Below are 57,671 nucleotides of genomic sequence, written 5' to 3'. Positions count from 1 at the left end.
GTGGTGTTGCTTTAATGTCCGGCCAGCCTTCTACGGTAGCCGGATTATTGGTCGGCACAATATTGGGAGTCGCTCTATTTAAGGGGGTTCCCGTTGGCCCACTGATTGCTGCTGGTATTTTATCGATCATGATTGGTAAATCATGACTGTGCTGATGACTACTCTGGATAGGGAATGGGTGACGTTGCAGGCACAGATGCAACAACAAGGACAGCGCCGTTTAGTCGTATTGAGTGGTGATCCTCAATGGAGTGAATTGATTGTTGGTCAATTTAAAAAACAGTTTCATGGAGATTGGCTAACGGTTTCATCTCATGCAGATGAGGCCATTGAGCCGGCAAAAGCGGTCAGTTTACTTGGACGTGAATTTTTGCACGGTGTTTTTGATGCGACTCATGGTTTTAATGCTGAAGCATTGGCGATACTGGCTGGCACATTAAAAGCGGGAAGCTGGTTGGTGATGCGTGTACCTACTTGGTCACAATGGTTAGAACAATCTGATGAAGATAGCTTGCGTTGGAACGAATCGGTGGGAGTCATCCCGACACCTAATTTTATTCGGCATATTCAGCAGCAGATCCTTGCGTTACCTAACGTATTGCTATGGCGACAGGGAACGCCTTTCCAGGCGCAGCCATTACCTCAGACTGATTCATGGCAGATGCCGGATGGAAATCCAACGGTTAGTCAGCTAGCTATTCTTGAAGAATTATTCCAGGTTTCACGGGGCGTTTGGGTAATCACTGCCCCGCGAGGACGAGGGAAATCTGCTCTGGCAGGAATGCTGGTACGGCATTGGCAAGGCAAATGTTGGTTATGTGCGCCTGCAAAAATCACAACGGAAGTCATTCGCCGTTACTCCGGTATTTCAGATCTTGCTGAACCGAAAACTTCGGAGCGAGAAACGCCATTCTGGGCGGTAGATAATTTACTGAAATATTGCCGATTGAAAAATGGCGGACAGGAAAATAAAAACGGCGCTGACTGGCTATTGATTGACGAAGCCGCGGTGATCCCAACGCCACAATTGGCTGAATTGATCTGCCATTTCCCACGAGTATTACTAACTTCAACGGTTCAAGGCTATGAGGGAACGGGGCGTGGATTTTTATTGAAGCTTTGTGCTGCATTACCTGAATGCCAGATTCGAGAATTGAAAACACCCATGCGTTGGGCTGAAAATGATCCATTGGAAGCGTGGTTGGATAGCGCACTGTTCTTTGATGATAAACCGCTATTTGATGATACATTGCAGCTTGATGAACAGTCAGCCTATTTCAATGTTGAAAAAGAGCTGAATTTTTACTCTATTAAGCAATCCATGTGGTTGCTACAGCCCACATTATTGCGCCAGTTTTATGGATTATTAACCAGCGCCCATTACCGCACATCTCCCCTTGATTTACGTCGATTACTGGATGGTAACGGGATGACATTTCTGGCTGCCATGTCTCGTTTCCCTGCGGATAAGCAACAACTGGCTGGTGCACTGTGGATGGTAAATGAAGGTGGTTTATCACCGGCATTGGCACATGAGATATGGGCAGGACGGCGTCGCCCGAGAGGAAATTTGGTGGCTCAATCCTTAGCGGCACATGGCGGCTTTCCGCAGGCTGCGACTTTGCGATCACAGCGAGTCAGCCGTATCGCTGTGCAAGCACAATATCGCCGTCGTGGCATTGCTCAACATTTTATAACCCAACAGAGCCAGGAAGCCAATAAACACAGGCTGGACTTTCTTTCTGTTAGTTTTGGTTATACCGCTGAACTTTGGGCGCTTTGGCAGAAATGTGGTTTTCGATTGGTGAGAATGGGGACTCACCGAGAAGCGAGCAGTGGTTGCTATACAGCGATGGCGATCTTGCCGTTGAGCGAGCAGGGTATACGGTTTACTCAATCCGCACAGCAGCAATTATCCCGTGATGCTATCGGGCTAGAGTCGTTACTCGGCTTTGAGTTACCGATTGAACATGATGCTGATGAGCGATTCAATAGCAATGATTGGCAGGAATTGGCTGGATTTGCATTTGCCCATCGCCCTTTGTCTGCGTCTTATTTTGCATTACAGCGATTATTGCTAATGAGTGATTTGGCTTTGCCTGCATTGAGAAAACACCTTCAGCAGCGGATAGATATTGAACAGTGCACACGTGATTTATCGTTGAATGGGCGTAAAGCGTTATTGAAACGTTGGCGGGAAGAGACTGCTCATGCATTGGCAAACATAGATGAGGTGCTTGCCAATCACTGGAAAAATTGGGTTATTTCTTACGATCCTGTTTAGGCCAATCGTCTTCATCATCCCATTGATCGTTAAGATCTCGATGGGGGGGTAATTTCGGTTTGTTATCTAAGAAATATTTTTGATCGACACGATTTAACGCTTTTACCGCATTAATGATAATGCCGACGAGCACTAACAGAACAACCCACCAATAATCTATTAACCAATGCATTGTATTTTCCTCAGAATATTAAGGGCCTCCTCCATGAGGCTCTTGGAGCCTAATCAGTTATCCTGATGTATTTCTCAAATACATAGGATAGATTGGATTTCAACCAATCTATACCGGCTATATCACGATTTTGCCAAGCATTTAGTAGCATTTGCTCATCGAATAAATTTTCGGCTTCATGGGATGTAGGCCAATAGCTGATATGCCACGGCTCATAAGCTACACCAGCGTCGTGACGAGTAAATGGGCGGTAGAAATCATAATGAGACATGTTTTCTGTCAGCCAATCAGTCAATGGCTCAAAGTAGCCACCGTCTTCATACTCCCACGGCTCTAGCAGCAGCTTTTTACCTTGTGGTAGCAGGAATGGATCATAAACATCCAACTCGGTACCCCAATGATGACGGCTCGCCCCCGGCAGGGCTGACCAACGGAGAATGGCTTCACAAAGCTCACCTTCACTCATTCCTGAGATATTAAGGGGTTGGCTATGATCATCCAATACTGGGCGCTGACCGCGAAATTTCTCATTCCAGATAGTTTGCTGGCGTGTGAAATCGCGGAATGAGCTGGCAGGTTGTAGCTTAAAGCCCGATTTGACAGCATCTTTCTGCATGGTGAGAAACGCTTTGGTGGCATTGAACTGTAAACGGTGATTGCCGGCAAGAGTTACCAAATGATCCGTGGACAGGCCAACCAACACTTCAGGTGTCATCATTTGATTAATTGCTCCATGATACGTTGATAAATCAGACTCAATTCCTGTAAATCAGCTACCTTAACGCATTCATCGGTTTTATGGATCGTGGCATTAATTGGCCCCAATTCCACGACTTGCGCCCCCATCTTGGCAATAAAACGCCCATCTGATGTACCGCCACTGGTTGATAGCTCTGGTTTATATCCGCAATAGTGTTCAATTGATTCAACCACGGCATCAACAAGTGTGCCTTTACTGGTCAAGAAAGGCTGGCCTGATAGCCACCAATCAAGTTCGTATCTCAGGTTATGCTTTTTCAGCATATCTTCAACCTGCCGGCGGATTTCGGTATCTGTCAGTTCGGTACTGAAACGGAAATTAAATTGAACCCATAATTTACCAGGGATAATGTTATTGCTGCCGGCTCCCGCCTGAATATTGGCGATTTGCATACTTGTGGCAGGGAAAAACTCATTGCCACTGTCCCATCGAGTATTGACCAGTTCTTGCAGAAAGGGCAGTGAACGGTGAATGGGGTTATCTGCCAATTGAGGGTAGGCGACATGTCCTTGGATACCAAAGATAGTCAGATCGGCGGTTAGGGAACCTCGTCGCCCATTCTTAATCACATCCCCAAGTTGTTGCTGGCTCGATGGTTCTCCCACCAAGCAGTAATCCAGACGTTCATGGCGAGACATCAACGCTTCAACTACCTTGACTGTACCATTTATCGCTTTGGCTTCTTCATCGGAGGTGATCAGAAAGGCAAGACGACCTTTATGCTCAGGATTCTCTGTGACAAAACGTTCAGCAGCTACAACCATTGCAGCCAGAGAACCTTTCATATCTGCGGCACCACGACCATACAGCATCCCATCGCGGATAGCCGGCTCAAAAGGGGAAGTTTGCCATTGTGAGGTATCACCAGCAGGAACAACATCGGTGTGTCCAGCAAGAGCAAAAGTTTCTCCTGTTCCCCGATAAGCCCAAAAATTCAGAGTATCACCGAAAGGCATTCGCTCTATCGTGAAGCCAATGTCTTGCAGACGCTGAATGAGAATTTCCTGACAGCCTTGATCATCTGGGCTGACAGAAGGACGTTCGATTAACTGTTGAGCAAGGTCAATTACTGGACAAGTCATGATGGGTCCTTATCTAGTCATGCGAGAAAAATTGTTGATATTGTTCGACTTTAAAGCCGAGTAAATACTTTTCTGTTGCTGATCCCGTTGTTTTTGAGGTCACTGTTTTTGAAGTCACTGTTTTTGAAGCCACGGTACGTGAGGTCAAGAGAGGGCGTTTTATGATTGAGGGCTGTTCTAGCATCAGTGCTTTGGCAGCCTCTGCATTATTAATGGCTGCTTTTTGTTCTTCAGACAATTTGCGCCAAGTTGTACCGCGGGTATTCAGCAGGGATTCCCAGCCTATTTGTTCAATAAATGATTGGAGTAGCTCAGAGGATAGACCATCAACGCGATAGTCATGAAATTGATAGGGGATCTCTTGGTCTTCTAACCAGCGACGTGCTTTTTTTATAGTATCGCAGTTTTTGATACCGTAGAGAGTGAATGTTTTATGAGAAGTGGTATCCGACATGATGAGATCCTTGGTCTTATTTAACATATCCGACATAATGCGGGAAATTTGGTATTTTATCCAGATAGCACTCATCGTGCATGCCTTCTGCCTGCTTATCTCCTAACATTTATGCTGTGGGTATTCAAATTGTCTGCAACAAGAGACGACGGAAGAGATAGATTAGTAACGGAAAGTATAATAAATAAAAAAATAGTATCTATCTATATTTATTAGATACGAAATTAATTTATTTTGAATTAATTGGCCATTTTTGATAACTCACAATTTCCCCGCTAACAAAACTTAGGGAAATTGTGTTTCATATTGGGGATGTTGAGAAAGCCCCCAATGTTAGATGAACTCTGTTTTCCTATGTTTCAGATAGATGATAGTGGCTTCGAGACGGGAGCGGGATGTAAGTTTTTTCAATAAGTTACGGGTATGGACTTTCACAGTCTCTTCCGAAATAAAAAGGAAGTCAGCAATTTCTTTATTTGTCATTCCTTCTGAAATTTCTTTTAAGACATCTAATTCGCGTTTGGTTAATTTTGATAATGGATCGACATAAAGATGGCGGGTGGATAAATATTGATGGACTTTTTCACTGAACACAGCATGACCGTCGGCGGCTTTTTTTATGTTGCTCAACAGAGGAACGAGTTCAATATCTTTTAATAAATAGCCATTTGCACCTGCATCAACCGCCTCATAAATATCACTTCGATGATCTGAATTGGAGAGTACCAGAATATAGGAATCAAAACCTTTGCGCCGAAGGGATTTAATCGTATCAATCCCTGAAAGTCCGTGGATTTTCAGATCTATCAAAATAATGTCAGGTCTTATCTGGCAAGCGATATTAATTGCATCTTCACCATTGTCAGTTTCGGCAGTCACAATGAGTTCTCTTTCCAATTCAATCAACCCTTTTAAGCCGTGACGAGTGATAGGATGATTATCGACTATCATGACTGAATGATTATGCATGTTCTTTCTCCCATATAGAAATGCAGATTTTATGTTTTATAAAACATAAAAGACAGGACTCTGCTTTATGTTAAATTGCTGTGTGATTTTTATGGAGTATATTGAATCATCGTTAATGAGATTCTGAAAATATATCCTGATATAAAAATAGAAATATCGCAAACAGGTTTAACCATTCAGGTGAAATAAAATTCACTTTCATAAGAAAATGTGTTTCCTTAATTGCTTATAATTTTCCAAATAAATTTATAGGAATATTTTATAGATTAATTTTTGTTTTTGTAAACTTATTTTAAATGCTGACTTTAAAATACTTCTTTAATTAATTTATCAGGTTATTAATTGGATATGAAATACCTCTCTATAGGTATCATTAGGATAATATCTATATAATATTGGTTAGCATGAAATCATTTATTGTTTGTTTTTTACCCTTTGATTTTGAGGGATTATGAACAAAATGTTGCTAACATCATGATTTAACCTTCTGTAACTATTATACTGGGCAGATTTTCACTTTGACATGACGCGTAAAGGATCAAATGATGGACGAAAAATTAAAACAAAGTGCTCTTGATTTTCACGAATTTCCACAACCAGGAAAAATTACGGTTACTCCAACTAAACCCCTGACAACGCAACGTGATTTGGCATTAGCATATTCACCGGGTGTTGCTGCCCCTTGTCTTGAAATAGCAAAAAATCCTTTGGCGGCCTACAAATATACTGCTCGTGGCAATCTTGTTGCAGTGATTTCCAACGGCAGTGCTGTTTTAGGGTTAGGTAATATTGGTGCGTTAGCCGGTAAACCTGTTATGGAAGGCAAGGGCGTTTTGTTCAAGAAATTCTCTGGCATTGATGTTTTTGATATCGAAGTAGATGAATCCAACCCTGATAAGTTGATTGATATCATTGCCGCCCTGGAACCAACCTTCGGTGGTATTAACCTTGAAGATATCAAAGCACCAGAGTGTTTCTATATTGAGCAGAAACTTCGTGAGCGCATGAAAATTCCTGTATTCCACGATGATCAACACGGTACGGCAATTATTTGTACCGCAGCAGTACTGAATGGATTACGGGTTGTTAACAAAGATATTAGCAAAGTGCGCTTGGTTGTCTCGGGGGCTGGCGCTGCCTCGATTGCCTGTATGAACCTGCTGGTGGCACTGGGTCTGAAACGTGAAAATATTGTTGTCTGTGACTCGAAAGGGGTTATCTATCGTGGCCGCGAAGAGAATATGGAAAAGACCAAAGCGGATTATGCTATTGAAGATAATGGCAGCCGTACACTGGCAGATGTGATCCCCGATGCCGATATTTTCCTCGGTTGTTCTGGGCCGGGAGTATTGACTCCGGACATGGTGAAAACCATGGCGAAAGATCCGCTCATTATGGCATTAGCCAATCCGGAGCCGGAAATCCTGCCACCACTGGCAAAAGAAGTTCGCCCTGATGCGATTATCTGTACTGGTCGTTCTGATTTTCCTAATCAGGTGAATAACGTCCTGTGCTTCCCATTCATTTTCCGTGGGGCATTGGATGTTGGGGCGACTACCATCAATGAAGAAATGAAACTTGCCTGTGTGCGCGCTATCGCTGATCTGGCGCTCGCCGAACAAAGTCAGGAAGTGGCTTCAGCTTATGGTGATCAAGACCTGTTCTTTGGCCCTGACTACATTATCCCTAAACCGTTTGATCCTCGCCTGATTGTGAAGATTGCCCCGGCTGTGGCGAAAGCAGCGATGGAATCCGGCGTTGCAACACGGCCTATTGCCGATTTCGGGGCATATATTGAGAAGCTCAATGAGTTTGTCTATAAAACCAACCTGTTTATGAAGCCAATCTTCTCTCAAGCGAAAAAAGAGAAGAAACGCCTTGTATTGGCAGAAGGAGAAGACATTCGCGTGTTGCATGCCACACAAGAACTCGTCTCCCTTGGGTTGGCATTCCCTATTCTGATCGGCCGTCCTAGCGTCATTGAAATGCGGATCAAAAAGCAAGGTCTGCACATTGAAGCCGGTAAAGATTTTGAAGTGGTGAACAACGAAAATGACCCACGCTTCAAAGAATATTGGCAAGAATATTATCAAATGATGAAACGTCGTGGCGTTTCTCAAGAGCAGGCGCGTCGTGCAGTGATTGGCAACCCAACACTGATTGGTGCAATTATGGTACACCGTGGTGAAGCGGATGGCTTGATCTGTGGCACGGTCGGCAGCTACAGTGAACATTACCAAGTCGTGAAAGATGTCTTTGGCTTCCGTCAGGGAGTACATACCGCAGGTGCCATGAATGCCTTGATGTTGCCGATGGGGAATACTTTTATTGCCGATACCTATGTCAATGAAGATCCAAGCCCAGAGGAATTGGCAGAAATTACGCTGATGGCGGCTGACACTGTTCGTCGTTTTGGTATTGAACCTAAAGTGGCTCTGTTGTCACGTTCAAGTTTCGGTTCTTCAGATTGTGATTCTGCGCAAAAAATGTGTAAGACACTGGAGCTGGTTCAGCAAATGGCTCCGTCACTGGAAATTGACGGTGAAATGCACGGTGATGCCGCTCTGGTGGAAAGTATTCGCCGCGATATCATGCCGGACAGCCCGTTGAAAGGCTCTGCGAATTTGTTGATCATGCCAAATATGGAAGCAGCCCGTATCAGCTATAACTTGTTGCGTGTCACTAGCTCGGATGGGGTAACGGTTGGGCCAGTTCTGATGGGCGTTGCGAAGCCTGTTCATATCCTGACACCGATTGCCTCTGTGCGTCGTATCGTGAATATGGTGGCATTGGCAGCTGTTGAAGCACAAACCAATCCTCTGTAAGTCATGTTTGTTACTGTCCCGATTTTAGCAATGAGATCGGGATGAGTGAGCTACCCTGTTAAGTCTATGCTTCGCAGGGTATTTTTATTTGTAAATAGTTCTCATTATCTATAATATGCGGCCAATTTTTCTTTTGATAATGAATGCTCATGAAAACATCTACCCGCATAAAATCGACATTTTTAGTTTGTTCTCTTCTGCTTGGTGGTTGTGTGCTCGGAGGTTGTTCCGTAGCGCAAAACGATGCCAAAAACACCTCTCAAAAGGCATTTCAAGTTCTTTCTGGCGAACTGATGCAATCCGGTGCATTGCTTGATATGAAAACAGGGAAAGCAATCACTCCCGATGAACTGCTTGAGCAACTGGCGAGCTATCCTCGCGTTGTTGTTGGTGAAAAACACGATAATCCTTACCATCACCAGATAGAGTTATGGTTGGTACAACAACTTGGGCAAAAACGTCCCCACGGCTCTGTATTACTAGAAATGATTAACCCAGACCAGCAAGAAAAAGTGAATAAAGTTAAAAGCTGGCTACAAGGTAATCCGATTGTCAGGGATGAACGGATCCAACAATTATTGGCATGGCAACAGGGCTGGCCGTGGAAATGGTATGGTGATTTGGTTATGGAGCTGATGAAAGCCCCTTATCCATTGTTGGCAGCCAATCTGGATCGCAGTGAAATCGATCAGGCATACAAAAACCACAAGGCTGGAGATAACACTTCTCTGGTTTCTGATGATGTCAAAAAACTGATCGAAAAAACGATTAAAAACTCCCACGGTGGGGATATAGACGAGCAACACCTCTCAGCTATGAGCAAAATTCAACAAATGCGTGACCAACGAATGGCAGAACAATTGGTTAAAGCACCATCACCTGCTCTGTTATATGCGGGGGGATATCATGCGGTAAAAGCCATGGGGGTGCCTCAACATGTGAAGAAAATAGCGCCAAATGAAAAAATGGTTGTATTCGTTATTGCAGAACAGGGCGTTTCGTTGAACAGCGAATATGCTGATTTTGTCTGGTTTACGCCAAAAGTGAGTGAAAATATAACCAAATAATAGTAGATATCACAAGGAAGTGCATAACTAATAAATAAAAATAGTTTTCATTTATATATACAATTGATTATCATTCCCACTAATTTACTATTGACATAATGTGCTATAAGAGATGTTGACGTACAACACGTATCAAAATGCTCACACTGGTCACGTGACAAAATCCTTTCTTGCTGCGATCACTCTTCATGCCTTGTTGGTAGGCTGGCTAGTCTACAAACCTAAGGATGTTGATATTGAGGAATTTCTGCCTCCGCCTGCGGTTATGGTAGAACTGTCAACGCAGACAGAAGCAATACATAAGGTACAAAATCAGCCGATTGGCATTGAACAGCAGTTATCTACAACCAGTAAACAGCAGGAAAGCAAGGTTGATGAAGTTAACATGCCGAAATTGGATGTAAATGAAAATGCCCTGCTGCTGGTGCATAAACAGAAGAAAAAACAGAAAGAGCAAGATCCCCCGAAAAACACACAGCCAGTCAAACGTGTAAAAGCAAAAGAGCAGGAAAGTGAGAAATCTCGCAGTAGTGCGGCACCCACAACCAGTAGTGCAACAGCAAATAATGTGACCGTTCGCACCGCTGCATCTTATGAAAGTAATTCGAATGCCATTGCTGATGCCAAAGCAGTGTGGCAGGCAGAAGTTACCGGGCACTTGAACCGCTATAAAAAATATCCAGATGATGCTCAGAGAAGGAAACGAACAGGGCGTCCGATAGTGAGATTTACGGTTAATCAACTGGGAGTCGTGATTGACAGTGAATTAACTCGTCGTTCAGGGACTAATTCACTCGACAGGGAAGCAAGGATGGTGTTGGAAAGGGCACAGCCTTTACCTACACCGCCCGACGTCATTTTAACTAATGGCAGGATTACGGTTGAATTGCCGGTTGATTTTTCTTTGTCTCAATAAAAATATAGGATTGATGGCATGCCACAGTATAAAAAAACAACAGCGGGCAGTAAAAGAATAGTGCTTGGCTTTTTGCTGGGTGGTAGTTTGTTGAGTAATAGTTTTACCACTATCGCAATGGAGGAAAATATGGTGCCACCTATGGCTACAAAACAGCCGTATAAGATGGAGATTCACGGAGATGCCCGCGTCGATAATTACTATTGGCTGCGTGATGACAACCGTCAGGACAAAAACGTCATTGATTACTTAACGGCTGAAAATCGGTATACCGAACAAGCGCTGAAGTCGGGTCAGGAATTGCGTGAAACCCTGTATAAAGAAATGACTGACAGGATGAGTAAAGAAGATCAGTCAGTTCCTTATACCTATAATGGGTATGTCTATCGTACCGTTTATGAGGCAGGAAAAGATTTCCCGATCTATCAGCGCAAGCCTGCCGATAATTCAATTGACTGGCAGGTGATGGTTGATGGCAACGAGCGAGCAAAAGGCCATAAATTTTATCAAATTGGCGGATTTGCGGTTACGTTGGATAACAAACGTATCGCTGTGGCAGAAGATACTCAAGGGCGCCGTAACTATAATATCTCATTTAAAAACTTTGATGATGCTGACTGGCAGAACGATGTTATAGAAAACACCTCTGGCAATATTTTGTGGGCAAATGACGGCAACACACTGTTTTATGTTCGCAGAGATCCACAAACTTTGCTGCCTTATCAGTTATTCAGCCATCAATATGGCACTGATACCAAACAAGATAAAAAAGTCTATCAGGAAGAAGATGATCGCTTCTATCTGTCGATTTCAGAAAGTACCTCGCTTGATTATATTTTGATCTCGAGTGCCAGTTATTCGACTTCAGAATATCGACTGATTGATGCCAATAATCCACAATCGGAACCGCAGGTTTTCTCTGCCCGTCAGGCGGAGCGTGAATATGATCTCGAGCATTTCCGTGGACAATTCTATATTCGTTCGAACCATGAAGCCCCATTGTTTGGTTTATATCGCACAGATGCCATTAATAAGCCGTGGGAAACTGTGATTGCGCCACAGGAAAATACGGATCTGGAAAATTTTGAGCTGTTCAACAATTGGTTGGTTGTACAGGAACGTACCAAAGGATTATCGTCAATCCGTCAGATTGATTGGAAAACTAAGCAGGAAAAACGCGTTCAATTTGATGATCCAGCCTACATGGCATCGTTGAGCTATAACCCAGAGCCAGATACTAATTTACTGCGCTATAGCTATTCATCCATGACAACGCCAAGTTCAGTATTCCAGTGGGATATGCAAACAGGTGAGCGTGAACTGTTGAAGCAGCAAGAAGTCAAAGGGTTCAACAAAGAAAACTATGAAAGCCAGCGTATTTGGATAAAAGCCCGTGATGGAGTAGAAGTTCCCGTTTCTCTGGTGTACCGCAAATCCCTGTTCAAGAAAGGTGAGAACCCGATCCTGATTTATGGTTATGGTTCTTATGGTATCAGCATGGACCCTTATTTTAGTTCTCCACTGTTGAGTTTACTGGATCGCGGCTTTGTGTATGCGTTAGTGCATGTGCGTGGTGGTGGCGATTTGGGTAAAAATTGGTATTTGCAAGGTAAAATCGCTAATAAGATGAACAGCTTCCACGATTTCATCGATGCGACCAAGACATTGATTGCGGATGGTTATGGTGATAGCAAACGCGTTTATGCTGAAGGTGGCAGCGCAGGAGGCTTATTAATGGGAACAGTCATTAATCAGGCTCCAGAGTTATACCGTGGAGTAATTGCGAAAGTGCCTTTTGTGGATGCTTTGACAACCATGCTCGACTCAACCATTCCATTGACAACGGGTGAATATGAAGAGTGGGGTAATCCAAATAATAAAGAAGATTACTTCCGTATTAAATCCTATAGCCCTTATGACAATATTAAACCTCAGCGCTATCCTCATTTGTTGGTTACAACAGGTTTGCATGATTCTCAGGTACAATATTGGGAACCTGCAAAATGGGTGGCGAAATTAAGGGAAATGAAACAAGGTGATAGTCTCTTATTATTGGAGACAAATATGGATACTGGACACGGTGGAAAATCTGGGCGCTTTAATCGTATAAATGATATTGCCTTCGATTACAGTTTTCTATTGATGTTAGATAACGAAAAAATTTATTTTCCGGAATTAAAAGACTAATAAAAAATATATTTATCACCCATGATACTGATAATTTTTATCAGTATCATGGGTATCTTATACATAAATTTGTGAAGCAATGTGAGCAGCAATAAATATTCTTCTATTTAGGGTAATGGTAATGAAAATTGTGGCAAAAATAGCTGGAGCCAGCGCAGTGCTGATTGGGCTTCAGGGGATCGCTTATGCTGAAAATACGAATGACAATAAAAAAGAAAAAGTCATGCGGTTCAGCAGCCTGAAAGTTTCAGGTGCTCAGGATAATAATAATTCCCCGGAAGTTTAGGCAATGGAAAAACCCGGTTCTTATAGTTCCGTGGGTGAAGATAATAAATTGGAGTCCGTAGATAGCGTATTACGTAGCTTGCCGGGAAGTTATACTCAAATGGATGCAAGCCAAGGGCAAGGGATCGTGAGTGTTAATATTCGTGGTTTAAGTGGCTTCGGTCGCGTTAATATGATGGTGGATGGTGTTAGCCAGAGTTTTTATGGTTCTTCACCCAGTGAATTCGCGCATGGTGCACAGTCTTATAGCCAATTTGGGGCATTAATTGATCCCAATTTTATTGTTCGTGTTGATGTTGCTCGAGGGCAAGCTGATGACGCTGATTCCATAAATGCCTTAGTTGGAAGTGCTAATTTCCACACAATTGGTGTTGATGATGTGGTATTCGAGGGCAATAATCTGGGAGTACGTACTAAATGGGCATATGGTAACAATGGCATCGGCCGAAGTGGTATGATGGCTGTTGCAGGAAAAACACAAGCATTCAGCTCAGAAGGTTCTGTGGGAGCCATATTTGCTTTCAGTGGACACAATATTGAAGCTCATTATAGAAATGCTGATGGTATCAGTAGTGAGGAATTTGGTACAAGAAATACATTCAAACAAAAGCCAAATTCTCAATTGATGAAAATAAATATTAAACCAAATGATTTTCATGATTTGGAATTAAGTAGTCGCCTTTACCACAATAAATTTAACCGTCGTCATATTGATAATTATGATTATTATTTGAAATATCACTACACTCCATTTACTGAGTTGGTCGATACCAAAGTAATGCTCAGTACCAGCAATGGTCAACAAAGTTTTCACAATAAGTCGGTGGGGGTGTTGGGGGAGGGTGAATCAAAAAATAAATCCGATTCTGTCAATATTAGCAATACCAGCCGATTCAATTATGGTGATACTGATGTTTCGTTCACTCTTGGCAGTAAATGGATACTCACTGAATTTCGCAAAGAAATAGGTAAAAGTTCGGAAGATGAAAAGCAAGATAGGGATATGAGGGAAAATAATGCCTTTGCTTCAAGAGGCAAGCAAAACATTTCTAGCATTTATAGTAGACTGAAAATTGAACGTGGCATTTATTCCGCTGATCTGGGGCTGAATTATTTGGATTACAGAGTCAAAGGATTAAAACCAGCTTGTGATGAGCGTGTAAATTGTTTTCCACAGGGAAAGACACAGTTAAATCTAAAAGAGCGTGGATTTAATCCAAGTATCTTATTATCAGCAGAAATTATTCCTGAATTTCAACCTTTTGTAAGTTATACCCATTCAATGCGAGCACCAAATGCTCAAGAAATTTTCTATTCCAATGAAGGAGGGGCGTCTATGAACCCATTCTTGAAAGGGGAAAAAGCGGATACATATCAGATTGGATTCAATAGCTATCGTCCAGATTTAATTGTAAAAGGAGATATATTCCGTCTAAAAGCTGCTTTTTTCCATACTAAAATTAAGAATTATATCAGTAGTGAATCTTATTTAGTTTGTGCTTCAGGAAACATCTGTAAAAATGATGGAACTTTAACTGATGAAGATTGGAGTGGTGTCAATCCTAATTACAATATGTTTATTTACACTAATAGCTTAACGCCAATAAATATGCGTGGTTATGAACTTTCAGCAAAGTATGATGCTGGAATGTTTTATAGTTCATTGGCATATAGCCAGCAGAAAACACAACAACCTACTTCATTAGCGACATTCTATTTTGGAGGAAGCCCCGAGTCCCAATTACCAGAACGTTATTTGACATTGGATACGGGAGCTCGTTTTTTGGATGAAAAACTTCGGATAGGAACCATTATAAAATATACAGGGCAATCTTATCATCAGAGTCCTGAAGATGAGCGAGATGATAATAATAGAATCGTAATGCAAAAATCAAACAAAATTCCAACAATTATTGATCTATATAGTGATTATCAGATTAACAAAAACCTATTAATTAAATTTTCTGTGCAAAACTTAACTAATCGAAACTATTCTGACGCATTGAACCGTATGAATTCGTCACCTATGATGAGTGAACAAAATGCTAAAACTCAAACTGCCCGTGGCAGAACCTACGTTATGGGTGCTGAAGTTCGCTTCTGATAAAGTTTAAATAGCCATATAGCGATAGCGGTGAATTTTCACCGCTATTTCTCTAAATCTATTTTGATTTATTTCTCTTTCTTACTTTTGTAACTTGCGTTACCTGACTCTCAACCCAGCCATCCTGCAACCGTGTTTTCAGCGTATCACCCGCTTTCACCTGCTTAACCTGCTTCAATAACTTTCCATCAGGTGCTTCGCTGATACTATAACCGCGACTCAATGTTGCCAGCGGGCTCACGGCTTCTATTCGCGAACAGGAAACAGCAAACTTTTCCCGATAACGCCCTAATTGCCGCTCAATAGCCTGTTTTAAACGGAAATCAAATTGCTGGATAGATTGGCTGTAGTGCCGAATTTCCCGCTCAGGATGCGTCTGTAAAAATCGTTGATTCAATTTCTCATATGAAGTTGAATTCTGTTTCAGACAACGTAACAAACTATCAATCAACTTTTGGCGTAATTCTGCCAGATGATTCTGCTGACGAGCCAATCGTAAATCAGGACGTTGCTGCTGGAGACGGTGCTGCAATACATTAAACACCCGCTGCTTCTGGGCAAAGAAGTAATCCATTGCCATTTCAAGGCGTTGTTGTAAGGATTGAATTTGCCGTAATAACTCGATTTGATTACGGCTAACTAACTCTGCCGCCGCAGAAGGCGTAGGAGCACGTAGATCAGCGACAAAATCTGCAATTGTCACATCGGTTTCATGTCCGACAGCACTGACGATGGGAATACGGCTTTGGAATATCGCCCGTGCAACTTGCTCATCATTGAAGCACCATAAATCTTCCAATGATCCTCCGCCACGCCCGACAATCAGAACATCACACTCTTGTCGTGCATTTGCCAGTTCAATCGCCCGAATAATTTGCAATGGTGCATCGGCGCCCTGAACCGCAGTGGGATAGATGATAATTGGCAGCGAGGGATCACGGCGTTTCAAGATATTCAGAATATCGTGCAGTGCTGCGCCACTGGCGGAAGTGATGATACCGAGTCGTTTTGCGGGAGAGGGCAGTGGTTTTTTATGAATCTGATCAAATAACCCTTCTGCGGCGAGTTTTTGCTTCAATGCTTCAAATTGCTGTTGTAGCAGCCCGTCACCGGCAGGTTGGATACTCTCCACAATCAGTTGATAGTCACCCCGAGGCTCATACAGCGTAATTTGAGCCCGAACCAACACTTGTTGACCATTTTGTGGGCGAAATGTTGCCTTCAGATTGTGACTTCGAAACATAGCGGCACGGATTTGTGCCCGCTCATCTTTTAAGGTGAAGTACCAATGTCCTGATGATGGCTGAGAAAAATTGGACATTTCGGCTGATAACCAAACTCGGCCCATTTCCAGCTCCAATAGCTGACGGACAGTCTGATTTAGACGGCTAACAGAAAAAATTCCGATGTTGGCAGGTAGTGACATGTGAGCTAGATCAAATTTTAAAACAAGGAGTTAATTAACTGATATTAATCTCCTCGCATCACTAATCAAGAATTTTTTTCAAAAAATGCTGGAGGCAACCGATTCCGGCCTGTATAATGCCGCGGCAATATTTTATCCCTCTTATTGCCCCATTGCTTGGTGAGATATTGCCCATGTTACGAATTAAAAAAGAAGCATTAACTTTTGACGATGTTTTGTTGGTTCCTGCCCATTCTACAGTCCTGCCTAACACAGCAGATCTGTCCACTCAATTAACTTCTACCATTCGCCTGAACGTTCCTATGCTTTCTGCAGCCATGGATACCGTAACGGAATCTTCACTGGCAATCGCACTGGCACAGGAAGGGGGCATTGGCTTCATTCATAAAAATATGTCAATCGAGCGTCAGGCTGAAGAAGTCAGCCGTGTGAAGAAGCACGAAAGCGGTGTTGTTACTGATCCTGTTACTGTAACGCCACAAACTACTCTGCGTGAAGTCCACGAACTGACTGAACGTAATGGTTTTGCAGGTTATCCAGTTGTGACAGAAGCGAATGAATTAGTCGGTATTATTACTGGTCGTGATGTACGTTTTGTTACTGATCTGGATCAGCCAGTGACTGCGGTGATGACGTCGAAAGAACGTCTGGTGACAGTAAAAGAAGGCGAAGCCCGTGAAGTTGTCTTGCATAAAATGCACGAACAACGTGTTGAGAAAGCGCTGGTTGTTGATGATAGCTTCCACTTGCTCGGCATGATTACGGTAAAAGATTTCCAGAAAGCAGAACGTAAACCAAACGCGTGTAAAGATGAGCAGGGTCGTCTGCGTGTTGGTGCTGCGGTTGGTGCAGGTGCTGGCAACGAAGAGCGTGTCGATGCATTGGTCGCTGCGGGTGTGGATATACTGCTTATCGACTCTTCCCACGGCCATTCTGAAGGTGTTTTGCAGCGTATTCGTGAAACTCGTGCTAAATACCCTGATCTGCAAATCATCGGTGGTAACGTAGCGACTGGCGAAGGTGCTAAGGCACTGATGGATGCGGGTGTGAATGCGGTAAAAGTGGGTATCGGACCAGGTTCTATCTGTACGACCCGTATCGTGACGGGTGTTGGTGTTCCTCAAATTACTGCGATCGCAGATGCGGTTGAAGCGTTGGAAGGTACTGGTATTCCTGTGATTGCGGATGGTGGTATCCGTTTCTCTGGTGATATTGCCAAAGCGATTGCGGCGGGTGCGGCATGTGTGATGGTAGGTTCAATGCTGGCAGGCACAGAAGAATCCCCAGGCGAAATCGAACTTTATCAAGGCCGTTCGTTCAAATCTTACCGCGGTATGGGTTCTCTGGGCGCGATGTCCAAAGGCTCTTCTGACCGTTATTTCCAGACTGATAACGCAGCTGACAAATTGGTGCCAGAAGGCATCGAAGGTCGTGTGGCTTACAAAGGTCTGTTGAAAAGCATTGTTCACCAGCAGATGGGCGGCTTGCGTTCCTGTATGGGTCTGACCGGTTGTGCAACCATTGATGAACTGAGAACTAAAGCAGAATTTGTTCGTATCAGTGGTGCAGGTATTCAGGAAAGTCACGTTCATGACGTGACGATCACTAAAGAATCACCAAACTATCGTTTAGGTCTGTAATCTATTTAGGGTGGCCCGTCATCGGGTCACTGACTTTTTTATTTTTTAATTGCCACTTGTTTTTGGAATTCACCTCAAATGACAACTAATATCTATCAGCATCGCATTCTGATCCTTGATTTTGGTTCGCAATATACCCAGCTCATTGCCCGCCGTATTCGTGAAATTGGTGTTTATTGTGAACTTTGGACATGGAATGTCACTGAAGAGCAAATCCGCGAATTTAACCCGAGCGGCATTATCCTTTCTGGTGGACCGGAGAGCACAACCGAGCACGACAGCCCACGTGCGCCGGAATATGTTTTCAATGCAGGAGTACCGGTACTGGGGATCTGTTATGGCATGCAAACCATGTCCATGCAATTGGGGGGTCAAGTTTCCAATTCTGATGAGCGTGAATTTGGCTATGCTCAGGTTGAGATCAAAAATGACTGCGAATTATTCCGCGGTATTCAGGATGCTCTGAGCGAAGCCGACAAACCTTTGCTGGATGTATGGATGAGTCATGGTGACAAAGTGACAGGAATCCCAGCTGATTTCACCACCGTTGCCAGCACCGATACCTGCCCGTTTGCCATTATGGCCAATGATGAAAAGCGTTTTTATGGCGTGCAATTCCACCCAGAAGTGACTCATACTCATCAAGGCTTGAATATCCTGAAACGTTTCGTGCTGGATATCTGTCAATGTGAAGCACTGTGGACACCGGCTTCCATCATTGACGATATCGTAGAACGTCTGCGTGCACAGATTGGTGATGACCAAGTGATTTTGGCTCTGTCTGGCGGTGTAGATTCATCCGTCACTGCACTGTTGCTGAATCGCGCGATTGGTCAGCGCCTGACTTGCGTCTTCGTAGACAATGGTTTGTTGCGTCTGAATGAAGCGGATCAGGTGATGGAGATGTTTGAGGGAAAATTTGACCTGAACATCATTCATGTTAAAGCGGAAGAGCGTTTCCTGTCTGCGCTGGCGGGGATTGATGAGCCAGAAGCTAAACGCAAAACCATCGGTCATGTCTTTATTGATGTGTTTGATGAAGAAGCATCGAAACAAACTCAGGTTAACTGGCTGGCACAGGGCACAATTTACCCAGACGTTATCGAGTCTGCGGCATCTGCGACGGGTAATGCCCACGTCATTAAATCTCACCATAATGTGGGTGGCCTGCCAGAAGACATGAAACTGGGGCTGGTTGAACCGCTGAAAGAGTTGTTCAAAGACGAAGTTCGCCGTATCGGTCTGGAACTGGGTCTGCCATATGACATGCTGTATCGCCATCCATTCCCAGGCCCAGGTCTTGGTGTTCGCGTATTGGGTGAAGTGAAGAAAGAATATTGTGATTTGCTGCGTCGTGCTGATGCTATCTTCATCGAAGAACTGCATAAAGCGGATCTGTACAATAAAGTTAGCCAGGCATTTACTGTATTCCTGCCAGTCCGTTCTGTGGGTGTTATGGGTGATGGTCGTAAATACGACTGGGTTGTTTCCCTGCGTGCGGTAGAAACTATCGACTTTATGACTGCTCACTGGGCACATCTGCCATATGATTTCTTGGGTCGTGTATCGAACAGAATCATTAATGAAGTCGATGGCATCTCGCGGGTAGTCTATGATATCAGTGGTAAGCCACCCGCGACAATTGAGTGGGAATGATTTAAAGCCTTACCAAGCCTAACCGAATCATGATGATTTTCTAATTAAGACCCTGAAATCAGGGTCTTTTACTTTAGTTGCATTTTGTTAGTCAGTAGTTGAGTTTATATAAATTCGATAACTGTGTTGGAATAGGTTAATTCCAGACTTTATCATTAAGTGAGACTCATACCATTGGGGTGGATATTTTGGTGTGGCAATCATTCTTTGCTTAACAAAGAGTGTGATTCCTTTCACGCTTTACGTTCGAATAGAGCAAAACTAAGAAAAATTCCTAGTTCAACTAAGACCGTAGCTCAAGCCAAACTTTTTCCAGTTTCTTAAACTGCTGGGTAATAACAATACCTACGAAAACTTTCGCTTTCTTGCGGTTTGCCTTTTTTATTTCCACCTGCATCAAAAAGGCTCTTCTTCTCGTGATTATCTAGGGATTTCACATGATTAAAATTCTAGAACAAATTCGTAAGCCGACGCTGGATCTTCCAGTGGCAGTACGCCGTAAAATGTGGTTTAAGCCATTTATGCAGTCGTACTTGGTGGTTTTCATCGGCTATATGGCCATGTATCTGGTACGTAAAAACTTTAACATAGCCCAAAACGATATGATCTCGACTTACGGTTTGTCGATGACGCAGTTGGGCTTGATAGGGTTGGGATTTTCTATCACTTATGGTATCGGTAAGACCGTTGTTGCTTACTATGCAGACGGTAAAAATACCAAACAATTCCTGCCATTCATGCTGATTCTATCTGGCCTTGCCATGTTAGGTTTCAGTATGAGTATGGGTAATTCCAGCGTCAGCATTTTCCTGATGGTGGCATGTTATGCATTGAGTGGTTTTTTCCAAAGTATAGGTGGGCCCGCAAGCTATTCCACCATTACGAAATGGACTCCCCGTAATAAGCGTGGAACTTATCTTGGCCTGTGGAATCTATCACATAACGTAGGTGGCGCTGCTGCTGCTGGGGTCGCACTATTCGGTGCCAACTATTTCTTTAATGGTCATGTGATAGGGATGTTCATTTTCCCTTCTATCATTGCGTTGATCATTGGTTTTATCGGATTACGTTATGGTAGTGATTCACCAGAAAGTTACGGTTTGGGTAAGGTTGAAGAGTTATTTGATGAAGCTGTTAGCGAAGAAGATATCGCGGCAGAAGAAAGTCAAATGACCAAACGAGAGATCTTTGTTGAATATATATTAAAAAACAAAGTGATTTGGTTACTCTGTTTTGCCAATATTTTCCTTTATATCGTGCGCATTGGTATTGACCAATGGTCAACAGTGTATGGGTATCAAGTACTGGGACAATCAAAAGAAACTGCTATCACTGGTTTTACCATGTTCGAAGTTGGGGCGTTGATCGGTACATTGATGTGGGGGTATTTGTCAGATTTGGCGAATGGACGTCGTGCTCTGGTTGCCTGTTTCTCGTTAGGTTTGATTATTGTCTGTCTTGAATTCTATCAGAATGCTACCAGTGAATTCATGTACTTGGGTTCTCTGTTTGTACTCGGTTTCTTGGTGTTTGGCCCACAATTGTTGATTGGTGTGGCTGCTGTTGGTTTCGTACCGAAAAAAGCGATCAGCGTTGCCGATGGTGTTAAAGGGACTTTTGCTTACTTAATCGGTGACAGTTTTGCCAAGCTCGGTTTGGGTATGATTGCCGATGGTGTACCTATCTTTGGTTTGACTGGTTGGAAAGGAACGTTTGTTGCTCTTGATGTCTCAGCATTTGTCTGCCTTAGCTTGCTTGTTTTTGTGGCGATTGCGGAAGAGAGAAAGATCCGGAAAAGTAAGAAAGTACAGTAAATCACGTTGAAAGAATATTCCGATGCTGCTGTGTATTCACAGTAGCATTTTCTTATCACCTTTACTCTAACGCCCTAGATCTATTGCGAAGCTATATCAATAAGGGTAGTTTAGTCCGATTCTCTAATTCGATAATAAATAGTGATGATTAAAGTAGCATTGGTCGATGATCATGTTGTTGTACGTTCGGGGTTCGCTCAATTACTGAATCTAGAAGCCGATATTGAAGTGGTGGGTGAATTCAGCTCATGTGCTGAAGCTAGGCAAGGACTGCCAGGATCAGGAGCAACAGTTTGTATTCTTGATATTTCGATGAAAGATGAAAGTGGGCTTTCACTACTGCAAGATCTCCCTTCGGGCATTACCTGCATTATGTTGAGCGTTCATGATTCTGCCACGATGGTGGAAAATGCCTTGAAGGCCGGTGCACGTGGTTATCTCAGCAAACGTTGTAGCCCAGATGAATTGATTCAGGCGGTGCGTACCACGGCAAATAATGGTTGTTATCTCACTCCGGACATTGTACTTAAATTGACGTCATCAAAAAGCAATCTGGCTTCATTGGATCATCTGACTAAACGGGAGAGACAAGTAGGGGAGATGCTGGCCAGTGGTATGGATGTCAAGGCGGTAGCGGCTGAATTGGGATTGAGCCATAAAACAGTACATGTCCATCGCGCTAATGCGATAAGTAAATTAGGGGTAACGAATAACGTTGGTCTGGCAAACTATTTCGCGACTAGTGATCTTTAATGCACCGATATATGATCAATTCATTTTGCGGCTGGTTGCTGTTTTCTTGTTGGTGGTTTTGCTTATGGGTAATCGCCTACTATTTTGTCAATGACTCAGAGCTGGCTATCTTATTTTTTCCTTTTGCCTTGCGTCTCGGTATTGTATTGCATACCCCCAAGCGTTATTGGCCGACTGCTTATGGTGCAGAATGGGGATTAACCATTTGTTTGGCGCTGTTAATGGGGCAGCCGCAATGGTTTACAGTATTAACCGCTAGTATGGTCAGCCTTCCTATTGTTTGGTTTGCCAGTCGTTATTATTGCGGTAGTCAATGGCAGAGATTCACTGTAATGGCAAGTGTGATTCTGGCAACTTCTATCATTAATGTAGTGGCGATAAGTAACCATAATCCTGCCTTGATCATCGCGTTTTTGGTTAGTTTAACTGGCGGTGTCATGCTGGTTCCTCTGTGTTATTTAGTGTGGCACTACTTGTTCCAAAATATCTGGTTTCCTTTGACTGCCAATCTTGTATTACATCGGGTTCAGTTTCGTCTGCGCCACATTATTTTATATACTCTATTGTTTATACTGAATATTTTACTTCAAGTTTGTCTTCCGAATGAATTACGCTACTTTGCCCCATTTTGTCTGGCCATTCCCATTATCTTGTTGGCTTTTCGTTACGGCTGGCAAGGTGCTGTGCTCGGTACCTTATTGAACAGTATTGCATTGATTGCTGCACGCAGTGGTGTCTCGAATATGGAGATCACGGATCTACTGTTGTCACTTTTGGTTCAAACAATGACGGGGATCATGCTTGGTATGGCGGTTCAACGTCAGCGTGATCTCAATGCACAGTTACAGCGTCAACTACATTGTAATCACAGCCTATCCCGTCAGTTGGTGAAAGCAGAAGAATCGGTAAGACGGGAGATTGCACGAGAACTGCATGATGAAATTGGCCAGAATATTACCGCCATTCGTACACAGGCCAATATCATCCAACGGGTCGAAGTGGCACCAATTAGTTCTAATTGTGCCAAAACTATCGAATCGTTATCCCTTAATGTTTATGATACTACTAAAGGGCTGCTTAGTCGGTTGCGCCCTAAAATTCTTGATGATCTCGGCCTGAAAGAGGCAATTGAACAATTATTGCGGGATATGGAATTTGAAACTCACGGTATATTAGTGGAAATTCACTGGATAGCGGATTCTGCTGTGGCGATTGAACAATTGAGTGACACAACTAAAGTCACGTTATATCGTCTCTGTCAGGAAGCACTGAATAATGCATTGAAGTATTCTCAAGCGGATCGTATTGAACTGCATTTTTCTGTCAGGGGAATGATCCATTTATTGATCAAAGATAATGGCATTGGTTGTAAGGCCGAAGATCATATGAAAGGATTTGGTTTACGTGGTATGCGGGAACGTGTGCAGGCCCTTGGTGGCAAATTCTCAATTGATAGCGAAAAACGACAGGATGATTCGACATATTCGGGTACAGATTTGTCGATCACTTTACCTAAACTTTAAGACACGGTCATGACAGTTTTTTCTCAATCTAAGCAAGCGCATCAAAATCATTTGTCTGATGGTGAAATCCGAGAACAATACCGTTACTGGCGTTTGCATATTATGCTTAGCCTCTATGTAGGATATGCGCTGTTTTACTTTACTCGTAAAAGTTTTAGCTACGCGATGCCTGCCATGATAACCGATCTTGGTCTCGATAAAGGTGAGATTGGCCTTATCGGGACTTTGTTTTATATCACATATGGTTGTTCCAAATTTCTTTCTGGCATCATCTCAGATCGTTCCAACCCGCGCTATTTTATGGGAATAGGGCTAATTGCCACAGGTATTATCAATATCTTTTTTGGCCTGTCCAGCTCGATTGTAATGTTTACCTTTCTTTGGGTATTAAATGCGTGGTTTCAGGGATGGGGGTCGCCGTCATGCGCTAAATTGCTTACCAGTTGGTATTCTCGTTCAGAACGTGGGTTTTGGTGGTCATTATGGAACACTTCACATCATGTGGGTAGTGCATTGGTGGCATTGTTTGTTAGTTTTTTGACATGGCACTTTAGCTGGCGAGAAGGGTTTATTGTGCCAGGTTGTTTGGGTATTTTGGCTGGTATATTTTTATGCTGGCGATTACGTGACAAGCCGACCACCATGGGGCTACCGACCATCGGTCAATTTCGTAATGATCACTTGGAAAAGATGCAGGAAAGCCAAGGGCAGGGGTTAACCACCAGAGAAATACTGAAAACCTATGTTTTTCGTAATAAATACATTTGGTTGCTTTCGTTTAGTTATGTTCTGGTATACGTAGTTCGTACTGTTATTAACGATTGGGGAAATCTCTATCTGACGGAATACCATCATTATGATTTAGTGAGTGCAAACGCGGTATTATCACTTTTTGAAGTCGGTGGATTTATGGGATCACTGGTGGCTGGCTGGGGTTCAGATAGGTTGTTTGGTGGTAATCGTGGGCCGATGAATTTGTTATTCTCGATGGGAATTTTTTTGTCAGTGGCTGCTTTATGGTTAATGCCTGTGACGGGTTTGATTTTTCAATCAATTGGTTTTTTTACAATTGGTTTTTTTGTTTTTGGCCCGCAATTATTGATTGGGATGGCAGCCGCTGAATGTTCACATAAAGATTCGGCCGGTGCTGCAACAGGATTTGTCGGTCTTTTTGCTTATACAGGCGCTGCCCTTGCTGGTTATCCTTTTGCCATCATTTTAGAGCATTACCATTGGACGGGGCTGTTTATCACCATTTCTGCTTGCTCAGTAATGATAGGCTTATTATTGCTCCCGTTCCTGCAAGCTCAGTTTCCTAAGCAAAGAGTGCAGGATTAATGGTGATGTATTAAATGAATCAGCTCATTGTTATATTTAGTCACCTATATCAAGAATAGCGTTTCGGTTATCCCATTCATCTCTGGTTATTTCCCAAAATTCACAGTCATATTTTCCTGATACATATTCTTTTTCTTCCACTCTTAACAGTCTGGCCCCTTGTGCCAATGAGATTCTTTTTGAACGCTGATTAATACTGGCTTTTTGTGTTCTAAGGATGGGTTGTTCCAAGGTGTGAAACCAATAATTAGTGACTTTTTCACAGGCTTCGCGCATTAACCCTTGGCCTTGATGTTCCAGAGATAGCCAAAAACCTCTATTGTTATCCTGCTTATCATATAATCCGATCACACCAATCAACTCATCAGGATGGATCTTGGCCCTAATAGACCATAGCCATGCTTTTCCAGCTTGTATTGTAGGCAGAGCAACTTTGTTGATGAAGTATTCTGCGCCATCGTCGGGATAGGGCCAAGGAACTGCGCGGTTATCTAAGTATTTGACAATATCCCAATGAGGGAATTTTTGCTGAATTTGAGTGGCGTCATCATAAGCTAATTTTTTTAATAGAAGCCGCTTAGTCTCTAAATCGTCAAATGGCATATCGCTCTCGTCTTGTGAACAAAATGTGATTGTATTGTAATCAAAGACACTAAATTTAGTGTTGGGAATAGTCAACCTAGTTTCCCCAATTTAGTAAAATATGGCGTGTAAAACATGGTATAGTACGCCCCTGATTTTTTCCTATCTCATCGGAATGTTATGTCTTATCAATGTCCTTTATGCCACTCACCATTACTGTTTGCTCACCATCAATGGCGTTGCGAAAACAACCACCAGTTTGATTGCGCAAAAGAAGGGTACGTCAATTTGCTGCCCGTTCAGCATAAACGCTCTAAAGAGCCGGGTGATAGTGTGGAGATGATGCAGGCGAGAAGGGCATTTTTGCATTCTGGTCATTATCGGGCGCTGCAACAAAAGGTCATTGATCTGCTTAACGAATATTTGCCAGAAAGTGCTGAAACTCTACTGGATATTGGTTGCGGTGAAGGCTATTACACGGCTGCGGTGCAGGAACAATTAAATTTTCATCGAAATTTAGCGGTGTATGGATTGGATGTGGCGAAGGTTGCGGTTCGTTATGGTGCTAAACGTTACCCTAATGTTAATTTTTGCGTGGCATCCAGCCACCGGCTACCATTTTTGGATAGCTCACTGAACGGTATTTTTCGGATTTACGCCCCCTGCAAAGCAACAGAATTAGCTCGTGTGGTAAAACCACATGGTATTGTTTTGACGGTGACGCCAGGCCCACGTCATCTGTATCAATTGAAGGAGTTGATTTACCAGGAGGTGCATTTACATCCTGAAAATCATGAACAATGGGAAGGATTTGAATTAATTACGACGGAAACGCTGGTATATGCAATGTCATTGGATGGTGAACAAGCCCATAATTTATTGCAGATGACACCTTTTGCTTGGCCGGCTTCAGAAGAAGTTAAAGTTGATTTGATATCTAAAGAGCGATTTAATTGTGAAGCGGATTTCACGTTGAAAGTATATCGACGTATTTGATAGCAATAGTCTTACAATTATTTTATTAAGCATTAAATCTGGAGTAAATATATTCTTACTATTTACTCCAGATTATCTATTTCAGAGAATTGGATTGAGATAAGAAATTATTCCGCATACATAAATAGTTTAAGATGCTCGAATAATATATTTAAACCAATGATAATTAATATCAATCCACCAATCAATTCGGCCCTTTTACCCAACAGAGGTCCAATATAACGACCGATTAACATTCCCAGTGTGGCCATAATCATGGTCATGAGCCCGATCGCCATGGCTGTATGCAGAATATCAACTTGTAGGAAGGCAAGGCCGACACCAATTGCCATGGCATCCAGACTAGTTGCAATCGCAGTGAGAAATAATGTCACTGAACTATGACGTTGAGGAATGGTTTTACAGGCGGTTTCAGGCTCATTCTTGAAACTTTCAATAATCATGCGACAGCCAAGAATGAACAGTAATGAAAAAGCAATCCAATGATCCCACTCTATAATATATTGGCTGGCATACAGTCCCAATGACCAACCGATTAAAGGGGTACAAGCTTCAACCAGACCAAAGATGATACCTGTGCGGATGGCTTCACGGAAATGGGGGCGATGAAGGGAGGCTCCTTTTCCGACTGCAGCGGCAAAAGCATCCATAGAAAGTGCTAGTGCGAGAATAAGTGTTGCATAGAGATTCATCAAAACAGTCTCGGTTGGGTGATTCCATATACACATAACCGACCCCCAACCAAATGGTGCTGTTATGTGTCTATGGTCTTGCCAACCGATTTAGAGCCTCTATCTTATCAGGCTCTTTAGGCATTCGTACCACGTTTTATTTTAAACGAGTATGTTGATACGAATTTTCCAGAGACTCTCTGGAACAGGCTACTCCCCAATGACTGAAACGGACGATATCATATTCAGAGTAAAAGGCAAAAAATATTTTGTTATATTTTAAATATGAAATTGATAATAGTTATCATTATCTATTGTTCACAAGAAACTGATAAATTTTCTCTAAGTCATCCAGTTTTGTGACGGAGAGATATATTTTATTATGTTCTAACTCCATCATGAGAATACCATCTTCAGATAAATTCATTGCCTTAATACTTTCATAAGAAAAAAAACGGTTGGCATAATAAAGACCATGTTTTTTTAAGATCAATTTTGGTGAGCGAATATAACCCAGATGTAATGTCACCAAGATAATGAATGATAATAAATAGGTGGTGAACTGACTACCGTGCAATGTGACATTATTATAAATAATGATGGCAATCAAGACGATAAAGATCAGGGCATCAATCCGCTGTTTTCTTTTGAGTTTTATTTTTAACAACGTTTTGCCTTTGAGCTGATTGATAATAAATTCATCATAAATCGCAAAAGCGAGCATTAATACAATCAAAACTATTAGGATAATATCATTCAAGCTCATTTTTAATCTCTATTTTTCATATAGCTATATAGCACATGGGAGCTTTATAGTATATTTGCTTTTTCAATAAAGAAATGGGGAGGTTTTACCTCCCCATTGTATTGATATCATGCAGGAATATCAGATTTAGCCGAGGAAACCAAAATGGAAGCCGACGATCCCCAGAACGAAAAAGCCTACAATGATCCACAGCGGATTTACTTTCTTCCGCAGTAACCACATACAACCGAATGTTAATAACAATGGCATTAGGCCGGGCATTAATTGGTCAAGAATGGTTTGAACTGTAGTGACCTTTACCTCACCCGTGATAGGATCAGGCACTTCAGAAACTACTAGCGGAATATTCACTTTGGTCCATTTATTGACCAGTGCACCCATGACAAACAAGCCGAGAATTGACGCTCCTTCCGTCATTTTCTGCAAGAAGCCACCGCCCATGTCCTTAACGATATCCAGTCCCTTTTTATAACCATAAGCTACGCCGAAGTAGCGGGTGAGTAATCGTACTAAGTTAAACAGGATGAAAAATAGAATGGGTCCCATCAGGCTACCACTCATGGCAATACCTGCACCAAGGGCCGCAAATACCGGACGCACGGTTCCCCAGAAGATAGGGTCTCCTACGCCAGCTAAGGGACCCATTAAACCAACCTTGATACCGTTGATAGCACCGTCATCAATGTCGGCTCCATTGGCTCGTTGTTCTTCCATTGCCATGGTGACACCCAAAATAGGTGCTGCAACATAAGGATGAGTGTTAAAGAACTCCATATGTCGTTTGAGGGCTTGCTTCCTTTCTTCGGTATTCTCAGGGTACAGGCGACGAATGGCAGGTATCATTGAGAAACAGAAACCGAGCGCCTGCATACGTTCAAAGTTCCATGATCCTTGAAATAGGTTAGAGCGGAGGAAAACACCACGGATATCGCTCTGTGTCAGCTTTTTCTGACCCATTTTTGTTGTCTCTGACATGTTGTTCATCCTCTTAATCTAATTCGTTATCAAGGTCGTTTGAGGTATTTCCAGCAGAAACTGCTGCCTGTGATTGGTTGTATTTAGGGCTAAGCTGGATATACAGGATTGCCATAACGATACCAATCACACCTAATGCAACAAGGTTGAAGTTAGTGAAGGCGGCAGTGACGAAACCAAGGTAGAAAAATGGCATCAGATAACCTGCGCGCATCATGTTAATCACCATTGCATAACCGACAACGACGATCATGCCACCCGCGATATTCAGGCCGCTGGTGACCACTTGTGGAATGGAATTCAACATGTGTTGAACTTCAGAGGTTCCTACTGATACAGCAACAATCAGGGCAGGGATGGCGATTCGCATAGCCTGAAGCATCAGGGCTGAAATGTGAAGAACGCTGATCGCACGAAGATTACCGTTTTCGGCTGCTTTATCTGCTGCGTGCTGGAAGCCGACAGTCAGGGTACGGACGATGATGGTCAGAACTTGACCTGCCGCAGCCAGAGGAATAGCCAGAGCGATACCAGCACCGACATCCTGCCCACCCGCGATAACTAGAATGGTTGAAATGATGGACGCTAAAGCTGCATCGGGGGCGATGGCTGCACCGATATTCATCCATCCAAGAGCAATCATTTCGAGTGTACCACCGATGATGATGCCAGTTTTCATATCGCCAAGCACTAAGCCGACTAATGTACAGGCAATTAACGGACGGTGAAATTGAAATTCATCAAGAATGGAATCCATACCTGCGATACAGGCAACGATGAATATCAACACAAGTTGAACAACGGTAATTTCCATTATTTTTCTCCTATAACCAATTGTAATTTGGTAATAATTTTGTTATTGAGTAATGGTTAGTAAAATGACATCTGTTTTTGTTTTTAAACTTTTTTGAGCAGATCCATCATATTTAAACGGGTATCGCTGGAAACTTTGCGGGCTTCAAGTTCTATGCCACGAGAATCCAACTTCTCGAAAGATTCAATGTCAGCGCCATCAACGGAAATTGCGTTGTTGATTTGGGTTTTTCCTTGACGGAAAGCCATACCACCGATGTTAACGGACTCAAGAGTCACGCCACCTTCTACGATACGCAGGACATCTGTTGGGTTGGTGAATAACAACATGACGCGTTCACCGGCATATTTGGGGTTGTTGTAAACACGAACACACTTGGTAACGTCCACGACGTGCGCGCTGACACCGGGCGGTGCGACTTGTTTCAACAAGGTAGAACGAACAGTATCTTGAGCAACTTCATCACTGACTACAATGATACGTTTAACGTTAGTTTCTTTAGTCCAGCGGGTAGCAACTTGACCGTGGATAAGGCGATCGTCAATACGCGCAAGGGCTATCTTCATATGACCGCCTACTGTGGTTGCTGAAACAGTAGGCGCTGAAACAGGTGCGACGGCCGATGCTGCTGGCTTGGCCGGTTCAGGTTTTGCCGGTTCTTCAGCTTGTTCCGTTTTAAGAGCACGGATCCCTTCTTTCCCAGCTTCCAATGCAACAGAAACCAGTTCTTCCATGGATGGATTATCGTCACGGCACATGAAGGCTTCAACCAGCATCGGGACGTTTACACCGGTAATGATTTCGTAGTTGTCTTTGTCAACCACGATACGGTTTGCAGCATTGAATGGACTACCGCCCCAAGTATCGACGAAAAACAAAACCCCTTGCTCTGTGTCAAGAGGTTCTAGTTTTTTGTTGTATTTATCAAATAACGTATCAGCATTTTCACCAGGCACGAAGTCGATATAGGAAACGTTCTCCTGTTCCCCAATCAACATCTCTGCGGTATGAAGCAGTTGTTCTGCCGCCGCCCCATGTGTGCCAATCATAATGGCTATACTCACTTGTTTTCCCCTTTCTGTCACAATTGAACTCAGATCTACTGTAAGTTCACATTCAATATTTCTAATGTATTGAACTCTCTATCAATAAATATGATAGTTACAAACATAAAATCTTATCGAAAATCTATCTGAATATTTCATTTCGCGTGGTTTTATATTTCGTTACATGAGAAAATATGTCGTTAGCTTATCATTTGAAGCCTTTAAGAAAATTGCTATCAGTCAGAAAAATTAAGATAGGCTATTTTGATAGGAAAAAACGTGATTTTTAGCTATAAAATATTATTTAACATTTTTTTATTTTTTGTTTTTGTCAATTTTTGGTTTTTATTACTGTTGCCGGTAACATTTCATTAATTTTTTTATAAAAAATTTGTAATGTTTTTATCGTGAAATGGAAAATAATGTACTTTAGTGATCCGTTTCAGCCAAAATAATATCCCTACTAAATGACAGGGATATTATTTCAAGTAAAATCTAAGCGAGGGTAAAAAATAGGCAGCAATGTCACTCATCATAGAAAGAATGACTGATACTTTATATTAGTCACACTGAACTTTTATCGCCAAACCACCGCGTGAAGTTTCACGGTACTTCGCGTTCATATCTTTACCTGTTTCATACATGGTTTCAATAACCTTATCGAGCGAAACGCGTGGTTCGCTGGTACGGCGAAGCGCCATGCGAGTTGCATTGATCGCTTTGACTGAAGCAATCGCATTACGCTCAATACATGGAACCTGTACTTGGCCCGCAACAGGGTCACAAGTCAGACCGAGGTTATGCTCCATACCAATTTCTGCCGCGATACAAACCTGCTCTGGGCTTGCGCCAAGCAATTCAGCGAGGCCGGCTGCTGCCATTGAACAGGCAACACCAACTTCTCCCTGACAGCCGACTTCGGCACCAGAAATAGAGGCATTCATTTTATACAAAATACCGATTGCACCAGAAGCGAGGAAGTAACGGATGTATATTTCCGGTGTCACTGGCTCAATGCAGTGATTGTAATAGGCCAAGACGGCTGGCACGATACCACATGCACCATTGGTCGGTGCTGTAACAACACGGCCGCCAGCGGCATTTTCTTCATTGACGGCCAATGCAAACATATTGATTAAATCAACAACATTCATTGGGTCATTGGATAAATTGTTCGATGATGTCAGCATACGGTGCAATGCTGCTGCACGGCGAGGGACACGCAGTGGGCCTGGCAATACACCTTCAGTGTTCAGACCACGATCGATACAGGCTTGCATGGTCGCCCATACATCTGCGAAATACTCAGCAATTTCTTCTTTGCTGTGTAAATCCAATTCGTTTTTCATCATCAAGCCAGAAACGGACAAACCTGTTTTTCTGCAATTCATCAGCAGTTCAGCTGCAGAGCTGTATGGATAAGAAACAGGCTTGGTATCTTGAGATGGTTTGCCGAAATGTTCTTCATCAATAATAAAACCACCACCGATAGAGTAGTAGGTTTTGCTGTAAACTTTTTCGTCACCTGCGAACGCATGGATTTGCATGCCGTTTTCGTGCAGTGACAGATTATCGCTACGGAAGTTCATACCACCATCGCGAGGAAAATCGACTTCATGTAAACCATTTGCCAGAGGCAAACGTTGAGTGTGCTCAACATCACGAATAAAACCAGGAATTGACTCAATATCAACAGTAGCTGGCATATTACCTGCCAGACCCATGATGATAGCGATATCCGTATGATGACCTTTCCCGGTTAATGAAAGTGAGCCGTATACATCAACAGCTACACGCGTGATAGAGGACATTACCCCTTGGTTTACAAGATCATCGACAAATTGTTTGCCTGCTTTCATAGGACCAACAGTATGAGAGCTGGATGGGCCAATACCCACCTTAAACATGTCGAAAACGCTAATCACGCCAGACTCCTTTAAGAAGAAAGAGATATAGTTATTTATATTAAAAAGCGCGCTACTCTACTGTTATTTAGTAGTGTTGATAAAGGAGTTTACAGTTTTTTTTTAATTATAATAGCAATTGATATGATTATGGATAAGAAACGCACAGTTTTATGGTGTTTCTCGTTCAAACTAGATCGTATTTTGAACTTGTTGTGCTAGCCGGTAAATAATGGCAGCGGTTAATCCCCAGATCATTTGTTCCTGGTGCCAATAAAAATAGATTCGATGCTGCCGGTTACAGCGTTTTATGTCCAAATATCGATAGTGGGGAAGGGAAAGCGCATCAAACAGTGGGACTTCAAAAATCCTTGCCACTTCTGCTGGATTTGTCCGAAAAGAAACCGGAGTGGAAATTAACCCTATGACTGGAGTGACGCGATAGCCTCCGATGCTATCTAAAGGGGCTAATTGCCCCAGAATCTGAACCTTATCTTGTGAAAGATTGACTTCTTCTTCTGCCTCACGCAAAGCGGTGGCAATAAGAGAATGATCTTCAGGGTCAGCAGCTCCGCCAGGAAAAGCGATTTGACCCGCATGGGAACGGAGGCTTTGGGATCGTTGAGTCAATAAAAGCGTTGGTTCTGGCTTACATATAATCGGCAGTAATACCGCAGCATTCCGTTGATTGCTCGCCAAATGCGTTGGCTGCGTAGGAAGTTGCAGTTGAAACCGATGAATGAAGTCAGAAAGCGATATCATGGTTTATGAAGTTCCCCTAATTGAGGTAAGATTCGTCCGAGTTTATCAAATGTTTCCTGATATTCTTTTCCAGCAATGCTGTCTGCAACGATACCCCCCCCGGCCCAACAGTAAATTTTTCCTTTTTCTGTCAGTAAGGTACGAATAGTGATATTGCTGTCCATTGTACCGCAGAAACTAATATAGCCAATAGCACCGCAATATCCATGCCTACGATGTGGTTCCAGTTCTTCAATGATTTCCATGGCACGAATTTTGGGGGCTCCGGTAATTGAACCACCAGGAAAACAGGCGCGAAGTAAATCAGTGGCATGATATTCATCAGGTAAGATTGCGGTAATGGTACTGACCAGATGGTGCACGGCAGGAAAGGGCTCCACGATAAATAATTCAGGAACTTTGACAGACCCCGGAGTGGCAACCCGTCCGATGTCATTTCTCAATAGATCAACAATCATCAAGTTTTCAGCACGGTCTTTTCGTGAACTTGCTAATTTCTCAGCTTGTAATTGATCTTCAGCGGGATCTTGTAGCCGTGGGAGTGTTCCCTTAATTGGGCGAGTCTGGATTTGTTTATCTTCCAGCAGAATAAAACGTTCAGGTGAAACGCTGATAATGCAGTGTTCAGGTAAGCGAATAAAGGCAGAAAAGGGCGCTCGATTACTTTCATTGAGTTGAGTGAAAGCCTGCCATTCATCGCCTTGATAATCGGCATGAAAACGCTGTGATAAATTGACTTGATAGCAATCACCATCCCGTAGATAGCGATGGATCTGGGCAATTTTTTCGTGGTATTGCGATTCCGTCATGTTGGATTGCCACTGATTTATCAGGGAAAAATCTGTTTTCCTGTTTTCTCGCAGTGATTCTAACCACGTGAGTCGCTTATCAATGTCGTGATAGCTCAGTAACGTGGCTTTCTGTTGCTGATGATCAATAATCAGCCCCCAGTCGTAGATCCCAATAGCCATATCAGGAAAGTTCAGCTCATCGGCGGCAATTTTTGGTAATTTTTCAATCTGTCGCCCAAGATCATATCCCCATATACCTAATGCTCCACCCTGAAAAGGCAGGTCAGGATCAAATTGAGGGGTGATATCACAGGCATGAAGATACTTTTTTAACAACAAAAAGGGATCTTCTTGAGAAAGAGAAACCTCACCACCATGATTAATTTCGGTAGATTCTCCGTGGGTAACAAATGTTGTCACGGGTTCGGCGACTAAAATATCAAATCGATTATGTGGGTGTTCGGCAGCTCCAGAATGTAACAAAATTGCCCAGGGAGACACAGAAATAGGAGCGAAATAATGGGTGGCAAGATCAGGAGAATAAGGTAGTTGTCGTTTTTGTAATGCAATCTTCATGATGGAATCAGCGTTGGTGTTTGGCAATTCACAATAATACCCTGCATCGTTCAAGTCGCTGCCCTGTTGGTTGCGCTGCAACTTGAAATCTATTGGGTATGAATAACATATTAATCCGCGGAGATTATCACAGAATCTCACTCCTGACTTGAGATAAAAAAGGCTATAATCGTCGTTTGCTATTAATTGTTATGTTCTGTTTGAGGTTATAGCCATGTTTTCAGGTATGCCATCACTATCCTATGAAGAGCAGCAAGCTGCTGTGGAACGGATCCATCAGCTCATTTCAGAAGGAATGGGAAGTGGGGAAGCCATTGCCATCGTTGCTCAGGAATTACGCGAAAAACATCGGGGTAGTGAGCAGATCCGTGTTTTATTTGAGGATGACGAAAAATAGTTGCAACGCATTTTTAACAAAACTTACATAATTACTTTCTACTACATGTTAATTTATCGTAACTTTTAATCCATATTATTTGGATGGTAATAGGAGGTAATATGAAGACAAGTCAGTTTATTCATCGTATTGGGTTATTGAGTACAGGGATTCTGCTTTCTGTTTCATTTACTGCGACAGCCGTCGAGAATGAGCGCATGGCGAAGTTTATTTCCTGTGAAAATTTAACTAAAGAGCAAGTTGCTGCGCAGGTTAAGCAAGATTTTCTACAAAATCGTATTAATCGCTGGGATAAAGATAAAAAGCAACTAGGAACTTCAAAACTGATCGCATGGGTAAATGTCAACGATATTACTGGTGATGAAAACGCATTGCAGGTTCCACTTATTGTCCGGGGTTCGAAACGGGATAAAAGTTACAACGTCACAATTGATTGTCAAAAAAAGACTATTAGTTATAGTGAAGTAAAGTAAATAGTTTGTCATGCTATCTTTAAATATGGGCGGGATACTGGGAAAGTATCCCGTTTTGTTTAAACAGTGAGAGGGCTTTATGGTAGAACAACGGAAACTCTATCCCGCTTATGATGCGTATGAAACAGGGTATTTAGATACAGGAGATGGACACCAGATTTATTGGGAATTGTGTGGTAATCCGAAAGGTAAGCCCGCAGTATTCATTCATGGTGGTCCTGGTGGTGGTATCGCAAACTATCATCGCCAGTTATTCGATCCTGAACGCTATCATATTATGTTGTTTGATCAGCGTGGCTGTGGGCGTTCTAAACCCCATGCCAGTTTGGAGAATAATACAACGTGGCATTTGATAGATGACCTTGAACGGCTGCGTAATTTGATGGGTGTTGAGAAATGGCTGGTTTTTGGTGGCTCATGGGGATCAACGCTGTCTTTGGCCTATGCTGAAAAACATCCGGATCGTGTGTCAGAATTGGTGCTAAGGGGAATTTTCCTACTTCGCCCACAAGAGTTGCATTGGTATTATCAGGAAGGTACTTCTCGTTTTTTCCCAGAGAAATGGGAGCGTACACTATCTATTTTATCTGAAGAAGAGCGCGGAGATGTGATCGTAGCCTATAACAAACGGCTGACGAGTGCTGATCGGCAAGTGCAGTTGGAAGCCGCACGTTTATGGAGCCTCTGGGAAGGTGAGACTGTAACGTTGCTGCCTTCTGAGAATGCGGATTCATTTTCAGAAGATAAATTTGCTTTAGCATTTGCACGTATTGAAAACCATTACTTTATCAATAATGGTTTTATGGATGAAACTCAGCAGTTATTGGACCATGTTGACGTGATAAAACATATCCCTGCCGTCATTATACATGGACGCTATGATATGGCGTGCCAAGTGCAAAATGCGTGGGATCTGGCAAAAGCATGGCCGGAAGCGGAATTGCATATTGTGGAAGGTGCTGGTCACTCTTTTGATGAAGCGGGCATTTTACACCAGTTAATCAAGGCAACTGATAAGTTTGTTGGAAAATAACTGAGATAACCACCCATCAAACGGTGGTTATCTTTATTCCCCCACTCCCTCAACGACTTTTGGGTTCGTAAGGCAAGCGTGACAGAAACCTCGATTGCTGGCGATAGTGATGCAAGCGCTGTTGGAAATATTCTCGTAGATGCGGTGGTTGTGATTGCTCAACAGTGTCAGGAATGACAGGCATGTTATAGCGTTCTTTGAAAGCAACACCGGATGCTGCTAAATCCACATTGATCTTATCCATCTCATCTTTAGATAACTTGGCTAAGTTATGCCCCATTATGACCTCTCTGAAAACTTATTTCTTAGAGGAGAAAATTAATCGACTCTATTTTGTTTAGCAAGTGATTTAACAAGTTTAAAAAAACATCGAATAAATATAAATAATATTAATTCTCATTTTTATTAAATGTTTAGTTTTTGAGTGAAGATTGGATTAAATAAAACTGATTCTTATTTCCTTATATTTAATGAGATGTATTCCTGTTGCCTTAATATAATAAATTCATTAATTATCATGTGGTTGTATATTTTTATTTTATTTTTGTCTTATATGTTTTTAATAGGCATAATACGTGGAGTTTAATAAATTATTAGGAGAGTTTGCCGATGTTAAAACAAGAAATGGTCAAAAAATTAAATGAGCAGTTAAATCTGGAGTTTTACTCTGCGAATTTATACCTACAAATGAGTGCATGGTGCAGTGACAAAGGATATGAAGGTGCAGCAGCGTTTCTGAAAGCGCATTCACAAGAAGAAATGCAGCATATGCAGCGTTTGTTTGATTATTTGGGTGACACTGGTTCAATGCCTGTACTGGGTGCTATTCAGGCCCCTCCTATTGAATTTGGCTCTATCTCTGATGTATTCAATCAGACTTATGAGCATGAGAAATTGATTACAGAAGAGATCAATAAACTCGCTCATGTAGCGATGTTGACACAGGATTATTCTACTTTTAATTTCTTGCAGTGGTATGTTGCCGAACAGCATGAAGAAGAAAAACTGTTCAAATCCATTCTGGATAAACTGGGTATGGTGGGTGAGAGTGGCAAGTCACTATTCTTGCTGGATAAGGATCTGAAAGGTTTATCTATGGCACCAGCACATGCTTGATACACCGTTCATATAGATAGTCAAATAAATCAATCTGAACTGTTACTTACCGTAATTCCCGTTTTTTCGTTTATTGTAGGGCAGGAATTACGGTTATTTTCATTTTTTTCCGCATTTTTGAGTAGTGCTTCACAGCTCAAGACATTACTCGTCGATTATCGCAGATTAAACCGATCTTTTGATATAGAATCCCGCTTAAGTATAAAAATTTATCTGTATATTAAAGGGTTATCTATATGTCTATTCTTAACATCCGTTCATTCTGGGCCAAACTATCTACTCTTGTGGTTCTGTTTGTCGGTATGTCCTGTCAGCAGGCTTTGGCTCATGCACATTTGAAAGATCAGACTCCTGCAGAAAACACAACGATTGAAGCTGCTCCACAAGCCATAACTCTAAGTTTTTCAGAACGTATTGAGCTTGGGTTCAGTAAGGTAAAATTGATTGGCCCAGAGAAGACAGCGGTTAAAACAGGTAAGTTAGAACTTGATTCTGACACCAAAACTAAGCTAATCCTGCCAGTTGAAGGCAAACTTGTTGCGGGAGAATATAGTGTCGACTGGAGTGTGCTCTCTGTCGATGGTCATAAAACAAAAGGTGTTTACAGCTTTACTGTAAAATAATGATCTCTCTAGAGGCGCTATACGTATTCTGCCGTTTCTCTCATTTTACGGCTGTCATGCTGATGTTTGGCCTTAGCTTATTTACTGTGATGCTTGTTTCTGGTCATTTTTCGACTCTGATAAGAGAACGGTTGAGAGTTGGAGTTTTAGTTAGCACCGTGCTGGCTTTAATAACCTCAATCGCTTGGTTTATCGTACAGACGGGGTTAATGGGAGATGGCTGGCCTGATATCTATGTTCCGAGCATTTGGTTGGCTGTATTGGAAACTTCCTTTGGGCAAGTGTGGAAATGGCAGTTATTGGTTGCAACTCTTGCTGTTGGTGGGTTGTTCCTTTCCAATACTAAGGTCAAAAATCTCCTGTTATTGAGTTGTTCTGCTATCTTACTATCCAGCCATGCTTTCATTGGTCATGCAGCCATGCATGAAGGAAACATAGGGCTATTACTTCAAGTCAATCAGGTTGTTCATTTACTGAGTGCTGGTTATTGGTTTGGTGGGTTGTGGCCATTTTTACTATGCCTGCAATTCTTGCGTTTGAAAAAGGCATCAGAAGCGAATTTATACCGTAATAGTACACATGTATATAATGGTACATATGTAGGAAATATAGGCAGTAGTGAAAATATTGCCGCCAACCTATATTCAGAAAGCGTAGTAGCAATGAGAAGGTTCTCCTTTTATGGGCATTTTGCCGTTTTTCTGGTGATTGTGACGGGAATTGTGAGTTGTGTGATTTTAATCCCTGGCTGGCCTACTTTAAGTCGTACTCTTTCTGAATATCAATCCATGTTATGGCTGAAGATAGTTTTTGTTATTGGCATGGTACTTTTGGCACTGCTTAATCGTTATATTTTAGTCCCAAGGTTAAGGCAGCAAGGCTGCTATCAGCTGTTGATAATCAATAGTTGGTTGGAGATTATTCTAGGGGCAACTGCATTATTATGTGTGGCGATTTTTGCAACGCAACCTCCTGTATGATAATTGAATGATTGATGCAAATCTGGGTACATAAACAGGGAAATTAGCGATAAAATTAGGCCATATGTCTATCAGGGGAATAATAATGAAACGAATATCTTGGGTTTTGCCTTTCTTGCTTCTCTCCTTTCAGGGAGTAAGCGCACCGATACAAACTATCAGCAAGTTACAGTTTGGAAAACAATGGGCATTCACTCGCGAAGAAGTGATGCTTGATTGCCGTTCGAATGAGGCGTTATTTGTGATCAATCCCAGCACATTGATGCAATATCCGTTGAATGATCGAGCAACACAACTTATGAAATCTAATAAAGTTATCGCAACTTTATTAGATACGATCCTCTTAGATAACCCCGAACACCCCAATCAAAAGATGAGCATTGAGCCATTCCAGAAAATAGCTTTGGCTTTATGTGGTCATTCAGATAATAAAAAGTAATGGTGAGTTAATACTCTTAATAACCCTATCCGCCCGGTAAGGGTTAAATTTGGTAAATCATAGCATGTCAACTACGCTTTAAATGGTAAGTTGTTCTACGTCTCAATGGTAATTTTTAGTGAGTGAACGGCTCTTTGACAGAGCCATTTTCCCTAGGCCGAGTAGAGGAGTAAACTCGGCCTTTTTTTGTTTATCATGAGAGAAGAGTATTTTTACTCTTTTTTCAATAAATTATCTTATTTTCTCATATATATAATGAGCAAATGAGAATAAAACAACCATTCGGAATGTTGAGTAAGGTGTTTTATAATAAGAATATGAACAAGGGCACAGGCACGGATTTGACTGCAAGTCAGACTGATTTTGAATATAATTTGTGATATTCCCCTGAATTTTATAAGTAAATACTGGTAAAATTAATTACTGAAAATTTAAATTCAGGAAGACAGGCTGTTTTCTGAAAAAATTTACGTCATGGCGACAGATTTTTCTCAGAAGTGGTCTGTTATAAATATGGTAGGAAAACCAAGATGTAAAAATCTTGTTTTTTTGTTAAGAAATTATCTATTGCATAGGGGCTTATGGATAAGAATGAATTTTATCAAGAGCTAGCGGATAGCCTGATAGCTCTTCTATCAGGTGAATATGATTTTATCGCTTCTCTTGCCAATACGAGTGCGTTGTTATACGAACGTTTAGATAATGTTAATTGGGTTGGGTTTTATTTAGTGGATGATGATACCCTAGTATTAGGGCCATTTCAGGGTAAGAACGCTTGTGTTCGCATTCCTATAGGAAAAGGTGTATGTGGAACAGCTGCTGCAAATAAGAGTATACAACGTATTTCTGATGTGCATGCTTTCCCCGGTCATATAGCCTGTGATGCCACCAGTAATGCTGAAATTGTCCTTCCTCTGGAAATCAATGGACAAATTATTGGGGTCTTGGATATCGATAGCACGGTTTTTGATCGGTTTGACGAAAATGATGAAAATGGCTTAAAAGCGCTAGTTATCAGGTTTTGTAAGCATTTGGAACAATGTGTTGTGTCAAAATATCAACAACAGAACGTAACTTAACATACGTATGACGTGGCATTTATCAGCAACACTATTATAATGTCGCCTGTTCATGCCTGCGCTGATTGGCAAAACCGTTGTAATCAGGAAATTTCATGGAAAATCAACCTAAGTTGAACAGTAGTAAAGAAGTCATTGCTTTCTTGGCTGAGCGTTTCCCGCTTTGTTTCGTAGCAGAAGGTGAAGCACGTCCTTTGAAGATTGGGATCTTCCAGGATATCGTTGAACGTATTCAGGGCGAAGAGTGTTTAAGTAAAACACAGCTTCGTTCTGCTCTGCGCTTGTATACTTCCAGTTGGCGTTATCTCTATGGTGTTAAAGAGGGAGCCCAACGTGTTGACCTTGATGGGAATGTATGTGGTGAGCTAGAAGTTGAACATATTGAACATGCGCGCCAGCAACTGGCAGAAGCAAAAGCGCGAGTACAGGCTCAACGAGCAGAACAGCGTGCCAAGAAACGTGAAACTGAAAACGTATCTGACAAGAAAAGTGAACGCCCTGTGAATAAAAAGTCGGCTCCTCGCCGTCAAAAGACATCAGGTGATGGTGAAAAACATCCATCTCGTTCACGAAACCGTCCGCAGCAATCGCGTAAACCAGCAGATAAAACTACAGAGAAAATTGCACAGCCTGAGTTAAACTCAGTCACAGACGTATCCTCTTTGAAAGTCGGTCAGACAATCAAAGTAAATGTAGGAAAAAGTTTAATGGATGCTTCTGTGCTCGAAATTGCAAAAGATGGTGTAAGAGTGCAGTTACCCACTGGTTTGGCAATGATTGTACGCGCAGAACACTTAAAGTTCTGATACGGAGGCCAACTTGGGCATGAACAAACTCATTACTTTGGTTTTCGTTTTAGGTCTATCATTTACTAGTACAGGATATGCAGATACTAACAATGGCGACGTCGCCAGCAGTGGCAATGCCACCAGTGGTAGTGTCATTAATAGCAATAATACAGCTGTTATTAGTCTGAATCAGTCGCCAGATCTAAAGCCGGAACCACAACATTTCACTGTAAGTAAGCGGATTGTTTCCCGCTTTCTTCGTTCTCATTATCGCCAGTTTTATCTGGATGCTGTTTTTTCAGGAAAAATCTTTGATCGCTACCTGAATCAACTAGATTATGGGCACAATGTTTTTCTAGCGTCGGATATCGCACAGTTTGCGGTTCAAAAGGGCACGTTAGGAAAAGATCTTGAAAATAGCGATCTAAAACTTCCTTATGCCTTATTTAATTTGATGCAAAAGCGCCGTTTTGAGCGCTATCAATATGTACTCTCTCGTTTAGAGCAACCTGTCGATTTAGAAGGTCATGACACTATTGAAACAGAACGTTCTAAAGCGCCATGGCCAAAGAGTGTTGAGGAATTGGATAAGCTTTGGGATGCCAAGATTAAATTTGATTGGATAAACCTCAAGTTATCTGGCAAAAGTGATAAAGAAATCAAAGAAACATTGACCAAACGCTATCGAACGTTGTTGAAACGCCTGACGCAAACCAAGAGTGAGGATGTTTTTCAAAACATCATGATGGTTTTCGCCCGTGAAATAGACCCTCATACCAGCTATCTTTCACCTCGTGATACAGAGCAGTTTAACTCAGAGATGAGTCTTTCTCTTGAAGGCATTGGCGCTGTTTTACAATATGAAGATGAATATGTCACCATCCGTTCATTGCTTGCAGGAGGCCCCGCCGCCAAAAGTCACTTACTGAAAGTTGGTGATAAAATCAGCGGTGTTGGGGCAGTAGGCAAACCCATTGTGGATATTGTCGGATGGCGCTTGGAGGATGTTGTTGCTCTGATCAAAGGGCCGAAGGGGAGTAAAGTCCGCCTTGAAATCATTCCAAGCACGAAAGGAGCAAAAAATCATATTGTTACCTTAACCCGTGAGAATATCCGCCTTGAAGACAATGCGGTCAAGATGTCGGTGAAAACTGTCGGCAAGGAAAAGATTGGCGTCCTTGATATACCGAGCTTCTATGTTGGTCTAACTAATGATGTAAAAGTACAGTTGCAGAAGCTCACCAAGCAAGGTGCTTCCGCGATTGTGATTGATTTGCGTAGTAATGGTGGTGGGGCGTTAACAGAAGCAGTATCGCTATCTGGCTTGTTTATTTCTACTGGCCCCATAGTTCAAATTCGGGATAATACTGGTAGAATTAAAGAAGAAGCAGATACAGATGAGGCAATATATTATAAAGGCCCTCTAGTCGTTTTAGTTGACAATAGAAGTGCCTCGGCGTCTGAAATTTTTGCTGCGGCGATGCAAGATTATGGCCGTGGGTTAATTGTAGGAGAGCCTACTTTCGGTAAAGGCACCGTTCAGCAATACCGCCCCCTGAATCGCATTTATGATCAGATGTTAAGACCTGATTGGCCAGAGGTTGGTTCTGTGCAATATACTATTCAGAAGTTCTATCGTGTAAATGGTGGCAGTACTCAGCTTAAAGGCGTAACGCCTGATATGATTATGCCAACAGGGGAAGAGCCTGCTGAAATAGGTGAAATCCGAGAGGATAATGCGTTACCTTGGGATAGCATTCAACCTGCGTATTATACTTCCTCAAAAGTGATTTCAGAGTTAACGCTACTACTGACTAAATTACATAACCAACGTATTATCAGTGATCCTGAATTTAAATATATCAAACAGGATATTGCTTACTACAAAGTCATAAAAGAGCGTAATGGCGTTTACTCTTTGAACTATGCTCAAAGGGAGAAAGAAAATAAGGAATACGAAACAATCAAGTTGAATCGTATTAATGAGAGTTTTAAACGCGAAGGGAAAAAGCTGCTCAAGTCACTTGATGATTTACCAAAAGATTATAAAGGGCCAGATCCTTATTTAGATGAATCGGTAAAAATTGCGCTGGATTTGGCACATCAGCCTGCTGGAACGGCTGTAACGAAGTAGTTTTAAAATTCGTTATATAGATAAAAGGCCGGCCTGATAGCTGGCCTTTTTTATTATATTGTAAAGTTATGTTGATTCTATCGCTTAACATTTTAAAAAACTTGAATATTATGGGCTCAGTCCCCATTTTATGGCTCAACTCTTAGTTGAACTGTTTGATTATTAAAGGAAGCAAATTTATATGATGAGAATAGCCTTATTCCTTCTCACTAACCTTGCCGTCATGGTGGTGTTTGGGATAATACTTTCACTTACAGGAGTCCAGCGAAGTAGTGTTGCTGGCCTCATGATTATGGCTGGTTTATTTGGTTTTGGTGGCGCATTCATTTCTTTATTAATGTCGAAATGGATGGCTCTACGTTCTGTTGGTGGGCAACTTATTGAAAAACCATCCAATGAAATTGAAGCTTGGTTGATGGAAACTGTACGCCGTCAGTCGGACCAAGTTGGAATTACTATGCCACAAGTGGCTATCTATGATGCTCTCGATATTAACGCATTTGCGACCGGGGCACGCCGTAATGCTTCTCTCGTTGCTGTTAGCACGGGGCTGCTAAACAATATGAGCCGTGATGAAGCAGAGGCCGTCATTGCGCATGAGATTAGTCACATCGCTAATGGTGACATGGTAACGATGACCCTGCTACAGGGTATTGTGAATACATTCGTTATCTTCATCTCACGTATCATTGCACAGGCTGCTGCAAGCTTCCTTTCCAGTAATGATAATGAAAGCGAAAACAGCAATAATGGTAATCCAATCGTTTATATGGTGCTTTCTATGGTGCTGGAAATCGTATTTGGTATATTGGCAAGTATTATCACCATGTGGTTCTCCCGTTATCGTGAATTTCATGCGGATGCAGGATCAGCGAAGTTGGTTGGGCGTGGAAAGATGATCGCTGCGTTACAACGTCTTAAGACCAGCTATGAGCCTCAGGAAGAAGGTCGTATGATGGCATTCTGTATTAATGGTAAATCTAAGAGTTTCAGCGAATTGTTCTTATCTCATCCACCGTTGGATAAACGCATTGAAGCTCTGCGTAGTGGTGAATATATAAAATAATACCATAGGCTTCTTATTAGGAGCTTAATCTACTATAAACTACGAAAAAAGCCGGGAATCATTATGATTCCCGGCTTTTTTTATCATATTTTTAAACGAATTTGATGTAATTCGGGGGCTGCTATCAAAATTTTAGGAATGTGTTTATTTTTTCCAAACTCAATGTATATATCCCAATAGATTTCGCGTGTAGCAGGGATGATAAGGGAGTTAGTCTCCAGAAACTCAGATATCCATTCCGCCAGTTGCCAGCCATTTTTACGTTCAACGTCACTGAGCAGCCCCCGGAGATATGCGAGGCTGCGTTGTTGTGGGCCAGGATGGTGAAACAAGGGAGCCAGACGAATATGGAGTGAGAGCAGTTCTTGTTCCCAGGCATTAGTCGGTGAGTGCATTGAACACCTCCCCGTATTTTCAGGAAAAAAATGTCAGGGCCATCATGCCACAATGGGGCGTACGACTGTAGTATTAAGGAAGTTGGGGGAGGCGTCGTTATAAAAATGCCTCCTTTGACTGTAAGCTGCAAAGGAGGCCCGGTTATATCCAATCAGATTAAGATTGGATTAACGCTACTTCTTCATCTTGTTCAAATATTTTTGTATCAGTTTGCCCCATCAATTGGCTAGTGATTGTACCCGCAGTCATTGCTCCATTGACATTTAGCGCTGTGCGGCCCATGTCGATGAGAGGTTCAACAGAAATCAGCAGTGCAACTAAGGTGACAGGCAGGCCCAAGGCAGGCAAAACAATCAGTGCTGCAAATGTTGCTCCACCACCAACGCCAGCAACCCCCGCAGAGCTGATAGTTACAATCCCAACAAGAGTCGCAATCCATAAAGGATCAAAGGGGTCGATACCTACGGTTGGGGCAACCATCACTGCTAGCATGGCTGGATAGATCCCAGCACAGCCATTTTGGCCAATAGTAGCACCGAAAGAAGCGGAGAAGCTGGCAATAGATTCAGGCACACCAAGGCGGCGAGTTTGTGTTTCAACATTCAGTGGGATACTTGCTGCACTTGAACGGCTGGTAAATGCAAATGTCAGTACAGGACCTGCTTTTTTAAAGAATTTCAGAGCATTAATACCAGTGAATGCCAGAAGGCCACCATGCACCACAAACATCAGACCTAGGGCGACATAGGAAGCAACGACAAAATTACCTAATTGTGCAATATCGTGAACATTGGAGCTGGCAACAACTTTAGTCATTAAAGCCATTACACCGTATGGGGTGAGGCGCATAACTAGCCGGACTAGTTTCATTGCCCATGCTTGCATAGTATCAATAGCAACGAGAGCTCGCTCACCGCGCTCATGATCATCTTTAAGCATTTGTAATGCTGCAATACCTAAAAATGTCGCAAAAATCACAACACTGATAATGGAGGTAGGGCTTGCTCCAGTCAGATCAGCAAAGGGATTTTTAGGGATAAATGAGAGTATAATCTGCGGTACGCTCATATCTGCAACTTTACCAATATAATTGGTTTCAATCGCTGATAAACGAGCTGTTTCTTGAGTACCTTGAATGAGTCCTACTGCGCTCAATCCAAACAAATTGGCAATTACGATGCCGATTAAAGCGGAAATCGCGGTAGTGAACAACAATGTGCCAATGGTAATAAAACTAATTTTCCCTAAAGCAGACGCTTTATGTAAACGCGCGACTGCACTTAGGATAGAAGCAAAAACCAATGGCATAATGACCATTTGCAGTAATTGCACATAACCATTACCGACGATATTGAACCATTTAACTGACTCTTTCACGGTAAGGTTATTTGAGCCGTAAATGACGTTTAATGCCAGCCCAAAAATGACACCTACGACTAGAGCCACAAGAACTTTTTTGGACAAGCTCCAATTAGTTGAACTCGTTTTTGCTAATAAAATAAGTAGTGCTATAAAAACGAGCACGTTGATGACGAGTGGTAAATTCATCCCTAGTCTCCAAAACTTTTATACCCTCCACCTTTCAAGTCACGGCGTGGCAACTTGAGATATATTAGGTATAAGTATATCTATATGATCTATGTGTTTTTTTGCATGGTATGTGATCGCGTTGGGCGATGACAGGCATATCTTTTATCTTTCAATCTGCTGATTTGTTGGCTGTGCTGCAATTTGAAATTTAACGGATACTTACCATGAAATGTATAAGATAGAATAATATCAGTATAAGAATATACTTACTTATAATTAAATGGAATTTAATATAATTATTTTTCACTAACTAATTTAATTGATTATATATACTAATCTATTTCTGTTTTGTTTTTGTTCTATTTTGACGATTAACGGTATAATTTGGTGAATGACAAGTATTGATTGTAGAGCAATAAGAAGGAATTAAAAAAAATTGTTTATATTTTGCAGATAACCCCATTTTAGAAATGGGGTTATGAATTTAAGTTGAATTAGCTACTTGTAGAGATTCTGTAGCTTATCAATTTGTAATTTATCAAACGGTAGTTTGTCAAAATAGTGAGTAAGTGAAGAACTGATGTGCTGTGGTAGGAGAATGGCTATCACCACTACCAGTACAGCAATGAACCGTTCAGCTTTTTTGCGCTCCTTGCCTCTAAGAACAGGAATACAAAAACGTGTTCTCAGTGGCCATAAGAGTGGAATACCAGCCGGAGTAAGCATATCGGCAATCAGATGGCTGATATAACCCACAATCATCGCATGGACAAAATCAGTTGGAATAGGCCAATCAGAAGGTATTTCAGTCTGAAATAGAATAATACCTACAATCAGCGCTAATAAACTATGAGTAAATCCACGATGCCCACATAGTTTCGCAATTGGAATGGATATAAAACGGAATAATCTACCTAAAGTTGAACTTGGATGATCAATATCTGGTAATAATGAGGCCAGAAGTACGCCAGGAAGCATATGTAGCCAATCTCCCTGTGCTATTTCTGGTGTGATTTCTAGCTGGTGAGCCAATATAAGGCTAGCAACGGAAAAAAGAAGATGTCCTTCTGCTGTCATAACGATTTATTCTAATTATTTACGCTAATTGCTGTCTATACATACAGTGGGCAGTATAGAGGGTTTTGCATAAGGATGATAGAGGGTAAATAAGAAAAATCTTTTATTTATTAATATAGGACACTACGATTTAATGGATCTTTGCCTAGAGCCCTTAAGAAAAGGGAGCTGCGGTCAATATTTACGCTGCCAGATACAGGAAGGATATGTATTTGAGAATGGCAGCGTAGTAGCTATTAGGTAATATTCTCTATTGTTAATTTTTCTAGTGAATTCAATTTGATATTAGCCAGAAACCACCGGGGATCATCAAAATGGTGAGCAGCAGGAACGACAATAGAGCGCATTCTTGCGGCTTTGGTTGCTATCATGCCGTTAAATGAATCTTCTAACGTAAGGCAATGAATCGGGTTAACCCCAAGTTGATTGGCGGCTTGCAAATAAACTTCGGGATGTGGTTTGCTGTAAGGTAAATTTGCGGCAGAAACTACGGTATCAAAGTAATGTCGCAAGTTAAACAATTCGAGTACTTGCTCAAGCATTTCATGAGGAGATGCAGAGGCCAGACCGATTTTCAACCCACGTTCGCGACAGAGATTTAAAGCATATTCTACTCCAGGTAGTAGCGGCCTGTTTTCTTTAACTAATTGAACTACGTAGTTGATGATACGTTGTGCAACCTCACTTTTGGGGATACCTTGCCAAGGTGACGCTTGATACCATAGTTCAACAACTTGATCGATTCGTAATCCCAATGTATCAGGCAGTTTTTCTGCTAAGTTCAAATCCAGCCCCAATTCACTGAATATGTTTATTTCTCCTTGTTCCCAATAAGGTTCAGAATCGATGAGCAGGCCGTCCATATCAAAAATGGCGGCTTCTATTGATAAACAAAATGACATCTCATGTCTCTCCTTGGTGATGATAGCGATTGATGAAATTTGATTGTAACAATCTCAGTGAGTTAAAGCTCGTTATGAGGTGATGCAAAGAAAGAGTTTTCTAATAAAAATAAGGGCATTATGCTACAAATAGGGTTAAAGTTAGTTTCTTATGAGCTATCATTGAGTAAAAATAAAATGATTTATGCCAATGAGGAATGTGAATGACGTATCAACAAGCTGGATATGTTGCTATTGTTAAACGAATCTTGGGTTGGATTATTTTTGTACCAGCTTTTTTGTCAACTTTTGTTTCGGTGATTAATTTAGCATGGCAACATGGTGTCAAAGGTGATGGTATTAATGCGGTATTGAATGATTTTCTCAAGATGATGGCAGAAATGATTAAATTCAATACACCATTTTTGGATTTTTTATGGAAGCATTCTCCAGTCCCTGATCGTATAGTCGGAATTACAGGAGAAAATATTAGTTTTATTATTATCTATATTTTGATATTTGTTGGTTTAGCAATGAGTGGATCTGGTTTAAGAATGTACCGTCAATTTAAATTCATCAAAGAACATATTGAAGATCAAATGATTCTTGAACATGCTAAGGAAAATGGAATAACCAAGGAACAATTGGAAGCTAAAATTAAATTTCCCAGTCATTCCTTATTCAGCCAGATTTTTACCCTTTATATATCACCAATTATTATCGGCGCAATTGCTTATTTTTTATCTAAATTACTGGGTTGGTAATGTAATAAAATATTAGCTGCGTCAGGATAATCTACGCAGCTATTTAATATATCCCTAGGGATTTGCTCCCTTGCCGGCGAGGTGTAATTTGGAAGATAAAGTGTGTGTATTTTTTAATATAATAAGTTTTTCTCATGACTATTCAGATAAGAGTTTATCAACCATACTTTGTACTATGATAAAATTATCCCCTCCAAAAAGGTTACATCGATTCAGTAAATAATAGAGTTGGTAAATGGGTTGGCGATCAATAAAGTCTTGTGGCAATGGCCAGATACTCTGATAACCATCAAAAATTTGCAGGGGGAGCTCTGGGTAAAGTGGCAGCATGGCCAGATCACATTCGCGATCTCCCCAATAGCAGGCAGGATCAAACGTTACAGCATAATCGTCATTTAATGATGCACAGTTTGTGGGCCATAGATCACCATGCAGGAGAGAAGGTTGAGGGTGATGGGAGTGTAATTTATCACTGACTATTTGGACAATCAGGTTGATATCTCCAAATACCATTCCTTTATCGGCGGCAAGCTGCAATTGCCATCCGATACGTTTTTCGGCATAAAATTGACTCCAGCGTTTTTGCCATCCATTCGGCTGTATGGTGGTTGCAAGCATGTTATCAAAATCAAAACCAAATTTAGGTTGCTCACTCCATTGATGCAGTTTCGCAAGGTGTTGACCAAAACAATACGCAGTATGAGCATTAAATGGTTTTATAGGCAAATATTCCAGCAAAAGGAAACTATAGTCACGATCGTGCCCTACACCGTAAACTTCGGGAACACGAGTTGTTTTGCTGCGAGCCAGTAATTCAAGTTGTTCTGCCTCTGCTTTAAAAACCGGCAGCATTTCTTTCACGTTGGATTTGACAAAGATATACTGTTCACCATACTCGATGCACCAAGAACGGTGAATATCACCTCCTGCTAATTCCGTCTTATCGTGAATTTCAGCGCCACCAAAATGCTCACTTAATAGACGGTTCACGGTTTGCCACATGATTCACCTCATTAAGTTGACAATTGCTATGATCATATTACAGATAGATGTAACATTTGAACAGGCTAAAAATGGTTTTAATAGCAATTAATAAGGCCATATCTCAAATTGGATATGGCGCTCTATTTTGTTAATTTGATTCTTCTGGATTTGACAAAATTTGAGATGGTATTTTTTCGAATGATCCTTTATTCACTTTCTTGCGGGCCAATTTTATTTGGTTATAAATAAGTGCGACTGTGAAGAAAATAGCTTGGATGATTACGATACAAGGCCCCGTTTCACCATCAATATGGAAACTGACGATCGTACCGAGCACGCTGGATGAGACTGAAGCAATCATGGCAACAATAAGCATGCGGTCAAAACTCCGGCAGAGAATAAAAGCGATAATGCCGGGTGAAATCAGCATAGCAATAACGAGAATAATGCCGACGGCTTGCAGCGATGCGACAATTGTTAGTGCTAACAGGGACAATAAACCATAATGAAGAAGTTTCACGGGAAGGCCAACAACTCGAGCCTGATTGGGATCAAAACAGTAGAGCATAAAATCTTTTCGTTTCATCAAGACAATGGCCAGCGTGACTCCTGCAATGCACAGTATTTGGATCAATTCATTCTGAGTAATGCCAAGTATGCTACCAAATAGAATATGTGTCAGGTGTTGTTCCGTATCTATATGAGTAAATAGCACTAAACCAAATGCAAACATACCAGAGAAAACAATTCCCATGACGGTGTCTTCTTTGATTCGACTGTGTTCTTTCAGATATCCTGTGGCAAATGCACAAAATATACCGGAAAGAAAAGCGCCTACTGCAAGTGGTATACCTGCGACAAAGGCTAACACGATACCTGGCAGGACTGCATGGGAAATAGCATCCCCCATCAGCGACCAGCCCTTTAAAACCAAATAACAGGAAAGTACCGCACAGACCGCACCCACCATGATGGCGGCAAAGATGGCCCGCCGCATAAAATCATGCATGAAAGGCTCAGTAATTAATTCAATAAATGTATTCATGAGCGCTGCTCCTGAGTCAATGCCAAAGATTCCTTTCTAGCTCGCCTGCGGGAAGCTAGAATGCCGTGTTTGGGAGCAAAGAAGAAAGCCAGCAAGAAAATCACAGTTTGCATTGTGACAATCACACCACCAGTCGCGCCATTGAGGAAATAGCTCAGATATGCGCCGATACCACTTGTGAGTGAACCGATAGCAACGGCAATGATCAAAAGATGCTTAAACCTATCTGTCAATAGATAGGCAGTTGCACCGGGGGTTACGACCATTGCGATAACCAGAATAGCGCCTACCGTCTGTAATGCGGCAACGGTACAAGCACTTAATAAAGTGAAGAAAATGATTTTTAACCGTAATGGTGATAATCCGATAGATTGTGCATGGGTTTCATCGAAGAAAACGACTAACAAATCTTTCCAGAGCAGCATCAAAATAATAAAGGAAACAGCGATAATGATTTCGACTTGTAAAACATCCTCATCAGCAATTCCCAAAATATTGCCTAGAATAATGGTTTGTACATTCACGGATGTCGGATTTAAAGAAACGATCAGTAATCCAACAGCAAAAAAAGTAGAGAATATAAACCCGATCACTGCATCTTCACGCAACCGAGTGATATGACGCACTAATGTCATTGACAATGCCGCGAGCATCCCAGTAAAAAAAGCGCCCCCAGCATAAGGTAGACCGAGAGCGTACGCACCTGCTACGCCGGGAACAACAGAGTGGGAGAGGGCGTCTCCCATCAGAGACCAGCCTTTTAGCATCAGATAAGCAGATAAAAAAGCACAGACAGCACCGACGATGGCACTTACCCACATAGCTTTCACCATGTAGTTGTAATTGAATGGCTGTAAAAGCAGTTCCATCATGGTTGGTCTTCCTTTTGTTTTGGACTTTGTCGCGGTGAAACATGATGGTCATGCCCATAAAAGACGGCGGCACGTTCGTCATCGGTTATGACTGTCAGTGATCGTGGGTCATTATCCTTATGCAGTTCAGAACCAGAAAGATTAATATGGCGTAAGACACCACCGAAGGTGATCTCCAGATTTTTTTGGGTGAAAGTGGTTTCAATTCGACCACTGGCTAACACAGTGCGGTTGATCAAAATAACATGATCACAAAATTCAGGCACACTGCCAAGGTTATGTGTTGATACCAAAACTAAATGCCCTTCATCACGTAATTCACGAAGTAGATCAATAATGGCATTTTCTGTTTTAACGTCTACACCAGTAAAAGGCTCATCCAGTAGCAAGACTTTTCCTTCTTGGGCTAGTGCGCGGGCCAAAAATGCTCGTTTTTTCTGACCACCGGAAAGTTCACCAATTTGTCGATCACGTAGTTCGGTTAGCCCAACGCGCTCAAGCGCTTCATTCACGATTTCATGATCATGTTTGCTGGGACGGCGTAAGAATCCCATTTTTCCATAACGTCCCATCATCACGACATCAGAAACCAAAACTGGGAAATTCCAATCTACATCTTCTGTTTGCGGGACATATGCAATGATATTTTGTTTGAGTGCAGTTTTGATAGGCTGCGTGTTAAGGGTAACTTTTCCTTGAGAAGGCGTGACTAATCCCATGATTGTTTTAAACAATGTGGATTTACCGCTGCCATTCATACCAACCAGTGCACAAATCGTACCGCCGATAATATCAAAACTGGCATCATAAATGGCAGTATGCCCATTGTTGTAAGTGACAGTAGCTTTATCAACAACTAAATGGGGCTGCTCAAATAATGGTTGGCGGTTTAACGATGAGAGATTCATTGATTAAATCCTTTCGCGATGGTGTCTACGGTGGTGTTAAGCAGATCAATATAAGTAGGTACTGGGCCTTTAGGGGTGGAGAGAGAGTCTACATAGAGCACTCCGCCGTAATGGGCTCCTGTTTCTTTACTGACTTGTTTTGCTGGCTTATCTGAAACAGTACTTTCACTGAAAACGACTGGGATCTTATTGGCTTTTACCGTATCAATGACATGGCGAACCTGCTGGGGAGAACCTTGTTCCTCGGCATTGATTGACCATAAGTATACTTCCTTGAAACTATAATCTTGTGTGAGATAGCTGAAGGCCCCTTCACTGGTTACCAGCCAGCGTTGTTCTACTGGAATACGAGAAAGACGTTCTCTGAGTGGCGCATCCAGTTGAGTTATCTTTGCTGCATAAGCTTTGGCGTTGTGATTATAAGTATCGGCATTTACTGGGTCGTATTTGACAAGAGCCTTACGGATATTTTCGATATAAATCAGTGCATTCTTTGACGACATCCAAGCGTGGGGATTGGGATTTGTTTTGTGGGACCCTTCACGAATTGGCAAAGGGGTAATACCTTCAGTAATGACAGCGGCAGGTATGTCTTTCATGTTTTCAAAGAAGCGTTCAAACCAACGTTCTAGATTTAGGCCATTCCAAAGAATAAGGTCTGCACGCTGTGCTTTGATAATATCTTTTGGCGTTGGTTGATAATCGTGGATTTCTGCACCGGGTTTTGTGATAGATTCTACAATTGCTGCGTTCCCAGCGATATTTTGGGCCATATCTTGAATAATGGTAAATGTCGTAACAACCCTGAACTTTTTATCCGCATGAGCTTGCTGACTGAATAAAACCATTGTTAAAAGCGTAATGATCATGCTAAATATCGGGACAGCAGAGAGCGAACGTTTTTTGTTCATTATAGTAAACCTTACTTGTTGTACATATAATTATTGATAATGATTATCAGTATCATTTATGTAAAGTCAAGGTGATATCGAATGAAATCGATAATAGATTTGATAGACATTCCTTAACTTTCCGTTGATTGATATGACAGTAATGGATCTCATGCGAACAAAAAAACAGTATGTTGTCCAGAATCATCCAAGGTCAATGGATTAATTTCTTTTGATAAGCAACAGAAAAAACATTTTTGGCTTATCAGTAAAATTATATACCCTTATATAGGGTTAATCTTATCTTAGGGGAAGCAGCGTGAAATTAAGACTTAGCTATATTGCGTTGGCACTGTTATTGACGGGATGTGCAGGACAAAAAGTGCATCAATCAGATGTCAACAGGCAACCAACGGCAAAACGTATGCTTGGTGACAATAACGTTGCTTTTGGCTCCCGTAAATTTACAAATAGATCTGAACCAACTCCATTTGATAGTTTTATCGAGCTAGCTGCAAAACGTTATGGTGTTGATGAAATTCTTATCAAGGCGATTATTCAGGTGGAATCTGATTTTCGTCCAGAAGTCGTTAGCAAATCGAATGCAGTTGGGCTAATGCAAATTAAGGCTTCAACGGCAGGGCGGGATGCCTATCGAATGAAAGGAAAATCAGGGCAGCCAACGATGCATGAATTAAAAGATCCTGAAACTAACATTGATCTTGGAACCGCTTATATTAGTCTCTTGAAAAAACAACATTTGGAAGGTATCGCCAATCCAGAAACGTTGTATTATGCGACGATAGTCGCTTATGTGAATGGTGCTGGGGCATTGTTGCGTACATTTGATTTAAACCGGGCTTTGGCAATTAATAAAATCAATCGGATGACGCCAAATGAGTTTTATCAATATGTTCAAAATAATCATCCTGCACCACAGGCTCCGCGTTATTTATGGAAAGTGAAAAATGCTTATCGTGCTTTGGATAGCGTTGAGTAATTTTAACCTGTAGGGTGGCAGTGATTCTTTGTTTTTTTAAGGTTATCAGAAGGTGCCTTATTTTTTCGTATGGTAAGTTTATTAAGATGCTTTTTTATATGTTAAGTAAAAAGTACATATTAGTTTTTGAATAATATCCTAATGAATTGTTATGATCTTATTATTTTCTTTTTCTACTATAAGTGGAAATTAACCATGTGGGGATATTATGAAAGAACTAATTTCCGGAGTGGTTTTGGGAATGATGGCATTTGATGCCGTGGCTGATTAATGTATTAGTGATGAAGATTATTGTATTTGCACTAAGTTAAGTCGGGTTCTAATTTTCGTGGTGATGAAGTCATCACTCGTATATTCTTTGTTTCTGAAGCCCATAAAAGGAAAGTGCTGCACATTATACGTTAAATTGAATTCTGATGATTTAGTTCAATCAATGGCAGAGTTCCGGTAGCAGAGCATCAATCTGAAGAAGCAAACGACGAGGAGCTTTGTGAAATTGTGAAGGCAGTTGTTTCAATTGCTAAAATGCCAAAGTTTCCTGATGGAGTACATTCCGAAAATATTATTTTTGATTTTGTACCAGAATAATTATCAAGCAATTGATCAATCTGATTTGTCAAGATAAACTATTTTAACACCTACTCTGTGTGATAGTATGTCGAACGAGTTAGGGCAAATGGACCGGATACTTTTGAATATTGTGTCCTTAAATATGTACACATCTTGCGGAGTGAAGCAAGAATTTGTTTCTAACGTGCTGATTAATAATAAATTTGATTTAATGCAAGTGATCTTTCGTGTGGGTCACCACTGTATATAAGGATTTTAAATGCCTGTAATTACTCTTCCTGACGGTAGTCAACGTCAATTTGAGCATGCTGTTTCCGTAATGGATGTGGCTCGTGATATCGGTGCTGGTTTGGCAAAAGCGTGCATTGCTGGCCGTGTTAATGGTGAATTGGTTGATGCCTGTGAATTAATCGAGACCGATGCCAATCTTGCTATTATCACCAGCAAGAACGACGAAGGTTTGGAAATCATTCGTCACTCATGTGCTCACTTGTTAGGACACGCAATCAAACAGTTGTGGCCTGATACGAAAATGGCTATTGGTCCTGTGATTGACAATGGTTTCTATTACGATGTCGATTTGGATCGCTCTTTGACGCAGGAAGATATCGAGCTGCTTGAGAAGCGTATGCTGGAACTTGCCAAAAAAGACTATGACATTATAAAGAAAAAAGTCAGCTGGCAAGAGGCTCGCGACGCATTTGCAGCTCGTGGCGAAGAGTATAAGATCCAGATTTTGGATGAGAATATCAGTCATGATGATCGTCCGGGTCTGTATCACCATGAAGAATACGTTGATATGTGCCGTGGACCGCATGTTCCTAATATGCATTTTTGCCACCATTTCAAACTGCAAAAAGTTGCTGGGGCGTACTGGCGCGGTAATAGTGACAATAAAATGTTGCAGCGTATTTATGGTACTGCATGGGCTGATAAGAAGCAGCTTAATGCCTACCTACAACGTTTAGAAGAAGCGGCTAAACGCGATCACCGTAAAATCGGCAAGCAACTTGATTTATACCATATGCAGGAAGAAGCACCTGGCATGGCGTTCTGGCATAACGACGGCTGGACAATTTTCCGTGAATTGGAAACATTTGCTCGTGTTAAATTAAAAGAATACCAGTATCAGGAAGTGAAAGGCCCATTCATGATGGACCGTATCCTGTGGGAAAAAACCGGTCACTGGGAAAACTACAAAGAGCACATGTTTACGACTTCATCAGAAAACCGTGAATACTGCGTAAAACCAATGAACTGCCCAGGACATGTCCAGATTTTTAATCAGGGCTTGAAATCCTACCGTGACTTACCGCTGCGTATGGCAGAATTTGGTAGCTGTCACCGTAATGAACCGTCAGGGGCATTGCACGGGTTGATGCGTGTGCGTGGCTTTACTCAGGATGATGCTCATATCTTTTGTACCGAAGAGCAGATCCATCAGGAAGTCAGTAGCTGTATCAAAATGATTTATGACGTCTACAATAC

51 protein-coding genes, 2 pseudogenes and 1 riboswitch (2 of these 54 cut by a window edge) are annotated in these 57,671 nt (G+C 41.8%); of the genes and pseudogenes, 28 read left to right on the top strand and 25 right to left on the bottom strand.

Going from position 1 to position 57,671, the window contains the following annotated elements:
- Together H8A87_RS04085 and H8A87_RS04080 are read left to right on the top strand one after the other, a co-directional pair.
- A protein-coding gene (locus tag H8A87_RS04085) for a DUF441 domain-containing protein (protein ID WP_198688707.1) crosses the window boundary here: on the top strand, positions 1–146 show its 3' portion. It extends 307 nt beyond the left edge of the window; 146 of the gene's 453 nt are visible here — the last part of the coding sequence; its start codon lies beyond the left edge, outside the window; it ends in the stop codon at positions 144–146.
- The gene (locus tag H8A87_RS04080; protein ID WP_232370057.1) at positions 143–2,284 is read left to right on the top strand and encodes a tRNA(Met) cytidine acetyltransferase TmcA; all 2,142 of its coding nucleotides are present in this window, start codon (positions 143–145) and stop codon (positions 2,282–2,284) included. Before H8A87_RS04085 ends, H8A87_RS04080 begins: the two co-directional genes overlap by 4 nt.
- On the opposite strand, the gene H8A87_RS04075 is transcribed toward H8A87_RS04080, so the two are convergent.
- From H8A87_RS04075 to H8A87_RS04055, 5 genes are all read right to left on the bottom strand, one after another.
- Entirely contained in the window at positions 2,262–2,456 is a 195-nt protein-coding gene (locus H8A87_RS04075; RefSeq protein ID WP_198688706.1) for a YpfN family protein, read from the bottom strand. The two genes, H8A87_RS04080 and H8A87_RS04075, sit on opposite strands and share 23 nt — an antisense overlap.
- A 49-nt stretch (positions 2,457–2,505) precedes the next feature.
- A complete protein-coding gene (locus H8A87_RS04070; protein WP_198688705.1) occupies positions 2,506–3,174 on the bottom strand; it encodes a M15 family metallopeptidase in 669 nt (222 codons plus the stop codon).
- A complete protein-coding gene (dapE, locus tag H8A87_RS04065; protein WP_198688704.1) occupies positions 3,171–4,298 on the bottom strand; it encodes a succinyl-diaminopimelate desuccinylase in 1,128 nt (375 codons plus the stop codon). Before dapE ends, H8A87_RS04070 begins: the two co-directional genes overlap by 4 nt.
- 13 nt (positions 4,299–4,311) lie before the next feature.
- Positions 4,312–4,752, bottom strand: coding sequence for an ArsC family reductase (locus tag H8A87_RS04060; RefSeq protein WP_198688703.1), 441 nt, complete (start codon positions 4,750–4,752; stop codon positions 4,312–4,314).
- 333 nt (positions 4,753–5,085) lie between these two features.
- On the bottom strand, positions 5,086–5,721 hold the full coding sequence (locus H8A87_RS04055; RefSeq protein ID WP_198688702.1) for a response regulator: 636 nt from the start codon (positions 5,719–5,721) through the stop codon (positions 5,086–5,088).
- 545 nt (positions 5,722–6,266) lie between these two features.
- On the opposite strand from H8A87_RS04055, the gene maeB reads away from it, so the two are divergent.
- The 5 genes and pseudogenes from maeB to H8A87_RS04030 all read left to right on the top strand — a co-directional run bounded on the left by maeB (position 6,267) and on the right by H8A87_RS04030 (position 15,105).
- The gene (gene maeB / locus H8A87_RS04050) at positions 6,267–8,546 is read left to right on the top strand and encodes an NADP-dependent oxaloacetate-decarboxylating malate dehydrogenase (protein WP_198688762.1); all 2,280 of its coding nucleotides are present in this window, start codon (positions 6,267–6,269) and stop codon (positions 8,544–8,546) included.
- A gap of 149 nt (positions 8,547–8,695) precedes the next feature.
- Entirely contained in the window at positions 8,696–9,613 is a 918-nt protein-coding gene (locus H8A87_RS04045; protein ID WP_198688701.1) for a ChaN family lipoprotein, read from the top strand.
- A gap of 112 nt (positions 9,614–9,725) precedes the next feature.
- Complete coding sequence (locus H8A87_RS04040) at positions 9,726–10,529, top strand: energy transducer TonB family protein (protein ID WP_198688700.1); 804 nt, start codon at positions 9,726–9,728, stop codon at positions 10,527–10,529.
- Positions 10,530–10,658: 129 nt separating this feature from the next.
- On the top strand, positions 10,659–12,716 hold the full coding sequence (locus H8A87_RS04035; RefSeq protein WP_232370067.1) for a S9 family peptidase: 2,058 nt from the start codon (positions 10,659–10,661) through the stop codon (positions 12,714–12,716).
- Between the two features lie 115 nt (positions 12,717–12,831).
- Positions 12,832–15,105: pseudogene (locus tag H8A87_RS04030) on the top strand (TonB-dependent receptor domain-containing protein).
- A 58-nt stretch (positions 15,106–15,163) separates the two neighbouring features.
- Here the strand turns inward: H8A87_RS04030 and xseA are convergent.
- Positions 15,164–16,531 (bottom strand): exodeoxyribonuclease VII large subunit, encoded by a 1,368-nt coding sequence (xseA, locus tag H8A87_RS04025; protein WP_198688699.1) that lies wholly within the window; start codon positions 16,529–16,531, stop codon positions 15,164–15,166.
- A gap of 173 nt (positions 16,532–16,704) precedes the next feature.
- On the opposite strand from xseA, the gene guaB reads away from it, so the two are divergent.
- The 6 genes from guaB (at position 16,705) to uhpC (ending at position 25,255) form a co-directional block, all read left to right on the top strand.
- Positions 16,705–18,171, top strand: coding sequence for an IMP dehydrogenase (gene guaB, locus H8A87_RS04020; RefSeq protein ID WP_198688698.1), 1,467 nt, complete (start codon positions 16,705–16,707; stop codon positions 18,169–18,171).
- Positions 18,172–18,249: 78 nt separating this feature from the next.
- Positions 18,250–19,827, top strand: a complete 1,578-nt coding sequence (guaA, locus tag H8A87_RS04015; RefSeq protein WP_198688697.1) for a glutamine-hydrolyzing GMP synthase — start codon at positions 18,250–18,252, stop codon at positions 19,825–19,827.
- Positions 19,828–20,264: 437 nt separating this feature from the next.
- On the top strand, positions 20,265–21,641 hold the full coding sequence (gene uhpT / locus H8A87_RS04010; protein WP_198688696.1) for a hexose-6-phosphate:phosphate antiporter: 1,377 nt from the start codon (positions 20,265–20,267) through the stop codon (positions 21,639–21,641).
- Between the two features lie 144 nt (positions 21,642–21,785).
- A complete protein-coding gene (uhpA, locus tag H8A87_RS04005; protein ID WP_198688695.1) occupies positions 21,786–22,394 on the top strand; it encodes a transcriptional regulator UhpA in 609 nt (202 codons plus the stop codon).
- A gap of 11 nt (positions 22,395–22,405) precedes the next feature.
- Entirely contained in the window at positions 22,406–23,917 is a 1,512-nt protein-coding gene (gene uhpB / locus H8A87_RS04000; RefSeq protein WP_232370056.1) for a signal transduction histidine-protein kinase/phosphatase UhpB, read from the top strand.
- Between the two features lie 9 nt (positions 23,918–23,926).
- Positions 23,927–25,255: an MFS transporter gene (gene uhpC / locus H8A87_RS03995; protein ID WP_198688693.1), complete on the top strand. Its 1,329-nt coding sequence runs from the start codon at positions 23,927–23,929 to the stop codon at positions 25,253–25,255.
- A gap of 36 nt (positions 25,256–25,291) precedes the next feature.
- Here uhpC and H8A87_RS03990 read toward each other — a convergent pair whose 3' ends face one another.
- Positions 25,292–25,858 carry a GNAT family N-acetyltransferase gene (locus H8A87_RS03990; RefSeq protein WP_198688760.1) on the bottom strand — a complete coding sequence of 189 codons (567 nt, stop codon included), beginning with the start codon at positions 25,856–25,858 and terminating at the stop codon, positions 25,292–25,294.
- 159 nt (positions 25,859–26,017) lie between these two features.
- Between H8A87_RS03990 and rlmA the strand changes: the two genes are divergently transcribed.
- The gene (gene rlmA, locus H8A87_RS03985; protein WP_198688692.1) at positions 26,018–26,833 is read left to right on the top strand and encodes a 23S rRNA (guanine(745)-N(1))-methyltransferase; all 816 of its coding nucleotides are present in this window, start codon (positions 26,018–26,020) and stop codon (positions 26,831–26,833) included.
- Positions 26,834–26,940: 107 nt separating this feature from the next.
- On the opposite strand, the gene mntP is transcribed toward rlmA, so the two are convergent.
- The 8 genes from mntP to pabB form a co-directional block, all read right to left on the bottom strand.
- Positions 26,941–27,525: a manganese efflux pump MntP gene (mntP, locus tag H8A87_RS03980; protein ID WP_198688759.1), complete on the bottom strand. Its 585-nt coding sequence runs from the start codon at positions 27,523–27,525 to the stop codon at positions 26,941–26,943.
- Positions 27,526–27,619: 94 nt separating this feature from the next.
- Positions 27,620–27,737, bottom strand: a riboswitch (yybP-ykoY riboswitch).
- A 74-nt stretch (positions 27,738–27,811) separates the two neighbouring features.
- On the bottom strand, positions 27,812–28,270 hold the full coding sequence (locus H8A87_RS03975; RefSeq protein WP_198688691.1) for a DUF986 family protein: 459 nt from the start codon (positions 28,268–28,270) through the stop codon (positions 27,812–27,814).
- 126 nt (positions 28,271–28,396) lie between these two features.
- Positions 28,397–29,245, bottom strand: a complete 849-nt coding sequence (locus H8A87_RS03970; RefSeq protein WP_408646859.1) for a PTS mannose transporter subunit IID — start codon at positions 29,243–29,245, stop codon at positions 28,397–28,399.
- Positions 29,246–29,258: 13 nt separating this feature from the next.
- Complete coding sequence (locus tag H8A87_RS03965; protein ID WP_198688689.1) at positions 29,259–30,059, bottom strand: PTS mannose/fructose/sorbose transporter subunit IIC; 801 nt, start codon at positions 30,057–30,059, stop codon at positions 29,259–29,261.
- An 83-nt stretch (positions 30,060–30,142) separates the two neighbouring features.
- Positions 30,143–31,123, bottom strand: coding sequence for a PTS mannose transporter subunit IIAB (gene manX / locus H8A87_RS03960; protein WP_198688688.1), 981 nt, complete (start codon positions 31,121–31,123; stop codon positions 30,143–30,145).
- Between the two features lie 542 nt (positions 31,124–31,665).
- Positions 31,666–33,030, bottom strand: coding sequence for an L-serine ammonia-lyase (locus H8A87_RS03955; RefSeq protein WP_198688687.1), 1,365 nt, complete (start codon positions 33,028–33,030; stop codon positions 31,666–31,668).
- A gap of 171 nt (positions 33,031–33,201) precedes the next feature.
- Positions 33,202–33,771 (bottom strand): CoA pyrophosphatase, encoded by a 570-nt coding sequence (locus tag H8A87_RS03950; RefSeq protein WP_198688686.1) that lies wholly within the window; start codon positions 33,769–33,771, stop codon positions 33,202–33,204.
- The gene (gene pabB, locus H8A87_RS03945) at positions 33,768–35,138 is read right to left on the bottom strand and encodes an aminodeoxychorismate synthase component 1 (protein WP_198688758.1); all 1,371 of its coding nucleotides are present in this window, start codon (positions 35,136–35,138) and stop codon (positions 33,768–33,770) included. The genes H8A87_RS03950 and pabB overlap by 4 nt, the downstream gene beginning before the upstream one ends.
- A 214-nt stretch (positions 35,139–35,352) precedes the next feature.
- Here pabB and H8A87_RS03940 point away from each other — a divergent pair, with 214 nt between their 5' ends.
- From H8A87_RS03940 to pip, 3 genes are all read left to right on the top strand, one after another.
- Positions 35,353–35,535 (top strand): YoaH family protein, encoded by a 183-nt coding sequence (locus tag H8A87_RS03940; RefSeq protein WP_198688685.1) that lies wholly within the window; start codon positions 35,353–35,355, stop codon positions 35,533–35,535.
- A 101-nt stretch (positions 35,536–35,636) separates the two neighbouring features.
- Positions 35,637–36,008: a protein YebF gene (yebF, locus tag H8A87_RS03935; RefSeq protein ID WP_198688684.1), complete on the top strand. Its 372-nt coding sequence runs from the start codon at positions 35,637–35,639 to the stop codon at positions 36,006–36,008.
- A 79-nt stretch (positions 36,009–36,087) separates the two neighbouring features.
- A complete protein-coding gene (gene pip, locus H8A87_RS03930; protein ID WP_198688683.1) occupies positions 36,088–37,041 on the top strand; it encodes a prolyl aminopeptidase in 954 nt (317 codons plus the stop codon).
- Between the two features lie 49 nt (positions 37,042–37,090).
- On the opposite strand, the gene H8A87_RS03925 is transcribed toward pip, so the two are convergent.
- On the bottom strand, positions 37,091–37,321 hold the full coding sequence (locus H8A87_RS03925; RefSeq protein WP_198688682.1) for a DNA polymerase III subunit theta: 231 nt from the start codon (positions 37,319–37,321) through the stop codon (positions 37,091–37,093).
- Positions 37,322–37,650: 329 nt separating this feature from the next.
- On the opposite strand from H8A87_RS03925, the gene ftnA reads away from it, so the two are divergent.
- The 8 genes from ftnA (at position 37,651) to htpX (ending at position 45,266) form a co-directional block, all read left to right on the top strand.
- A complete protein-coding gene (gene ftnA / locus H8A87_RS03920) occupies positions 37,651–38,157 on the top strand; it encodes a non-heme ferritin (RefSeq protein ID WP_198688681.1) in 507 nt (168 codons plus the stop codon).
- Positions 38,158–38,393: 236 nt separating this feature from the next.
- The gene (gene copC, locus H8A87_RS03915) at positions 38,394–38,780 is read left to right on the top strand and encodes a copper homeostasis periplasmic binding protein CopC (protein WP_198688680.1); all 387 of its coding nucleotides are present in this window, start codon (positions 38,394–38,396) and stop codon (positions 38,778–38,780) included.
- Positions 38,780–39,760 carry a CopD family protein gene (locus H8A87_RS03910; RefSeq protein WP_198688679.1) on the top strand — a complete coding sequence of 327 codons (981 nt, stop codon included), beginning with the start codon at positions 38,780–38,782 and terminating at the stop codon, positions 39,758–39,760. Before copC ends, H8A87_RS03910 begins: the two co-directional genes overlap by 1 nt.
- A gap of 85 nt (positions 39,761–39,845) precedes the next feature.
- Positions 39,846–40,199, top strand: coding sequence for a YebY family protein (locus tag H8A87_RS03905; protein WP_198688678.1), 354 nt, complete (start codon positions 39,846–39,848; stop codon positions 40,197–40,199).
- A gap of 581 nt (positions 40,200–40,780) precedes the next feature.
- Positions 40,781–41,278 carry a GAF domain-containing protein gene (locus tag H8A87_RS03900; RefSeq protein WP_198688677.1) on the top strand — a complete coding sequence of 166 codons (498 nt, stop codon included), beginning with the start codon at positions 40,781–40,783 and terminating at the stop codon, positions 41,276–41,278.
- Between the two features lie 95 nt (positions 41,279–41,373).
- Complete coding sequence (gene proQ, locus H8A87_RS03895) at positions 41,374–42,084, top strand: RNA chaperone ProQ (RefSeq protein ID WP_198688676.1); 711 nt, start codon at positions 41,374–41,376, stop codon at positions 42,082–42,084.
- A gap of 19 nt (positions 42,085–42,103) precedes the next feature.
- Positions 42,104–44,200: a carboxy terminal-processing peptidase gene (gene prc, locus H8A87_RS03890; protein ID WP_198688675.1), complete on the top strand. Its 2,097-nt coding sequence runs from the start codon at positions 42,104–42,106 to the stop codon at positions 44,198–44,200.
- Between the two features lie 181 nt (positions 44,201–44,381).
- Positions 44,382–45,266 carry a protease HtpX gene (gene htpX, locus H8A87_RS03885; protein ID WP_198688674.1) on the top strand — a complete coding sequence of 295 codons (885 nt, stop codon included), beginning with the start codon at positions 44,382–44,384 and terminating at the stop codon, positions 45,264–45,266.
- Between the two features lie 224 nt (positions 45,267–45,490).
- Here the strand turns inward: htpX and H8A87_RS20605 are convergent.
- The 4 genes and pseudogenes from H8A87_RS20605 to hxpB form a co-directional block, all read right to left on the bottom strand.
- Positions 45,491–45,661 (bottom strand): annotated as a pseudogene (locus H8A87_RS20605) (IS701 family transposase); the annotation flags it as partial.
- 157 nt (positions 45,662–45,818) lie between these two features.
- A complete protein-coding gene (locus H8A87_RS03875; protein ID WP_198688673.1) occupies positions 45,819–47,210 on the bottom strand; it encodes an L-cystine transporter in 1,392 nt (463 codons plus the stop codon).
- A gap of 480 nt (positions 47,211–47,690) precedes the next feature.
- Complete coding sequence (locus H8A87_RS03870; protein WP_198688672.1) at positions 47,691–48,269, bottom strand: metal-dependent hydrolase; 579 nt, start codon at positions 48,267–48,269, stop codon at positions 47,691–47,693.
- Positions 48,270–48,505: 236 nt separating this feature from the next.
- Complete coding sequence (gene hxpB, locus H8A87_RS03865) at positions 48,506–49,171, bottom strand: hexitol phosphatase HxpB (protein WP_198688671.1); 666 nt, start codon at positions 49,169–49,171, stop codon at positions 48,506–48,508.
- A 203-nt stretch (positions 49,172–49,374) separates the two neighbouring features.
- Between hxpB and H8A87_RS03860 the strand changes: the two genes are divergently transcribed.
- A complete protein-coding gene (locus tag H8A87_RS03860; RefSeq protein WP_198688670.1) occupies positions 49,375–49,914 on the top strand; it encodes a YniB family protein in 540 nt (179 codons plus the stop codon).
- A 138-nt stretch (positions 49,915–50,052) separates the two neighbouring features.
- Here H8A87_RS03860 and H8A87_RS03855 read toward each other — a convergent pair whose 3' ends face one another.
- The 5 genes from H8A87_RS03855 to H8A87_RS03835 all read right to left on the bottom strand — a co-directional run bounded on the left by H8A87_RS03855 (position 50,053) and on the right by H8A87_RS03835 (position 54,634).
- Complete coding sequence (locus H8A87_RS03855) at positions 50,053–50,916, bottom strand: fructosamine kinase family protein (RefSeq protein WP_198688669.1); 864 nt, start codon at positions 50,914–50,916, stop codon at positions 50,053–50,055.
- Between the two features lie 130 nt (positions 50,917–51,046).
- A complete protein-coding gene (locus H8A87_RS03850; protein ID WP_198688668.1) occupies positions 51,047–51,943 on the bottom strand; it encodes a metal ABC transporter permease in 897 nt (298 codons plus the stop codon).
- Complete coding sequence (locus H8A87_RS03845; protein ID WP_198688667.1) at positions 51,940–52,815, bottom strand: metal ABC transporter permease; 876 nt, start codon at positions 52,813–52,815, stop codon at positions 51,940–51,942. Before H8A87_RS03845 ends, H8A87_RS03850 begins: the two co-directional genes overlap by 4 nt.
- Positions 52,812–53,723 carry a manganese/iron ABC transporter ATP-binding protein gene (locus H8A87_RS03840; protein WP_198688666.1) on the bottom strand — a complete coding sequence of 304 codons (912 nt, stop codon included), beginning with the start codon at positions 53,721–53,723 and terminating at the stop codon, positions 52,812–52,814. Before H8A87_RS03840 ends, H8A87_RS03845 begins: the two co-directional genes overlap by 4 nt.
- Positions 53,720–54,634 (bottom strand): metal ABC transporter substrate-binding protein, encoded by a 915-nt coding sequence (locus H8A87_RS03835; RefSeq protein WP_198688665.1) that lies wholly within the window; start codon positions 54,632–54,634, stop codon positions 53,720–53,722. Before H8A87_RS03835 ends, H8A87_RS03840 begins: the two co-directional genes overlap by 4 nt.
- A gap of 298 nt (positions 54,635–54,932) precedes the next feature.
- Between H8A87_RS03835 and H8A87_RS03830 the strand changes: the two genes are divergently transcribed.
- Positions 54,933–55,613: a transglycosylase SLT domain-containing protein gene (locus H8A87_RS03830; protein WP_332460325.1), complete on the top strand. Its 681-nt coding sequence runs from the start codon at positions 54,933–54,935 to the stop codon at positions 55,611–55,613.
- A gap of 829 nt (positions 55,614–56,442) precedes the next feature.
- On the top strand, positions 56,443–57,671 hold the 5' portion of the coding sequence (gene thrS, locus H8A87_RS03825) for a threonine--tRNA ligase (RefSeq protein ID WP_198688664.1). Its footprint extends 700 nt past the window's final position; only the first 1,229 of its 1,929 coding nucleotides appear in the window; it begins with the start codon at positions 56,443–56,445; its stop codon lies off the right edge, out of view.

It is taken from the genome of Xenorhabdus lircayensis (assembly GCF_016306625.1).
In the GTDB taxonomy this organism is placed as follows: Bacteria; Pseudomonadota; Gammaproteobacteria; order Enterobacterales; family Enterobacteriaceae; genus Xenorhabdus; species Xenorhabdus lircayensis.
Note: the sequence above shows the minus strand (reverse complement) of the source record. Positions and strands in the feature narration are given on the sequence as shown.

What these genes read in the sequence shown, in the direction of transcription:
- copC (WP_198688680.1), top strand. Translation starts at nt 38,394, where the DNA reads ATGTCTATTCTTAACATCCGTTCATTCTGGGCCAAACTATCTACTCTT.
- uhpB (WP_232370056.1), top strand. Translation starts at nt 22,406, where the DNA reads ATGATCAATTCATTTTGCGGCTGGTTGCTGTTTTCTTGTTGGTGGTTT.
- H8A87_RS03900 (WP_198688677.1), top strand. Translation starts at nt 40,781, where the DNA reads ATGGATAAGAATGAATTTTATCAAGAGCTAGCGGATAGCCTGATAGCT.
- maeB (WP_198688762.1), top strand. Translation starts at nt 6,267, where the DNA reads ATGGACGAAAAATTAAAACAAAGTGCTCTTGATTTTCACGAATTTCCA.
- H8A87_RS03940 (WP_198688685.1), top strand. Translation starts at nt 35,353, where the DNA reads ATGTTTTCAGGTATGCCATCACTATCCTATGAAGAGCAGCAAGCTGCT.
- H8A87_RS04060 (WP_198688703.1), bottom strand. Translation starts at nt 4,752, where the DNA reads ATGTCGGATACCACTTCTCATAAAACATTCACTCTCTACGGTATCAAA.
- dapE (WP_198688704.1), bottom strand. Translation starts at nt 4,298, where the DNA reads ATGACTTGTCCAGTAATTGACCTTGCTCAACAGTTAATCGAACGTCCT.
- proQ (WP_198688676.1), top strand. Translation starts at nt 41,374, where the DNA reads ATGGAAAATCAACCTAAGTTGAACAGTAGTAAAGAAGTCATTGCTTTC.
- pip (WP_198688683.1), top strand. Translation starts at nt 36,088, where the DNA reads ATGGTAGAACAACGGAAACTCTATCCCGCTTATGATGCGTATGAAACA.
- H8A87_RS04075 (WP_198688706.1), bottom strand. Translation starts at nt 2,456, where the DNA reads ATGCATTGGTTAATAGATTATTGGTGGGTTGTTCTGTTAGTGCTCGTC.
- H8A87_RS03910 (WP_198688679.1), top strand. Translation starts at nt 38,780, where the DNA reads ATGATCTCTCTAGAGGCGCTATACGTATTCTGCCGTTTCTCTCATTTT.
- hxpB (WP_198688671.1), bottom strand. Translation starts at nt 49,171, where the DNA reads ATGTCATTTTGTTTATCAATAGAAGCCGCCATTTTTGATATGGACGGC.
- H8A87_RS03970 (WP_408646859.1), bottom strand. Translation starts at nt 29,245, where the DNA reads ATGTCAGAGACAACAAAAATGGGTCAGAAAAAGCTGACACAGAGCGAT.
- pabB (WP_198688758.1), bottom strand. Translation starts at nt 35,138, where the DNA reads ATGAAGATTGCATTACAAAAACGACAACTACCTTATTCTCCTGATCTT.
- H8A87_RS04055 (WP_198688702.1), bottom strand. Translation starts at nt 5,721, where the DNA reads ATGCATAATCATTCAGTCATGATAGTCGATAATCATCCTATCACTCGT.
- H8A87_RS03925 (WP_198688682.1), bottom strand. Translation starts at nt 37,321, where the DNA reads ATGGGGCATAACTTAGCCAAGTTATCTAAAGATGAGATGGATAAGATC.
- H8A87_RS03860 (WP_198688670.1), top strand. Translation starts at nt 49,375, where the DNA reads ATGACGTATCAACAAGCTGGATATGTTGCTATTGTTAAACGAATCTTG.
- uhpT (WP_198688696.1), top strand. Translation starts at nt 20,265, where the DNA reads ATGATTAAAATTCTAGAACAAATTCGTAAGCCGACGCTGGATCTTCCA.
- H8A87_RS04040 (WP_198688700.1), top strand. Translation starts at nt 9,726, where the DNA reads ATGTTGACGTACAACACGTATCAAAATGCTCACACTGGTCACGTGACA.
- H8A87_RS03990 (WP_198688760.1), bottom strand. Translation starts at nt 25,858, where the DNA reads ATGCCATTTGACGATTTAGAGACTAAGCGGCTTCTATTAAAAAAATTA.
- prc (WP_198688675.1), top strand. Translation starts at nt 42,104, where the DNA reads ATGAACAAACTCATTACTTTGGTTTTCGTTTTAGGTCTATCATTTACT.
- H8A87_RS03875 (WP_198688673.1), bottom strand. Translation starts at nt 47,210, where the DNA reads ATGAATTTACCACTCGTCATCAACGTGCTCGTTTTTATAGCACTACTT.
- xseA (WP_198688699.1), bottom strand. Translation starts at nt 16,531, where the DNA reads ATGTCACTACCTGCCAACATCGGAATTTTTTCTGTTAGCCGTCTAAAT.
- mntP (WP_198688759.1), bottom strand. Translation starts at nt 27,525, where the DNA reads ATGAATCTCTATGCAACACTTATTCTCGCACTAGCACTTTCTATGGAT.
- H8A87_RS04080 (WP_232370057.1), top strand. Translation starts at nt 143, where the DNA reads ATGACTGTGCTGATGACTACTCTGGATAGGGAATGGGTGACGTTGCAG.
- uhpA (WP_198688695.1), top strand. Translation starts at nt 21,786, where the DNA reads ATGATTAAAGTAGCATTGGTCGATGATCATGTTGTTGTACGTTCGGGG.
- H8A87_RS03845 (WP_198688667.1), bottom strand. Translation starts at nt 52,815, where the DNA reads ATGATGGAACTGCTTTTACAGCCATTCAATTACAACTACATGGTGAAA.
- guaB (WP_198688698.1), top strand. Translation starts at nt 16,705, where the DNA reads ATGTTACGAATTAAAAAAGAAGCATTAACTTTTGACGATGTTTTGTTG.
- uhpC (WP_198688693.1), top strand. Translation starts at nt 23,927, where the DNA reads ATGACAGTTTTTTCTCAATCTAAGCAAGCGCATCAAAATCATTTGTCT.
- H8A87_RS04070 (WP_198688705.1), bottom strand. Translation starts at nt 3,174, where the DNA reads ATGATGACACCTGAAGTGTTGGTTGGCCTGTCCACGGATCATTTGGTA.
- H8A87_RS03950 (WP_198688686.1), bottom strand. Translation starts at nt 33,771, where the DNA reads ATGATATCGCTTTCTGACTTCATTCATCGGTTTCAACTGCAACTTCCT.
- htpX (WP_198688674.1), top strand. Translation starts at nt 44,382, where the DNA reads ATGATGAGAATAGCCTTATTCCTTCTCACTAACCTTGCCGTCATGGTG.
- H8A87_RS03975 (WP_198688691.1), bottom strand. Translation starts at nt 28,270, where the DNA reads ATGAGCTTGAATGATATTATCCTAATAGTTTTGATTGTATTAATGCTC.
- H8A87_RS04045 (WP_198688701.1), top strand. Translation starts at nt 8,696, where the DNA reads ATGAAAACATCTACCCGCATAAAATCGACATTTTTAGTTTGTTCTCTT.
- H8A87_RS03870 (WP_198688672.1), bottom strand. Translation starts at nt 48,269, where the DNA reads ATGACAGCAGAAGGACATCTTCTTTTTTCCGTTGCTAGCCTTATATTG.
- H8A87_RS03855 (WP_198688669.1), bottom strand. Translation starts at nt 50,916, where the DNA reads ATGTGGCAAACCGTGAACCGTCTATTAAGTGAGCATTTTGGTGGCGCT.
- guaA (WP_198688697.1), top strand. Translation starts at nt 18,250, where the DNA reads ATGACAACTAATATCTATCAGCATCGCATTCTGATCCTTGATTTTGGT.
- rlmA (WP_198688692.1), top strand. Translation starts at nt 26,018, where the DNA reads ATGTCTTATCAATGTCCTTTATGCCACTCACCATTACTGTTTGCTCAC.
- H8A87_RS03905 (WP_198688678.1), top strand. Translation starts at nt 39,846, where the DNA reads ATGAAACGAATATCTTGGGTTTTGCCTTTCTTGCTTCTCTCCTTTCAG.
- H8A87_RS03840 (WP_198688666.1), bottom strand. Translation starts at nt 53,723, where the DNA reads ATGAATCTCTCATCGTTAAACCGCCAACCATTATTTGAGCAGCCCCAT.
- yebF (WP_198688684.1), top strand. Translation starts at nt 35,637, where the DNA reads ATGAAGACAAGTCAGTTTATTCATCGTATTGGGTTATTGAGTACAGGG.
- H8A87_RS03850 (WP_198688668.1), bottom strand. Translation starts at nt 51,943, where the DNA reads ATGAATACATTTATTGAATTAATTACTGAGCCTTTCATGCATGATTTT.
- H8A87_RS03965 (WP_198688689.1), bottom strand. Translation starts at nt 30,059, where the DNA reads ATGGAAATTACCGTTGTTCAACTTGTGTTGATATTCATCGTTGCCTGT.
- H8A87_RS03835 (WP_198688665.1), bottom strand. Translation starts at nt 54,634, where the DNA reads ATGAACAAAAAACGTTCGCTCTCTGCTGTCCCGATATTTAGCATGATC.
- ftnA (WP_198688681.1), top strand. Translation starts at nt 37,651, where the DNA reads ATGTTAAAACAAGAAATGGTCAAAAAATTAAATGAGCAGTTAAATCTG.
- H8A87_RS04035 (WP_232370067.1), top strand. Translation starts at nt 10,659, where the DNA reads ATGGTGCCACCTATGGCTACAAAACAGCCGTATAAGATGGAGATTCAC.